This is a genomic window from Yersinia sp. 22-579 (genome assembly GCF_030433455.1).
Classification (GTDB): domain Bacteria; phylum Pseudomonadota; class Gammaproteobacteria; order Enterobacterales; family Enterobacteriaceae; genus Yersinia; species Yersinia enterocolitica.
Window position 1 is genome coordinate 1 of the sequence record NZ_JAUJTZ010000020.1, and the last position, 57,671, is coordinate 57,671.

Consider the following 57,671-nt stretch of genomic DNA (forward strand, 5'->3'; position numbering starts at 1 on the left):
TATGTGTGAAATACAAAAAACGATAGAAATAGTTTTTTGCGTGGAGTTTGGCGTGGATTTTTGTGCGTAAAAAGCCAAATAAAAGAGAAGGCTGCCCTGACGGGTGGCCTTTTTTGTTTTACGGCTGTGATGGATTGTTTTGGAGCCAGCTACAAATGAAATCTGCAATTTGTTCAGGTTGATTAATATCTAATTGCTTTACAGTGATATCTATCGGTTCATCACTTGCCAAAGCAATAACATATTCATCAATCAAATCTGTGTAAGGCTTTCCTACCGCTTCTCGATAGAGGGCAATTTTATTGATTGGCTCATGTTTAAAACCTTCAACCAATATTAGATCGATAGTTGCAGCATCCAACCTGTTGGCAAGATAGTGTAGATCCAATGGTTTTTGTTCTGGTGTTTCTGTCATTAATGCCCAACGGCAATCACTAGCAACCAGGGTTTGATGTGCACCGGCCTTACGCAGCTCATAACTATCCTTACCTGGCGTATCAATTTCCATATTGTGATGTGTATGTTTAATCAGACCTACCCGGATTTGCCGCTGTTGTAATAAAGGAATTAGGCTTTTGAGTAATGTTGTTTTACCTGTACCACTGTATGCAGCAATCCCTAACAGTGGTGGTGTTTTGCGGCTCATAATTCTCCTCTTTTACTCTGTTCCCATAAGTCACAGTCTGCGGGAGTATTTAGGTTGCTGAATTGATCTCTTTTCCCACGGAATATTATGGGTTGAGCATTAACTCTATCCATAAATATCATTAGCTTGCGGTCACCTTTTGCCAAATATTCCGCAAGCAGTGATTTAAGGCCAACATGCATTAGCGCTAATGTTGGGTGTGCTCGCTCGCCATCGTGAACATAAGCCGCCAGTGCTTGCTGCTTTCCTTGCCAAAGTTGAGACACTAAATTGCTTGGAAGCGTTGGAACGTCGCAAGGGGCAAACACAACCCATTCAGTATCTGAATAGCTCAACCCTGCATGCATACCCGCCAATGGCCCGACAAAGCCGGTAATGATATCGCTAACGACGGGTATTCCACTAGCTTGATACAACTCTTGATTACGATTAGCATTAATAAGGAGATCGTTAACCTGAGGTTTTAATCTATCTATGACATATTGAAACAATGGTTTATCGCGAAGAAGAGTCAGTCCTTTATCATTGCCTCCCATTCGGGAAGAACGGCCTCCTGCAAGAATAACGCCTGTAATATTGGGCTGCATTTCTATCACTCCGTTGCATTCAATTCACAGACGAATTGTATCTTTAAATAGCAGGATTGGTCAGGATTTACTTTTATTGACAATAGGCTCTCTTTCCCTGTGTGAATATCCCTGCTACTTTGTCAGCATATTTTTAAATAGGATAAATTTGCTATGAAATGCCATCGTGTTAATGAACTGATAGAGCTTTTACATCCAGCCTGGCAACAAGAACCCGATTTAAATTTGGTGCAGTTTTTAAAAAAGTTGTCAGATGAAGCTGGTTTTGAAGGTGAATTATCAGATCTCACGGACGATATTCTTATTTATCATCTGAAAATGCGCGGTTCAGCATCGACAGAAGTGATTCCTGGTCTGAAAAAAGATTACGAAGAAGACTTTAAAACCGCCATATTGCGTGCCCGTGGCATCATTAAAGATTAGTCATACTCCTTGTCTGCGTAGATAGGGCTTTGATGATACTATTTCTTATTCTCAGCGAGCCGCTGTCACTTACATAGACTGAATGTTGTTATGAACAGCTCTGCTTTTAATTTTCAGACATTGTCACCTGACCTGATTATGGATGCCCTCGAAGGTGTGGGGGTGCGGGTAGATTCAGGATTAACTGCACTCAATAGTTATGAAAACCGTGTTTATCAGTTTATGGACGAAGATCGTAAGCGATACGTGGTGAAATTCTACCGCCCTGAGCGCTGGAGCAGCGAGCAAATCCTGGAGGAACATCAGTTCTCGCTTGATTTGGCAGAGTCTGAAATCCCGGTGATAGCCCCATTGCAGCTCGATGGGCGTACCTTGCATACTCATGGTGGCTTTTTCTTTACTGTTTTTCCGAGCGTTGGCGGGCGTCAGTATGAAATCGATAACCTTGATCAATTAGAGTGGGTTGGGCGCTATCTAGGCCGAATTCATCAGGTGGGCAGTGATGCTTTGTTTGTCGCTCGCTCAACGATAGGGATTGAGGAGTATCTGACAGAACCACGCCAATTGCTGGCCAGCAGCGAATTGGTGCCAGCAAAACAGCGAGACAAATTTCTGGCAGCAACTGATCTGCTGATTAGTACCATCAAGCAGTATTGGCATACAGATTGGCAACCATTGCGGTTACATGGTGACTGCCACCCAGGCAATATTTTGTGGCGCGATGGGCCGATGTTTGTCGATTTGGATGATGCTCGAAATGGCCCGGCGGTTCAGGATCTTTGGATGTTGTTACACGGCGAGCGCAGTGAGCAACTGATCCAGCTAGATATCTTGCTAGAAGCTTATAGTGAGTTTGCTGATTTTGATCAGCGAGAACTTGCACTCATTGAACCGTTACGCGCGATGCGGATGGTTTATTACCTTGCATGGGTCGCCAGACGTTGGCAGGACCCGGCATTTCCTAAAAGTTTTCCGTGGATGGCGGAGTCTGATTTTTGGTTACAGCAGACTGCATCATTTACAGAACAGGTTAAGCTGTTGCAGGCACCCCCTTTGCAGCTGATGCCAATGTACTAAAGCTAAGATAATGGAGATTCTTATAGTATGAAAAATGTATGGTTAGCACTCGTTGGCATGGTGATGGCATTCAGTGCATCGGCTGCACAATTTACTGATGGTACCCAGTACCAGACGTTAAATAAACCGGTAACCGGTGAGCCCCAAGTTTTAGAGTTTTTCTCTTTCTATTGCCCGCACTGCTACCAGTTTGAAGAGGTTTACCATGTTCCTCAAGCGGTAAAGAAAGCACTGCCGGAAGGGACTAAAATGACTCGCTACCATGTTGAGTTCCTTGGCCCATTGGGCAAGCAATTAACTCAAGCATGGGCTGTTGCTATGGCATTGGGTGTTGAAGAGAAAATCACTCCATTGATGTTTGAAGGTGTACAGAAAACACAAACGGTACAAACCCCTGATGATATCCGTAATGTCTTTATCAAAGCAGGTGTGAGTGGTGAAGACTATGATGCAGCATTAAACAGTTTTGTAGTTAAATCTCTGGTTGTTCAGCAGCAAAAAGCAGCTGAAGACTTAGAACTACGTGGTGTACCAGCCATGTTTGTTAATGGCAAATATATGATTAAAAACGATGGCATGGATACCAGCTCAATGGATACCTATGTTAAACAGTATGCAGATGTCGTTAAGTTCCTGCTGACTCAGAAATAATAGTATAAAAGAGGGGCTGGATTTTATTAGCCCCTCTTTCCGTTATCAAATATCCGCACACTTCAAATCTGTTTCTATCCCACTATAAAAACATCATGTTATCTAATGTGATAGCCACTCTTCCGAATGCCGATATTTATTAGTCTTAATGTTGTTTTTGATTGGGTTATCTATTCCAGTGATAGGTTATCGCCAATATTTAAGGTACAAAAAGATAAAAATAAGTTTGCGTGAAGGAATAAAAAATCTGTGCCAATAAATTTACGATAAGTAAAATTAACGGACCTTTTAAGGGTAACTGAATAAGTAATATCCACAATTCAGATAACGAAATAATGACAATAGAATAAGAAAGTAATAACCATAACCATATGATTATTAAGATATAAAATATTAATCTATAAAACAAGAGCCAAAAGATATAATCTGCTCATGTTTTTACTCACAAAGTTATCCACAAGCTGGATCTTTAAGATCACCATGTAAAAATGCTCTCTTCCGCACAACAATGGACGCTAAAATTCGTCTCTTGCTGCGAGCTATGGCATTCTTAGCGTCAGACCTTGATGAATAAAGATGAAGAAACTCTATGGCCCAGATTGCAGAAAACCCATTAATCCTCGTAGACGGTTCCTCTTACCTCTATCGTGCTTACCATGCTTTTCCGCCGCTAACCAACAGCAAGGGCGAGCCAACGGGCGCGATGTATGGCGTGTTGAACATGTTGCGCAGTCTGTTGCTGCAATACCGACCAAGCCATGTCGCCGTAGTTTTTGATGCCAAAGGTAAAACATTTCGTGATGAGCTTTTCGCGGAATATAAGTCTCACCGCCCACCCATGCCCGATGATTTGCGGGCTCAAATTGAGCCGCTTCACCAAATGGTTAAGGCTATGGGGCTACCTCTATTGGTTGTTTCCGGTGTTGAGGCTGACGATGTTATTGGTACTTTGGCACAAGAGGCTGAAAAAGCTGGTCATGCCGTATTAATTAGTACCGGTGATAAAGATATGGCGCAATTAGTTACGCCAAATATCACTCTTATTAATACAATGAATAACGCTATTTTAGGGCCACAGGAAGTATGCGAAAAATATGGCGTACCTCCTGAACTGATTATTGATTTTCTCGCTCTGATGGGTGACTCCTCCGATAATATTCCGGGAGTTCCGGGTGTTGGTGAGAAGACGGCACAGGCTTTATTGCAAGGTCTGGGTGGGCTGGACTCACTATTTAGTAATTTGGATAAGATACCCACGCTGACATTCCGTGGTGCAAAAACGATGTCGGCCAAATTAGAGCAGAATAAAGATGTTGCCTATCTCTCTTATAAATTAGCCACGATTAAAACGGATGTTGAACTGGATGTAACTTGTGATGAGTTGAACGTCTCAGCGCCGGATGATGAGCAATTACATCAATTATTCAGTCGTTATGAGTTTAAGCGCTGGCTCGCGGACGTAGAGGCTGGCAAATGGCTGGATGGCAAAAAAGATAGGCCAACAGCGCAGGCAAGCAATAAAGCTTTTGCTGCACCAGAGTCTGCACCTGTGGCTGAAGTGACTGCCGTGCTCTCACAAGAAAATTATCAGACTATCTTGGATGAAAAATCTTTAAGCGATTGGATTGAGCGGCTTAAAAAGGCAGAAGTTTTTGCTTTTGATACTGAAACTGACGGCCTTGATACTCTCAGCAGTAATTTAATTGGCCTCTCTTTTGCAGTGGCGCCGGGTGAAGCAGCTTACCTGCCATTAGCGCATGATTATTTGGATGCCCCTGCTCAGCTTGATAGGGATTGGGTTCTGGCCCAGCTTAAACCCTTGCTGGAAGATGATAAGGCACTGAAAGTTGGTCAGAATCTTAAGTTTGACCAAAGCATGCTGGCACGTTATGGCATTGATCTGCGTGGTATTGCTTTTGATACCATGTTGGAATCTTATGTTTTAGACAGTGTTGCCGGCAGACATGATATGGATAGCCTGGCGGAGCGCTATCTTAACCATAAGACCATTACTTTCGAAGAGATCGCCGGTAAAGGCAAAAACCAACTCACCTTCAACCAAATTGCGTTAGAGCAAGCTGGGCCTTATGCGGCAGAAGATGCAGACGTTACTCTACAGTTGCACTTGGTGTTGTGGCCGAAGTTACAGCAAAGTGAAGGACTCAAACGGGTATTCCAAGAAATTGAGATGCCGTTACTGCCAATTTTGTCCCGTATCGAGCGGACAGGTGTATTGATTGACCAGAATATATTGGCGGCGCATTCCAAAGAACTGACTATTCGTCTTGATGAGCTGGAAAAACAAGCGCACGAATTGGCTGAAGAGCCTTTTAATCTCGCCTCGCCAAAGCAATTACAGGTTATTTTGTATGAAAAACAAAAACTACCTATCTTGAAGAAAACCCCTGGCGGCGCGGCTTCAACTAACGAAGAGGTGCTGGCCGAGTTGGCGCTGGATTACCCTCTACCGAAGGTTATTCTTGAGTATCGGGGCTTAGCGAAGCTGAAAAGTACCTATACCGATAAACTGCCGTTGATGATTAACCCGGTTTCAGGGCGAGTTCATACCTCTTATCATCAGGCTGTAACTGCGACCGGGCGTTTATCTTCCCGTGATCCTAACTTGCAAAACATTCCGGTGCGAAATGAAGAGGGGCGTCGTATACGTCAGGCCTTCATTGCGCCAGAAGGTTACCGCATCATGGCGGCTGACTACTCCCAGATTGAGCTGCGTATCATGGCTCATTTGTCGCAGGATAAAGGGTTATTGGCAGCATTTGCTGCTGGCAAGGATATCCACCGCGCGACTGCGGCTGAAGTCTTTGGCTTATCACTGGAGAAAGTCACAAACGAGCAACGCCGTAGTGCGAAAGCCATCAACTTTGGTTTGATTTATGGCATGAGTGCATTTGGTTTGGCGCGGCAGCTGAATATTCCTCGTGGGGAAGCTCAGCGTTATATGGATCTCTATTTTGAGCGCTATCCAGGTGTGTTGGAATATATGGAGCGCACCCGAAAACAAGCCGCCGAACAAGGTTATGTCACGACTCTGGATGGCCGTCGCCTCTATTTACCTGATATTCACTCACGTAATGCTACTCGCCGCAAAGCTGCAGAACGTGAAGCTATCAATGCGCCGATGCAAGGGACAGCAGCTGATATTATTAAGCGTGCAATGATTGCAGTGGATGCCTGGTTACAGCAACAACCTGAGCCTTTGGTGCGGGTCATCATGCAAGTACACGATGAATTAGTATTTGAAGTGCATGAGAGTGTGCTGGAAAGCGCCGAACAGAAGATCCGCGAACTGATGGAACAAAGCATGCAACTGGCCGTGCCATTAAAAGTTGATGTCGGTGTGGGTTATAACTGGGATCAAGCTCATTAGTTGTATGGGTAAGTGGTGATAAATAAAGCATTTTATGTAATTAAGCTACATTTAGGCGCGATAATGCGGGGATGATGTGCGCTGAATCGTGACAATTTGTGTAACTATACAACAAAAAATTCTTTTGCCCTGCGAAAAAATGATGTAGAGTTACAGATGTAGGGTACAGAGGTAAGATGTTCTATCTTTCAGACCTTTTACTTCACGTAATCGGATTTGGCTGTATATTAGCCGCCCCAGTCATTTATTGACTGGGGCGTTTTTTATTGGGTCTTTGTCAGAAAATAGGCCAGGAAATGGGCGATATATTGACTGATAGAAAAGCGTCGTTGGGGGGGATTTATCACAAAAAACTGAAGCGAAGGTTCTGGTATTGAGCGATATGACTGCCACTCCTGAAGTAACAGCCCTTGCGGGCTGCACATGGCAATAGGTTATTCGCCTTCTTCGTCGTCATACTCGTCAATCATGACTTCTGGTGGGATTTCGCTGAACCAGGTATCCAGCTTTTCACGCAACTTATCGACACCAATCTTTTTCAATGATGAGAAAGCTTCAACCTGAATATCACCCATAAATGGAATGATAGCTTCTCGTACCATGTTTAGTTGGGCTTTGCGAGCGCCAGATGCCAGCTTATCTGCTTTGGTCAGTAACAGCATAACCGGGGTACCAACGGCGACTGCCCAGGTAATCATCTGCTGATCCAAATCTTTCAGTGGATGACGAATATCCATCAACACAACCAACCCTTTCAGGCAGTTACGTTTCTGTAAATACTCTCCTAATGCGCGTTGCCACTTGAGTTTCATCTCTTCCGGGACTTCGGCATAGCCATAGCCTGGCAAGTCGACCAGACGTACACCCTCAACCACTTCAAATAAGTTAATCAGCTGAGTACGGCCCGGTGTTTTACTGGTTCTGGCCAAACTTTTCTGACCCGTTAATGTATTGAGAGCACTCGATTTACCTGCATTTGAGCGGCCAGCAAATGCCACTTCAATACCTTCATCACGTGGCAGATGGCGAATATCCGGAGCACTGATGACGAAGTGAGTCATGTGATAGTTAAAATTTCTGATAGTCAAAATTTGTCGTCTCCGTGAGAGATAGCTTACATGCAGCGATTATAACTGCATCGGGCCGAAAAAAGGGGGTTTATCTTTTGTCCTCTTTCTACCTGACTTTGTAGAGGCTGAAGTTGTAGAGGGTTCGCGGCGCACTCTCTATCTGTTTTTTTTCGTGAAATTGCAATTTTTGTGAGTTGGCGGTCATTGTCGGAAAAACTAATCGCTTATCATTGAGTGATTGTTAAGAAAAACTTTATTAATAATAGGCTACACTTATCAGCGGTTAATTTGTTTTTATGATTATTTTTTTGAATAAAAACAAATAACTAATTTTTGTAAGCCATGATTTTTAACAGTGCGGGATGTACTGGCAAGGAGCGTAATCACTTAGGAAGAGTGGGATATGCTTAAGGAATGTAATGGATATACTGTGAGCCAGGGATGATACAGGGAGCTTATATAAAAGGATGTTTATGGACACAGGCCGGAGTGCTGGGTGAGTCGCCTTCAGGGTTGGGGGGATGGCAAGGATGGCGAATTGCAGTAGGGAGAAACCAGGACGTTATATCAGTGTAGGGAATGCACAGTAAGGATATCCTTCCGCAGAAGGTGCGAAAAAAGGCGACAGGTTAATCTGCCGCCTTTTTTCTTTCTCTTCTTTCTGCTAGATTCCGGCCCAATCCTATACTCAATAAATTTCAAGATGCAGGAAAGCGGCAAATAAGAGCATCTGCAACTTGGAAGATGACGGGTATATACTCAATCCGATCCCATACTCATTTAAGAGCACAGGTTATGAAGCAACCAAATAAAGCACCACGCGCTGACCGTGCGGCCCCGAAAGGCACCGCAACGCCAAAGCGTCATAAAAAAACCCGTGTAGAGCTTGATATTGAAGCCCGCGAGCGCAAACGTCAGAAGAGACACAGTGGCAATCGCTCAGGAGCGAGAACCAATGTTGAGGGTAGCAATAAAACGGGGTCAACTCAGGCTCAAGAGAAAGATCCGCGTATTGGCAGCAAAGTGCCTGTACCTCTGGTGGTCGAGAGCAAGGCAAAAGCGAAGCCAACCACTAAGCCAGTGGCCAAAGTTGAAGCTAAGCCACGCCTGACGCCGGAAGAAGAGCTAACCAAGCTGGAAAACGATGAGCGTCTGGATGCATTGCTGGACAGACTCGATAACGACGAAGTATTGAGCAAAGAAGACCAGGCTTATGTTGATCTGACGTTAGACCGTATCGATGCCCTGATGGAGCAATTAGGCATTGAACTGGGTGACGACGAAGATGACGAAGAGCGCGAAGAAAAGCCGGAAGATATCTTAAAATTACTGAAGAGTGGTAATCCAAAAGATACATTTTAACGGATGAAGTGGGTGATCCCGATAATAGCCCTACTACTTACATGTTATCTATTGTGGTTATTGGGTAAACTATGGCGGCTGTCGCAACGAAGAAAGCAGTTGCGCAGCGCTTCTGTGGCCAGACAACGAAAACATCTGCCCCCTAACCGGCCCGGTAAGCGAAAATATCGGAAGGAATGAACATGTCTGAAAACGCTATAGTTTGGGATCTGTCCCTGATTCAAAAATATAATTATTCAGGGCCGCGCTATACCTCTTACCCCACCGCCCTTGAGTTTAGTGAAAAATACGATGAATCTGCTTTTCAGCAAGCAGTGAAACGTTATCCACAGCGGCCTTTATCGCTGTATGTGCATATCCCGTTTTGCCATAAGCTTTGCTACTTCTGCGGCTGTAATAAGTTGGTGACACGCCAACAGCATAAAGCTGATGAATACCTGGCGGTTTTGGAAAAAGAGATCCGCCAGCGGGCTGCGTTATTTGCTGGTCGCCAGGTCAGCCAGATGCATTGGGGCGGCGGCACGCCAACTTATCTAAATAAAACACAAATTACTCATTTGATGAATCTGTTGCGTGAAAACTTTGATTTTCTACCCGGCGCAGAGCAGTCAATTGAAGTTGATCCGCGTGAAATTGAGCTGGATGTGCTCGATCATCTGCGTGCTGAAGGGTTTAATCGCCTGAGCATGGGGGTGCAGGATTTCAATAAAGAGGTTCAACGGCTGGTTAACCGTGAGCAAGATGAAGATTTTATCTTTGCACTGATTGCCCGCGCTAAGGCGCTGGGATTTAACTCAACCAATATTGATTTGATTTATGGTTTGCCAAAACAGACGCCAGAAAGTTTTGCTTTTACCCTCAAGCGGGTAGCAGAACTCAACCCTGATCGCTTGAGCGTATTTAATTACGCCCATTTGCCGAGTCTGTTTGCCGCACAGCGTAAAATTAAAGATGCGGATTTGCCAAGTGCCGAGCAGCGACTGGATATTTTGCAACATACCATCAGTTTCTTAACGGAATCTGGCTATCAGTTCATTGGTATGGATCATTTTGCCCGACCAGACGATGAGCTAGCGATTGCCCAGCGTGAAGGTAAATTACATCGTAATTTCCAGGGCTATACCACCCAAGGTGAGAGTGATTTACTTGGTTTGGGGGTTTCTGCCATCAGCATGTTAGGTGACAGTTACGCGCAAAATGAAAAAGATTTGAAGACTTACTATGCCGTTGTCGAACAGCGTGGCAATGCCTTATGGCGTGGCCTGACCATGACTGAAGATGATTGCTTGCGCCGCGACGTGATTAAGACACTGATTTGTAACTTCCAAATCAGCTATCAGCCGATTGAACAGCATTATGGTATTCGTTTCGCTGATTATTTTGCCGAAGATTTTGAGTTGCTCGCCCCCTTTGAACAAGATGGGCTGGTGGAGCGAGATGATAAGAGTATCTGTGTAACTCCGCGCGGGCGTTTACTCATTCGCAATATTTGTATGTGTTTCGATATCTATTTACGTAAACAGGCGCGCAAGCAGCAGTTCTCCCGCGTGATCTAATAAAGTCACCCTCAGTGATGAGGGTGATTGCTAAATAAATTTTATTCCATTCCCAATTCTTTCAACTTACGCGTTAACGTATTTCGGCCCCAGCCTAACAGGCGTGCCGCTTCCTGTTTATGTCCTTGGGTGTGACGTAATGCGGTGGTTAACAGCGTGCGTTCCATTTCTGGTTGCGCTTCTGACAGTAAGTCCTGATGACCAGACCGTAATGCCCGATCTGCCCATTGCGCCAGTAATGTCGACCAATTATCCGGCATCCGTTGGCCGGAAGCATCTGGTGTGCTGGTTTCAAACAGCTCAGAAGGTAAGTCCTGAACCAGTACTTCTTGCCCGGCAGCCATCACGGTCAACCAACGGCAGGTATTTTCCAGTTGGCGTACGTTTCCCGGCCAAGGCAGGCGAGTCAGCGCAACTTCTGTTTCAGGATGCAGGTTCTTGGCTTCGACCCCTAACTCTTTCGCGGCGACTTGTAAGAAGTAGCGCGCCAGACGAGGAATATCTTCACGGCGCTCACGCAGTGGCGGTAAATGCACTCGAATGACATTCAGACGATGGAATAAGTCTTCGCGGAATTTCCCTTCCTGAACCCGTAGCTCCAGATTCTGATGGGTTGCAGCAATGATGCGCACATCCACCTTGACTGGCGCATAACCGCCAACCCGATAGAACTGGCCGTCGGCCAATACGCGCAACAGGCGGGTTTGCACATCCAGCGGCATATCACCAATTTCATCTAAAAACAGTGTGCCGCCATCGGCTTGTTCAAAGCGACCTTGGCGTACCTGATTGGCACCGGTAAATGCACCTTTTTCATGGCCGAACAGTTCGGACTCAATTAAATCTTTTGGAATCGCAGCCATATTCAATGCGATGAAAGGGGCTTTGGCTCGAGGGCTATGGCGATGTAGTGCATGGGCCACTAACTCTTTACCTGTGCCTGATTCGCCGTTAATCAGCACGCTAATAGAGGAGCGCGACAAGCGGCCAATGATGCGAAAAACATCCTGCATCGCAGGTGCTTCGCCGATGATATCAGCCGTCGGGCCACTGGCAGGTTGGGTGCGCGCGGGCTGTTGTTGCTCTTGATAATGGCTGATAGCCCGCTCAACCAGCGCGACCGCTTCATCAATATCAAAGGGTTTGGGCAGATAATCAAATGCCCCTTGTTGGTAAGCGCTAACTGCTGCGTCTAAATCAGAATGTGCTGTCATTATGATGACCGGAAGCATCGGGTGGCGCTGCTTAATTTGTTTTAGCAGTGCTAATCCATCCATGCCGGGCATACGAATATCGGATAACAACACATCCGGGGTTTGCGTGGCAAGAGCATCCAACACCTGATTACCGGTATCGAAAGTTGCGCAGTTTAGGCCCGCTCCAGTCAGTGCGCGTTCAAGCACCCAGCGGATGGAGCTATCGTCATCGACGATCCAGACTATCCCTCGTTGCATAGAAACCTCACTGGCGAATAGGCAGGTAAACCGAGAATTCGGTATGTCCCGGCCAACTGTTAAATTCAATTTTACCCGAATGCTGATCGATAAGACTGCGGGCAATCGACAAACCAAGGCCTGTCCCTCCCTCACGGCCACTGACCATCGGATAGAACACGGTATCTTGTAATTGTGTTGGTACGCCTGGCCCATCATCTTCAATATCAATTCGCGCGGCCAAGCGGTAGCGCACGCCATGCAGTGTTATCTGAAATGCGGTGCGGGTACGAAGTGTTATCGTGCCGCCAGCTTCACCTAAAGCTTGTAATGCATTGCGGGTGATATTGAGCAGCACTTGTTCAATTTGGTCGGGGTCGTGCGCCAGCTCAGGCAAACTGGGGTCATAATCACGGATTAAAGTCACGTTATCCGGTTTTTCCAGTGATACGAGTTGGCAAACCCGTTCAGCAACTTGATGGATGCTTTGTGTTACATGTTGACCAGGCCGCTGTGGGCCTAATAAGCGGTCAACCAAATTACGTAAGCGGTCAGCTTGTTCAATGATGACTTTGGTATATTCCAGTAATGCGGGGTCGGGCAGTGCTTTTGACAATAATTGTGCTGCACCCCGTAAGCCGCCCAATGGGTTCTTAATCTCATGAGCCAACCCACGCACCAAATCTCGTGCGGCGATTTGTTGTGCATGCTGTAGTTGTTCTTGGCTTAGCCGACGTTGATTATCCATCGGTGCCATTTCCAGCAATATGAAACCTTCCGCCAACGATTGTGCGGTGAGCGATAAAATATGCGCCCGGCCATCAACGACCAGTGTGACTTCGTTATCGGTAAAACTTTGTCCAGACGCCAGACTTTCCCTCATTAGCGCCATATTCAGAGAAAAATAGCCTAATAATTCGGGGAGTGGTGTACCAAAAAGTTTACGAGAGCTTTGCGCCAGAAGTTGCTGGGCCGCGGGATTGGCATAATGAATAGCCAGAGAATCATCTAATAGCAGAATGCTATTAATGAGAGAATTGAGGATCTGCCCAGCATCGGGCAGCGTGCCTGTTGCCATTACGCAGACTCCTGCACATTTTTGGTGCATTAATCCTAGCGGTTCAGTCGCAACTGAGCCAGAGGAATGATGACGAAAACGAAAAGTGGAGAAAAAAGCCCATCCGGAGATGGGCCAAAAGTTTCCACGGCAACAAAAAAACGACTAATTAAAATTAAACGCTGTAGTACAGTTCGAACTCAACTGGGTGCGGAGTCATACGAACACGGTCCATTTCTTCTTTACGCAGTTCGATGTAAGCATCGATAGCGTCGTCAGTGAACACGCCACCACGGGTCAGGAACTCGCGGTCTTCGTTCAGTGCAGCCATTGCTTCGTCCAGTGAACCTGCAACTTTTGGAATTTCAGCTTCTTCTTCCGGTGGCAAGTCATACAGGTTTTTGTCCATCGCATCACCAGGGTGAATCTTATTGATGATGCCATCAAGGCCAGCCATCAGCAGAGCTGCGAAGCACAGGTATGGGTTAGCTGCTGGGTCCGGGAAGCGCGCTTCAATACGACGTGCTTTCGGGCTGGCAACCACAGGGATACGGATAGAAGCTGAACGGTTACGGGCAGAATATGCCAACATTACCGGTGCTTCGTAGCCTGGGACCAAACGCTTGTAGGAGTTAGTCGTTGGGTTAGCCAAGGCGTTAATGGCTTTTGCGTGCTTGATGATACCGCCGATATAGAACAGCGCCATTTCAGACAGGCCAGCGTATTTGTCACCAGCGAACAAGTTAGTACCGTTCTTGGACAAAGACATATGGCAGTGCATACCTGAACCGTTATCACCGAACATAGGTTTTGGCATGAAAGTCGCAGTTTTACCGAATGCGTGTGCCACGTTGTGCACCACATATTTGTAAATCTGAATTTCGTCAGCTTTTTTGGTCATGGTATTGAAGCGAGTTGCCACTTCGTTCTGACCGGCTGTTGCAACTTCATGGTGGTGCGCTTCAACTACCAGGCCCATTTCTTCCATGGTCAAACACATGGTAGAACGCAGGTCCTGTGAAGAATCGACCGGAGGAACTGGGAAGTAACCCCCTTTGACTGCTGGACGATGGCCTTTGTTGCCACCTTCGTATTTGGTGCTGGAGTTCCATGCGCCTTCGATATCATCGATAGCAACGTGGGAGCCGCGGATGGAGCTACCAAAACGAACGTCGTCGAACAGGAAGAATTCTGGCTCTGGCCCAAACAATACGGTATCAGCGATGCCAGAAGATTTTAGGAATTCTTCTGCGCGTTTAGAGATAGAACGCGGATCGCGGTCATAACCTTGCAGGGTACCTGGCTCAAGGATGTCACAACGGATAATCAGTGTGGAGTCTTCGAAGAACGGGTCCATAACAGCGGTGCTGGCGTCTGGCATCAGTACCATGTCGGATTCGTTAATGCCTTTCCAGCCACCAATCGAGGAGCCATCAAACATTTTGCCTTCTTCAAAGAAGTCAGCGTTGACCTGATGAGCTGGAATAGTGATGTGCTGTTCTTTCCCTTTAGTATCGGTGAAGCGCAAATCAACAAATTTCACTTCGTGCTCATTCAGCATCGTCAAAACATGTTCAGCGGACATACTTATATCTCCTGGATTTGTCATAGTCGTCGTCGTGGAACGATTACCGTGTTATCCCCTTCGAACTTGAAGTTGCAGGGGTGTTGGCTGCACTCATTCACCCGAATCACTTACCAGAGTAAGCTCATCGGGATTCATTCACTTGCCGCCTACCTGCAACACCAATTTCTTTGGGTATATGATGTTCAGTCATTCATGCTAAAATACATTGCGAAATCTATGCCAACTTTCCAAACCCCCCGTTTATGCCATATCATAGGGGTCTGCTGATATTCAGTATGCACCAGGATAGTTATATTGCACTATTTTGGTGCTTCATTTGCGCTGTTGGGCACTGTATTGGTGCAATAAGAGGCCGGGCGGTTATTTTTGCACCGTGAAAGGGATCACAAACATACCGCCGTTAGGTTGTTTATAAGAGAATTTTGTGATCTTGTTTAGTCCCTCGCCTAATACGTGTACAATAGCGCGCTATTTCTAAATGCCTGAGGCAAAAAAGCTGTGATCGAGAATCTGCGTAACATCGCCATTATTGCGCACGTTGACCATGGGAAAACTACCCTGGTTGATAAGTTGCTACAACAATCTGGTACGTTCGGTGAACGTGCTGAAGCAACTGAACGTGTAATGGACTCCAACGATTTGGAGAAAGAGCGTGGGATAACCATCCTCGCTAAAAACACTGCCATTAAGTGGAAAGACTACCGCATCAACATCGTGGATACCCCAGGACACGCCGATTTCGGTGGTGAAGTTGAGCGTGTAATGTCTATGGTTGACTCTGTGCTGCTGGTTGTCGACGCAATGGATGGCCCGATGCCGCAGACCCGTTTCGTGACCAAAAAAGCTTTCGCTAACGGTCTGAAACCAATCGTGGTAATCAATAAAGTTGACCGTCCGGGCGCGCGTCCTGACTGGGTTGTGGATCAGGTGTTCGACCTGTTTGTCAACCTGGATGCAACCGACGAACAACTGGACTTCCCTATCATTTATGCATCTGCATTGATGGGTATCGCGGGTAATGACCACAATGATATGGCGGAAGACATGACCCCGCTGTATCAAGCCATCGTTGACCATGTGTCACCGCCACAAGTTGAGGTTGAAGCACCGTTCCAGATGCAGATCTCTCAGTTGGATTACAACAACTATGTTGGTGTTATCGGTATCGGTCGTATCAAACGCGGTAAAGTTAAGCCTAACCAGCAAATCACTATCATTGATAGCGAAGGCAAAACTCGTAACGCCAAAGTTGGTAAAGTTCTGACTCACATGGGTCTGGAGCGTATTGAAGCTACCGAGGCTGAAGCTGGCGATATCATTGCCATCACCGGTCTGGGCGAGTTGAACATCTCTGATACCATTTGCGATGTTACTGCTGTTGAAGCTTTGCCAGCACTGTCAGTTGATGAGCCAACCGTAAGCATGTATTTCTGCGTTAACACCTCTCCGTTCTGTGGTAAAGAAGGCAAGTATGTGACTTCACGTCAGATTCTTGACCGCCTGAACAAAGAGTTGATTCATAACGTGGCGCTGCGTGTTGAAGAAACCGAAGATGCTGATGCATTCCGCGTATCTGGCCGTGGCGAACTGCACTTGTCGGTTCTGATCGAAAACATGCGTCGTGAAGGTTTCGAGCTGGCGGTTTCCCGTCCTAAAGTTATCGTCCGTGAAATTGATGGCCGCAAACAAGAGCCGTTTGAAAACGTGACCTTGGACATCGAAGAACAGCACCAGGGTTCAGTCATGCAAGCCATGGGTGAGCGTAAAGCTGACCTGAAAAACATGGATCCAGATGGTAAAGGCCGTGTGCGTCTCGACTACTTGATCCCTGCTCGTGGTCTGATCGGTTTCCGTACTGAGTTCATGACCATGACTTCTGGTACAGGCCTGCTGTACTCCACATTCAGTCACTATGATGATGTGCGTCCAGGCGATATCGGCCAGCGCCAAAACGGTGTACTGATCTCTAACGGTCAGGGTAAAGCTGTTGCGTTCGCATTGTTCAAACTGCAAGACCGCGGCAAGCTGTTCATCGGTCATGGTACAGAAGTGTATGAAGGCCAAATCATCGGTATTCACTCACGTTCTAATGACCTGACTGTAAACTGCCTGACCGGTAAGCAACTGACCAACATGCGTGCATCGGGTACTGACGAAGCAACCACTCTGGTTCCTTTCCTGAAGAAAACTCTGGAACAGGCTCTGGAATTCATCGATGACGATGAATTGGTTGAAGTGACCCCGCTATCTATCCGTATCCGTAAGCGTCACCTGACGGAAAACGATCGTAAGCGTGCAGGTCGTGGTCCTAAAGAAGATTAATTCTTCTTGGTTCCATTGATACTTAGGGCGCGAAAAGCGCCCTGAGTTCTATCCTTTGCCGCCTTCCTGCAATTTGAAATCTGTTTGCTATATTGATTTACGGTAAAATATTATTTTTCCTGACCGACCCCTCCTTTTTCTCCCTCACTCTGTTCAGTTTTCTTTTTTCCCGTTACAGTAAAACTCACCATCTAATTGGGAGAGCGCCATGCTGTATATCTTTGATCTAGGGAATGTGATTGTTGATATCGACTTCAAACGCGTATTGGGTGTCTGGAGTAAATTAAGCAGTGTTCCGTTGGCTACACTGAGTGAGCGCTTTACGATGGGAGAGGTCTTCCAGCAGCATGAGCGCGGTGAAATCAGCGATGAGGATTTTGCCCGTCAGCTAAGTGACGAAATGGGGCTATCGTTGAGTTTCGAACAGTTTGCCGAAGGTTGGCAGGCGGTGTTTGTGGCTTTACGCCCCGAAGTCATCTCGATCATGCAAAAGTTGCGGGCCGAAGGGCACCGAGTGGTGGTGCTATCTAATACTAACCGCCTACATTGCAATTATTGGCCACAGCATTATCCCGAAGTTGCTGCTGCTGCGGATCATATGTATCTGTCGCAAGATTTGGGAATGCGCAAACCTGAAGCCAGAATCTATCAGCATGTGCTGAGTGCAGAGAACATTCCGGCAGAACAAGCAGTGTTCTTTGATGATGTTGAGGCGAATATTGTTGCTGCCAGAATCGAGGGCATTACTGGTATCCACGTCACCGACCGAAAGGTTATTCCAGCTTATTTTTCCTGATAAGTTCTTGCTCAAGGCGTTAATGGGTTAGCCTTAAACATCACGCTAGCCCATAGCCTAAACACCGGTATTGATTGAGAGATAAACATGGCGAGTTTTCTGCGTTTTCGCTTATCTGCATCTTTAAAACCCTACATTACGTTCGGGCGAATGCTTTACACCCGAATAGATAAAGACGGTTTAACCATGCTGGCTGGGCATCTGGCGTATGTGTCATTACTTTCTCTTGTGCCATTGGTCACGGTGATTTTTGCTCTGTTTGCAGCTTTTCCGATGTTTGCTGACATCAGTATAAAATTGAAAGCCTTCATATTTGCCAATTTTATGCCTGCAACTGGCGATATCATCCAAAACTATCTTGAGCAATTTGTTGCCAACTCAAACCGCATGACCGTGGTGGGCACCTGCGGTTTGATTGTGACAGCGCTGTTGTTAATTTATTCTGTCGACAGTGTGCTCAACATTATCTGGCGCAGTAAGGTTCACCGGTCACTGGTATTTTCATTTGCCGTTTATTGGATGGTACTGACATTAGGGCCAATTCTCGTCGGGGCCAGTATGGTGGTCAGCTCGTATCTACTGTCATTGCAATGGCTGGCAAATGCCCAGGTAGACAGCATGATAGATGAAACATTGCGGCTATTTCCGTTGCTGATTTCCTGGGTTTCATTTTGGTTATTGTACAGTGTGGTGCCAACCGTTAGGGTGCCGGCACGAGATGCCGTTATCGGCGCGCTGGTTGCCGCATTATTTTTTGAGTTGGGTAAGAAAGGATTCACGATGTATATCACTCTGTTTCCGTCTTATCAGCTGATTTACGGGGTACTGGCCGTTATCCCAATTTTATTTCTTTGGGTTTATTGGAGTTGGTGCATTGTGTTGTTGGGAGCAGAGATTACGGTCACCTTGGGTGAGTATCGCACGCAACGCCATCAGGCCATCACAGAGAAGAACCCGGGTCAAAGTCAGGAGATGTAAGGCATTATGATTGCGTTGATTCAACGGGCGCTTAGCGCCAATGTCGTGGTTGATGGGGAAGTGGTGGGTGAGATAGGGCCTGGGTTACTGATATTACTCGGTGTTGAACAGCAGGATACCGAGCAAAAAGCACAGCGCTTATGTGAAAAGGTACTGGGTTACCGGGTTTTTAGTGATGAGAACGGCAAAATGAACCTGAATGTTCAGCAAGCTGGGGGCAGTGTGCTGGTGGTTTCACAATTTACACTGGTTGCTGATACCCAAAAGGGCATGAGACCTAGTTTTTCTCGTGGAGCAGCTCCAGCAGAAGCTGACAGGCTTTATCAGTATTTTGTTGCCCAGTGTCACGAGCATGGTGTAAAAACGGAAACGGGATTATTTGCAGCGGATATGAAAGTTAGCCTGGTAAACGACGGCCCAGTGACGTTCTGGTTACAAGTTTAGAGACAGGACTTTGTTCAAGATTGAGGATTATGCCACAGATTTTATTAATAATTTTAACGAGAGAATGCTCCTATGTATCACTTGCGTGTGCCCACAACAGAACAAGAACTTAAAGATTATTATCAATTTCGTTGGGAAATGTTACGCAAGCCGCTACATCAACCGATAGGTTCTGAAAAAGATGCTTATGACGCAATGGCCCATCACCAAATGGTGGTGGATGAGCAGGGTAAACCTGTTGCTATTGGCCGCTTATATATCAATGCCGATAACGAGGCTGCTATTCGCTTTCTGGCGGTAGACCCATCAGTGAGATCAAAGGGGTTAGGGACGTTAGTTGCAATGACATTAGAGTCAGTGGCGCGTCAGGAAGGGGTAAAGCGGGTGGTGTGTAGCGCCCGTGAAGATGCTGTCGATTTCTTTGCCAAGTTAGGTTTCGTCAGTCAGGGAGAGATAACCGCCCCGCAAACCACGCCTGTTCGTCATTTCTTAATGATTAAGCCGGTTGTGACCATGGATGATATTTTGCACCGCCCTGATTGGTGTGGTCAGTTGCAGCAAGCCTGGTACGACCATATTCCATTGAGCGAAAAAATGGGTGTGCGCATTAGTCAATATACTGGCCAGCGCTTTGTCACGACCATGCCGGAAGCCGGTAATCAGAATCCACACCATACCTTATTTGCTGGCAGTCTTTTCTCATTGGCGACCCTGACGGGCTGGGGCTTGATTTGGCTATTACTGCGCGAGCGCCATTTAGGAGGTACTATTATTCTTGCTGATGCCCATATTCGCTACAGTGCACCTGTTACCGGGCGGCCAAGAGCAGTGGCAGAGTTAAGTTCGCTCAGTGGCGATTTGGATAGATTGGCCCGTGGCCGTCGTGCCAGAGTACAGCTGGATGTAAATTTATTTGGTAATGAAGAGGCCGGTGCGGTGTTTTCAGGAACATATATGGTCCTACCTGTCGATGTTGACAGTGATGGGGTTAACTAATTTTTATTATGCCCGTTCATTAATAACCCATGAGCGGGTAGTTTGGTGAATTATATATTCCTTTCTTTAGTTAATATAAATACGATGATATATGTATTCCATAATGTTTCAGATTTATTTCTTAAATTCTTTCCCAATATATAAAGCAGTAAATAGAGTAAATAATACACTGGACTATATGCGGGAATAGTTATTTAATCACTCACTGCAAATGTTAATTTTAGAATATTAACGAGTAATATATTGTTTAATATTAGTATGGGAGTTTAATTTTTAGATTATACAATTTAATTGAATGATATTTGTAACCTTATAAATAAGGAGAATTTAAATGAATAAAGATTGGCATAGACAAGAAATATTAGCTGCTATACGTAAAAGGAAAGGTTCACTTTCAGCATTATCAAGAGACAGTGGTCTATCTTCAGGAACACTGGCTAATGCATTAACACGTCCGTGGCCCAAGGGTGAAATGATCATCGCAGAAGCGATCGGGATTACGCCACAAGAAATATGGCCAAGTAGATTTATCGATTATCGTGGATGTAGCATTATTAGAAGAATAAGGAAAGTTTAAATAGGAGGTACAATGGAAGCATCACTATTCAATTCACTTCAATTACTCATAAGATTCTGGGAAAACAGCTCTGAACCTTGGGGGGTAAAAGATAATCAATCAAGATATGTTTATGCAAATAATAGATTACATAGGCTATTAGCTTTACCTGATAAGTTTAATATGGAAGGACGAACAGATGGTGAGCTTCCTACCCCAATATCAGAATTCCAACCTGAATATCAGGAGCATGACCGTAAAGTTAAGTTACTGCAAGATCGTATAACCTCGATTGAAATACAAGCATGGGATGGGGGTTCATTTTTTCAGCCTTATTTTGTTGATAAATATCCACTTATAGATGAACATGGAGTATCACAAGGTATTATTTGTCATGGTAGATCAGTAGATGATGTAGTATTAACACATTTAAATAAGATAAAAATACCCATATCACTTATTTTAACTCCGCCATCAGAACTTTTTTCAAAAAGAGAGTGGGAGGTGCTATTTTATATCCTGCATTCATTCTCAAGTATAGAGATTGCGAAGAAACTCCATTTATCCTCCAGAACAGTCGATAATATTACGCAGAAAATATATAAGAAGACTGGGGTTTCCAGTCGACAACAGATGGTGGATTATTGTTATGAAAAGAAAATCAATAATTACATTCCTCAAAGCTTCTTCGAATACTCAGGTTCATTCCCATTAGTGTGCCACTACTAAAGGATAATTCAAATTCAACAGGAGGATATCATGGGCGAAACTCTAAAAAACCAACTGGAAATACTGATAAGATTTTGGGAGCGAAGTTCAGAGCCGTGGGAAGTAAAGGATAGTCAATCAAGGTATATTTATGCGAATCCTAGAGCTCATAGATTTTTTTCCTTACCTGCTAAGTATAATATCGAAGGACGATTAGATGGTGATTTACCTTCTCCAATAGCACCGTTTCAGGATGAATTTCAGCGGCAGGACAGGCAGGTAGAACTATTACAAGACTGTATCACCTCGGCTGAAATTCATTTATTTGATGGGAAGTCCTATTTAACCCCTTTTTTCTGTGATAAATATCCATTAATAGATGAACATGGTAAATCCCAAGGAGTTATTTGTCATGCCAGGCCAGTTCACTATTTAATGTTAACTCGTTTAAATGAAATAAAAGTACCTACGTCACTGATGTTCACTCCGCCCTCAGATTTATTCACCAAAAGAGAGTGGGAAGTCTTATTTTATATTTTACACTCATTCTCAAGTAAAGATATCGCTAGAAAAATTCACTTATCACCTAGATCAATCAGCAATATTATTCAAAACATCTACAGAAAAGCCGGTGTTTCCAACAAGCAGCAGATGGTGGATTATTGTTATGAAAATAAGATCATTAACTATGTTCCTCAGAGCTTCTTCGAATACTCAGGTTCATTCCCATTAATGGAAGGATAATATCAATGTAACAGGAAAATATAATATGGATAACGTGCTGAAGAACCAACTGGAAATAATGATAAGATTTTGGGAGCGCAGTTCAGAACCTTGGATGGTAAGAGATAATCATTCAAGAGTTATTTATTCAAATCCTAGAAATCGTAAATTCTTAGGCTTACCGGATCAGTATAATTTGGAAGGGCGGCTCGATGGAGAGATGCCAACGCCAATGGCAGAGTTTCAGGATGAATTTCAGCGACAGGACAGGAAGGTAGAATTATTACAAGACTGTATAACCTCGGCTGAAATACATTTAGTTGATGGAGCGTCTTATTTAACACCTTTTTTTAGTGATAAATATCCATTAATAGATGAAAATGGTATATCTCAGGGAGTTATTTGTCATGCCAGGCCAGTTCACTATTTAATGTTAACTCGCTTAAATAAGATAAAAGTACCTACGTCACTGGTGTTCACTCCACCATCAGATTTATTCACCAAAAGAGAATGGGAAGTGTTATTTTATACTTTGCACTCATTCTCAAGTAAAGATATCGCCAGAAAACTTCACTTATCACCTAGATCAATCAGCAATATTATTCAAAACATCTACAGAAAAGCCGGCGTCTCCAGTAAGCGGCAGATAGTGGACTATTGCTATGAAAATAAAATTAGTAATTATGTTCCTCAAAGTTTCTTCGAATATTCTAAGTCTTTCCCCCTTATATAGACGTCTCTTTACGCCGATTACGTTCTATTTCACGTGATCGGCGGTTTGTGTTCAGAGTCATTGCTGACAAAGCTTGGAAGCACTGTTTATGTTCGCTTACTGCCCCGCTACGCCATGCACCTCGCCGTTTTGCATCGTTTGATTAACTTGCTGCCCGTGGCTGTCAGTGGCTTGTAGAGAGCCATTAATAGTGGGTTTCAATGGCTTATCTGCTGTCAGGTTACCTGATATCCGTAATTTCAGATTACCAAGCCCTTGTAACGGTAAGGCTGACCAGCCCCAGTTTTGTAAGATATTAAGGTCGACAGATCGGCCTGTCAGCGCAAGGGATAACGCTCTGCCAGGTGTTTGATCAATAGTAGCGGTGGCTTCCAGTAACCCCTCTTTGGTGAACGCACTTAAATCACTAACCGTAATCTGCTGTTCATTGGCGCTCAAAGCCAATGATGGGCGACGGACATCATTTTTATTAAAAGTCGCATTCCCTGCATTTAGCATCAATGAGCCGGACCACATTCCCCATTGGTGATTTTTAGCCAGCAGCAAATTAGTCCCCGCAGCATCCAGCGACGTAATTTGGAACGGGAAGTCCGGGCTGATATCAATCAATAAGTTACGGTTAGCATTCAACTTACTGACATAGACCTCAGACAACCAATTTGGCAGCGTTTGTTGCCATTGCTGCTTCCAGTCTGTGGGTAGGGTATAAACCAGTGCCACCAGTGTTAGCTCATCAAGTTGTAGGCGGTGGCTATCACGCTGCCAGTTACCTTGAGTTCTTAACAGACCATCCTGCCAACGAGTGGAGAACTGATTGATTGCCACCCCAGGCGGTGACAATGTAAATGTCGCGATTGGGTCAATCAGATGAATATTACCTTTAATAATGTCACCAGCATTAAGGGATAATTCGCCTTCGTCACTTTGCCAGTCGCCTTGCTTAAACGTGATATTTTTCAGCGTGAGATCTAAATCATTAAATGCCCAGTTTTTCCCTTCAACACGCGCATCAATTAAATCAAATCGTTTTAGTGTGATAGGAGGGAGCTGTAAAAATGTATTCCAGACATCTTCTAATGACGCGGGAGTTTGTAGACGGATATTACTCAAGCGCAGGCGGTCGACCAGCCAACTTCCGTCAGCTGATTGACTGGCATTCCCAGTCAGTTCCCCTTGCGCAATATCAGCCCCAAAATTACTCAAAGTCAGGGCGTTTTTCTGTATTGAGCCTTGTAGATAAAGTTTTTCGGCTGTGATGCCATTAATAGTCAAAGAGCCAGCACTAAACTGAAATTGAGCATTTTCACCCAGGCTATTACCGGGCAGTGGCTGCCAAGGGATCAATCCACCAGTGACTTGCTGACCTGTCACTTTCCACTGGTCTGCCTTATTTTGCGGTTCAATAGTGGTATTCAGCGCCATATTGGTCAGCCTCAAAGTATCAGCCTGCAAGGGTAGCGGTGAGGTGCTGTTATTGAGCGTTAAGCTTCCATTTTGCAAGTTAAGGCTGAGAAAATGACGAGGCTCAGTCAGTTGCCGCCAACTCAGACCCAATACGGCCTGCTGGGCAATAAGAAACGCGGGTTGCTTGGCCCGTCCTAGTGTGACATCAGTAAAGCTGACTTGCCCAGGTTGGGACCATGAGTGATCTATTTTCCCCAGAGAGAGGCGATATTCGCTGTTATCACTCACCCAGCGGCTTAGCCAACCGGCAGCCCAGCTGGTCTGAAGCAGTACATAGCACAGCACTATCGACAGCACTAGTAGCAGTAATAACGTTAGCAGCACTTTCCCGAGAAATTTCATCCGGTATTTCCACGCCTGTCTGTATACGGAACTCTGTTTATGCCGCAAATCGTCCATTAGCTCAATAGACAATCAGTTATCGCAGCATAAAAAAATGGCCGGTGTCATTTACGACCGGCCATTTCAACGACGTGTTAACGCAAAGATTATTTTTCTTGTGGGAAGATGAGGTTAAGTACGATGGCAGTAATACCACCGGCAGCAATCCCGGAAGAAAGCAGGGTTTTGATCCAATCTGGTGCAAATTGCAGAATCAGTGGTTGCTGCGCCACGCCCATCCCGACCGCTAATGACAACGCCATAATCATAATCGCGCGACGATTAAGGGTTTCGCGTGACACGATACGTACACCGGAAGCGGCAATTGTTCCGAACATCACCAGAGTGGCACCACCCAGCACAGGCTCTGGGATATGTTGTACGAACCCTGCGACGGCTGGGAACAGGCCCAGTACAATCAGCATCAGTGCGACAACAAAACCGACATAGCGGCTGGCAACACCGGTTAATTGGATAACCCCATTATTTTGGCCGAAGCAGGAGTTAGGGAAGGTATTGAACACGGCTGATAGCATGGAGTTCAAACCATTCGCCAAAACACCACCTTTTAAGCGCTTCATATACAGCGGGCCATGAACGGGTTGCTCTGATACATCCGAGGTCGCCGTGATATCCCCGATGGTCTCAAGTGAGGTCACCATGAAGATAAGCATTAATGGCACCAGCAGGTTCCAGTCAAAAGATAAGCCATAGTACAGCGGCGTCGGGATGGTGATCAGTGCGGTGTCAACGACAGGGCGGCTTTCGGGCAGCATACCCAGCGTCCACGCTAACAGATAGCCCACAGCCATGGCGATAACCAGTGAGGCGACACGTAGATACGGGTTGCGCTGGCGGTTTAATAAGATAATGACCACGAGTACTGCGCCCGCCAACATGAGGTTTTTAGGTGAACCAAATGTATGGTCGCTCATCGCACCATAACCGCCACCAATAGATGTCAGCCCAACCTGAATCAATGACAGGCCGATAATCATCACCACAATACCGGATACCAGTGGGGTGATAATGCGCCGCGCCAGATGCAGGAAACGGGACAATATAATTTCAGTACAAGATGCGACCATCAAGGTACCGAACAGGGCTGCCATCATGGTTGGGATATCCGCTCCGCCATTTTTCAGTGCCAAACCGCCCATAATCAGTGGAGAAACAAAGTTAAAACTGGTGCCTTGAATGGATAACAGGCCAGAGCCAACCGGCCCCCAGGTTTTAATTTGCAGCAGAGATGCCAGACCAGAAGCAAACAGTGACATGCTAATAATACGTTGAGTATCTTCTGCTGGTAGCCCTAGCGCCTGACAAATCAGTAAGCCTGGGGTGATTACCGCGACAAACATAGCCAATAGATGTTGGCATGCGGCAAACAGTGTTTGCGCGAGTGGAGGGCGGTCTTCTAAACGATAAATTAATTCGCTGGGGCGAGTGGTTGCCTGCTGTGGTGTATCAAGTTCGGCGGATTGCGTAGACATGGAGTGGCATTCCCGGATCGGCAAAGAGGGCATTTTAATGATCCGCTTCACAAAAGCAATCGGTTGCGCTGCATTTTTTTAAATATTTATACCCATGCTTGTTCATGTTTTTCTTTTACTAAACTTGTAATTAGGGGCATTTTTTTTTCTAATCCCTCCTCTTACTGCTTTGGCGTTTATTAAGGAACTGTCTAACGTCATATTTTTATTCGATATTTCAATCGCATGGAGTACCAAGATGTTTCATCTCGATACCTATGGCACGCTAGTCGCGGCCTGTTTGGTTTTATTGTTAGGCCAAAAACTGGTACAAACTGTCCCTTTTCTAAAAAAGTACACCATTCCTGAACCGGTTGCAGGTGGTCTGCTGGTGGCTTTTATGATGCTGCTGATGCAAAAGACCCTCGGTTGGGAAATCAGTTTTGATATGTCGCTGAAAGATCCCTTGATGCTGGCATTCTTTGCAACCATCGGCTTGAATGCCAACCTGGCCAGTTTACGTGCCGGCGGCAAGGCCTTGAGTGTATTTGTTTTTGTGGTCGTCGGCCTGCTACTGATGCAGAACGCGATTGGTATTGCTCTCGCGAAACTGATGGGGTTAGACCCGCTAATGGGTTTATTAGCCGGTTCAATTACATTATCAGGTGGGCACGGCACGGGGGCGGCGTGGAGTAAAGTGTTTGTTGAGCGCTATGGCTTTGAAAATGCAACCGAAGTGGCTATGGCCTGCGCAACATTTGGTCTGGTACTGGGCGGGTTGATTGGCGGCCCGGTGGCTCGCTATTTAGTAAAACACTCTTCCACACCAGATGGTACCCCAGAGGATAGCGAAGTCCCTTCCGCTTTTGAAAAGCCCTCTGCTGGCCGCATGATCACCTCATTGGTGTTGACCGAAACTATCGCCATGATCGCAATTTGCCTCATGCTTGGCCAAGTGATTTCTGCCGGGTTGCAGGGCACGATGTTTGAATTACCGACCTTTGTCTGTGTGTTATTCGTCGGGGTTATTCTCAGTAACTCGCTATCGGCAATTGGCTTCTATAAAGTGTTTGATCGCGCAGTCTCGGTGCTGGGTAACGTCAGTTTGTCACTGTTCCTGGCAATGGCTTTGATGAGTTTAAAGCTGTGGGAGTTGGCGTCATTGGCATTGCCGATGTTGGTGATTCTGTCGGTACAGGCATTGGCGATGGCACTGTACGCTATCTTCGTTACTTATCGGTTGATGGGCAAAAACTATGATGCGGCAGTGTTAGCGGCGGGGCATTGTGGTTTCGGTTTAGGCGCGACACCGACGGCTATTGCCAATATGCAGGCCATTACTGACCGTTTCGGCCCATCGCATTTAGCCTTCCTGGTGGTACCAATGGTTGGTGCGTTCTTTATTGATATCGTCAATGTGATCGTGATTAAGCTATATCTGTTACTGCCAATCTTCCCAGCAATAGTGGGATAATTCTGTTGTAAGGTAATTCTGTTGTAAGTTGATAGTATTAAGGGGCGGTTTTATCCGCCCTTTATTCATCAAGCATTTGTATAACGCGTTCGCTCTGGTAGCCAGCGTTCAATCAATGCCTGCGCATGTTCGGGATATTGTTGATGTAGGTGGCGAGCCACTCGTTGTACTTCTGGGATCATTGCCTGATCACGCAGTAAATCAGCCACTTTAAACTCGGCACTGCCGGTCTGACGTGTGCCTAAGAGCTCGCCGGGGCCACGTATTTCCAAATCCCGCTGAGCAATAACAAAACCATCATTACTGTCGCGCAACACTTGCAAACGCATTTGAGCCGTTTTACTCAGCGGCGTTTTATACAGCAAAACACAGTGTGAAGCGACAGCACCACGGCCAACACGGCCACGTAACTGATGTAATTGTGCTAATCCTAATCGCTCTGGGTTATCGATAATCATCAAACTGGCATTTGGAACATCAACCCCAACTTCAATGACTGTGGTGGCAACCAGTAATTGCAATTCACCTTGCTTAAAGGCCAACATAACAGCCTGTTTCTCTGGCCCTTTCATCCGACCATGAACCAAACCGACTTTAATCTCCGGCAAGGCGATTTTCAGCTCTTCGCAGGTGACTTCAGCAGCCTGAGCTTCTAACAGTTCAGATTCTTCAATTAAGGTACAAACCCAATAAGCTTGCCGCCCCTCTTCTAAACAGGCATTTTTGACCCGTTGAATAACATCACTGCGGCGGGTATCCGGAATTGCCACTGTCGTGACCGGAGTTCTACCCGGTGGCAGTTCGTCGATTACTGAGGTATCAAGGTCTGCGTAGGCAGTCATGGCCAATGTTCGGGGAATGGGCGTTGCGGTCATAATCAACTGGTGCGGATGGAAGCCTTGCTCCTCGCCCTTTTCCCATAACGCGAGCCGCTGATGAACACCAAAACGATGCTGCTCATCAATAATAACGAGAGCTAATCCAGAGAATTGTACTTGTTCCTGAAACATGGCGTGAGTCCCCACGACCATAGAGACTTGGCCGCTCGCGACAGCTTCTTGTTGTGCCAGGCGCGCCTTGCCTTTTTGTTTCCCAGCCAACCAGCCAACTTCCAAACCTAAAGGCTCCAGCCACTGGCGGAAAGTATTCGCATGCTGTTCAGCCAGTAATTCAGTCGGCGCCATCAATGCAACCTGCTTACCGTGGGCAATAGCGCGCAGAGCAGCCAGTGCGGCAACCAGTGTTTTGCCAGAACCCACATCCCCTTGAATCAGCCGCATCATAGGGAAATTATGCGTCATATCTTGTTCGATTTCCGCCACGACCCGCTGCTGGGCATGGGTTGGCGTGAAGGGCAATGCCGCAAGAAAACGTTGTTTAAGTTGTTCTTCGGGTAACAGTGGTAGCGCCCGATAGCTCTGCGCTCCCGCTCTGACTGCCAGCATGCTGAGGTTATGGGCTAGCAACTCTTCCATTATTAAGCGCCGCTGTGCGGGATGTTTGCCCTGCTCTAAATCAGCTAGTTGAATATCTGCTGGTGGACGATGCAAAGTATGAATAGCTTCTGGCAAGCTGATCAGCGAGCGGCTTAATTCAATCGGTAGCAATTCGGCAATAACACTGGAGTCCAGCATCGCCAGTGCTTGATCAATCAGTTTACGCAGCGTTGCCTGACGAATGCCTTCCGTGGTGGGGTAAACGGGGGTCAATGACTCCTGCAATTCAACACCAATATTTTCGCCATGCACCCGATATTCTGGATGAATGATTTCTGGGCCGGTATTACCCCGTTTAGCTTCACCATAGGCAATCACATGCTTGCCTGGAGATAAGCTATTTTTCATCGCGGCATTGAAGTTGAAAAAGCGCAGGGTAAGCACACCACTACCATCGCTGATTTGGCAGGTCATCATACGGCGGCGGCCAAAACTGATATCTGAACGGAGAACTTCACCTTCAACAGTGACCGACAGTCCAGGCAACAGATCGCCAATTCGGTATAACCTGGTGCGATCCTCATAACGTAACGGAAGGTGAAGCAACAGATCTTGAATGGTTTCCAGCCCCATCTTCGCCAGCTTTCCAGCCTGACTTGCGCCAACACCGGAAAGTGTACTGAGGGGTACGGCATCCAGTAGGCGGCCTCTCATTTAAGACTCCGTGGATTGCATGGCAGACCACCATTGCGTATCGGCAATAACCTGACCCTGCTCATCAATATAAGGCTGAGGAAGCCCTTTACGTTTAGCCACTTGCGCCAGCACCGGGTAGCCACCTTCAAATAATAGCCGCTGTTGCTCATCTTCTGACAAAAGACTCTGAGTTCGCTGATACATACCGGCATTCTGCCGTTGGCGCTGCGCTTCATATAAAATTAGCGCTGAAGCGACTGATACATTCAGTGATTGCACCATTCCGATCATCGGAATAATGATGTCTTTATCTGCCATGGCCAAGGCTTCTTTAGATATACCGGTTTTTTCCTGCCCCATTAAAATACAGGTTGGGCGGGTATAATCAATTTCACGGAAATCTACTGCTTTATCAGACAGATGAGTCGCGAGTATTTGCATGCCCTGCGACTTCAGATGAGTAATGGCATCGGTAATATGAGAGTGTGTTTTTACCTGAACCCAACTGTTACTACCGGCAGCCGAAGAGAGCCGAGTGTACATTGCAGGGGTAGGCCAAATCGCATGAATCTGATGAATACCGACGGCATCAGCAGTGCGAATAATCGCGGATACATTATGAGGTTTATGTACTTCTTCCAGGCAAACCGTTAAGTCCGGCTGCCTGGTCGCAAGCATTTCACAAATCCGCGCATAGCGTTGAGGATTCATAGGCGTTAATTACGGTTACGGCTGACTTTGACCACATCTGGCATGATACGAATTTTACGCATAATGTTAGCCAGATGGACTCGGTCACGAGTAGTCAGGCGAATAAAGGCGCTGTATACCCGGCCATCTTTCTCTTCAGTATTCAGGCTTTGAATATTAGATTCCGCCGCATTAATCGCTGCGGTCAGATTTGCCAGGGCACCTTGCTGGTTAAACATATCGACTTTTATTTCAGCAATAAACTCTTGCTCAGTCTCTTGATCCCATTCAACCGCCATAAACTTCTCAGGCTCTTTCTGGTAGCCACGGATATTACGGCAGGATTCATGATGGATAACCAAGCCTTTACCCGGACTGATATGGGCAATAATGGGGTCACCAGGAATCGGACGGCAGCACTTGGCAAAAGTAATAAGGACACCATCGGCACCTTTAATTGCCAGATTACGTGTGCCAGAAGTTGCCAGTGTGGATGGGTCACCCAGCAGGTTTTTAGCCACCACCACACTCATTGCATTACCCAAGCCAATTTCCGCCAGCAAATCATCCAGCGTCGCCAGCTTCATGCGATCCAGTTCATGTTTGATATTTTCTTCAGGAATATCAGACAGTTTTCGACCATTCCCTAAAGCATGATTCAGTAATCGGCGGCCAAGGCTTACCGACTCATCACGTTTCAGGTTTTTCAGCAATTGACGAATTTTGGCGCGTGCTTTAGAGCTGACAACAAAATTCAGCCAGGCGGCATTGGGCCTTGCACCTGGGGCGGTAATTATCTCAACAGTCTGACCACTGCTCAGTGACTGAGAAAGTGGATAGGGCTGGCGGTCAACACGCGCGCCGACACAGGCATGACCAATATCGGTATGCACGGCATAAGCAAAATCGACAGGCGTTGCACCGGCAGGGAGTTCAACAATACGCCCTTCCGGAGTGAAAACGTAAATCTCATCAGGGAACAAATCAGATTTTACACTTTCAATAAATTCAAATGAGCTGCCCGCGCTTTGCTGTAACTCCAGCAAACTTTGCATCCAGCGCTGAGCGCGGATTTGTGCGGTGGTGCCGGACTCACCTTGCTCTTTATAAGCCCAGTGTGCAGCAACCCCCATTTCAGCCATCTGATCCATATCTTCAGTACGGATTTGCACTTCTACCGGAACCCCATGAGGACCGATTAATGAGGTATGCAATGATTGATAGCCGTTAGCTTTAGGGATGGCAATATAGTCTTTTACGCGACCAGGACGCGGTTTATACAGACTGTGAGCCTGCCCCAACACCCGATAGCACGTATCGACTTCTTTAACGATAACCCGAAAAGCATAGATATCCATGATGGAGTGGAAACGTTGCTCCTTCAGATTCATCTTGCAATAGATGGAATAGAGATGCTTTTCTCGACCACTGACACGGCAAGGTATCCCAGCCTCCGCCAGACGCCCTTCAATCTCCGCCAGAATTTTTTGAATCATCTCTTTGCGGTTACCACGAGCAGCTTTCACCACTTCTTTAATTACGCGGTAGCGATTGGGGTAGAGCGCTTCAAAACCCAGCTCTTCCAGCTCGGTTTTTAAATGATGAATACCCAGCCGGTGGGCCAGTGGGCTATATATTTCAAGGGTTTCACGGGCAATACGGCGACGCTTATCCGGGCGTAAGGAGCCCAGAGTTCGCATATTATGGGTGCGGTCAGCCAGCTTGATCAAAATGACGCGGATATCCTGCACCATCGCCATGATCATTTTGCGGAAGTTTTCCGCCTGGGCTTCTTTCTTGTCACGGAAGTTCAGTTTATCGAGTTTAGAGACACCCTCGACCAGCTCGGCTACGCTTTTCCCAAACAACTGCTCCATATCTTGATATGTGGCAGGAGTATCTTCAATGACGTCATGTAACAGCGCCGCCATTAAGGTTTCGTAATCGAGCCGCATCTCCGCGAGAATGCAGGCCACAGCAACCGGGTGAGTGATATAAGGCTCACCACTGGAGCGTGTCTGACCCTCGTGAGCATCACGCGCGACAAGATATGCCTGTTTGAGGCGCTTAATCTGCTCCTCTGGCAGGTAACGTTGAATCAGCAGATTCAGGCTTTCAAACAGGTACAAGGCAGACTCGCTGTCTAATTAACGACGACCTTCAGCAATAGCGGTTACCGCTTGGATCTCTGCGGCTTCCTGCTCTTGCTGTTCTTGGCGTTCACGCACATCGAGAATCTGATTAGTAATCAGGCCTTCTTCGATTTCACGCAACGCAATCACAGTAACTTTATCGTTTTCTTCTGGGACCAGTGCGTCTTTACCGCCGGACTGGATTTGACGTGCCCGACGAGCAGCGACCAACACCAGGTCAAAACGGTTACCAATTTTCTCTACAGCGTCTTGAACAGTTACGCGTGCCATAATTCTGCTACTCCACAGGTGACGAAATGACTGGGCATGATACTGAAACTCTGTTCAGTCTGCCAATAATTTGGTGATTAAAGCGTCATGCCGCTGTTTCTGGCGGCCTAAACGCAGTCGTTCAGCGCGAATAATGGTTTTCAGATCAGACAATGCCAGATTGAAGTCATCATTCACGATTAAATAATCATATTCTGCATAATGGGTCATTTCCGCGACAGCTTGCGCCATTCGCTTTGCAATAACCTCTTCACTATCTTGCCCACGGCCGCGTAAACGGCGATCCAATTCTTCTTTGGATGGGGGCAAAATAAAGATACTGCGCGCGGTCGGCATTTTTGCGCGAATTTGCTGCGCGCCTTGCCAGTCGATATCTAAAAACACATCAACACCGGTTGCGAGAACCTGCTCAATTGCCAGACGTGAGGTGCCATAGTAATTCTCAAATACTTTGGCATGCTCAAGAAAAGCATCGTCATCAATCATCTGGCAAAACTCTTCCGTGGAAACAAAGAAGTAATGCTCGCCGTGATTCTCCCCAGGACGTTTAGCACGCGTGGTATGAGAAATAGAAACCTGCGTGTCGTACAAAGGTTGTGTTTTTAACAAAGCCTGAATCAGGCTTGATTTCCCTGCCCCACTGGGTGCGGAAACTATGTATAGCGTACCTTGAACCATGATGACGTTTCAGTTGATTAGGTTGATATGTAGAAAGCAGAAGTGTGAATCTCCGCACAGTATACACGGCTGCTACGCGTCATGCAGCGTTACAAAGCATTTCACCTGAATGTTTCGCTCATAAACAGCACGTTTTTATGATTTTGCGGGAAGCATTGCGTAATTTCGGCTTGTTTCAGCAAGTGAAAAAGTATTCTTCGATCACTCCCGCATCTGAGTTTTTTCGCCTTCGACGGAGGCGCTATTTCAGGTTTTACTGCCACTCATCAAAGGGAGGTACTGATGAATGTGCATAAAATGAAAATACTAAGCCTATTGATGGTTAGTTTTATAAGTTGGCAAATCAGAGCCGAATCTGTCTGCCCCGAATGGTCAGAAAAAAGAATGTCGGGAGAGATGCATCTTCTGGAGAAGCAGCTAGATCAGTGGAATATAGCTTATCACCAGCAGGGTATTAGCCCGATTGCAGATGATATTTACGATCAGTTGCAGGATAAATTGCATAGGTGGCGTTTATGTCTTGGGTTACCTGATAAAACGGATAACAGACTCATACCAGGTAATGGAAAGATACTTCATCCTGTTGCCCACACCGGCTTAAAAAAACTTAAAGATGAAGCTGCGCTGATTAGTTGGATGACAGGGCGAAAAGACCTTTGGGTGCAACCCAAAATAGACGGAGTTGCAGTCACATTGGTGTATCAGGCGGGAAAATTAACCCAAGTTTTGAGCCGAGGAAATGGCTTGAAAGGCCAAAACTGGACTGATAAAGCACCATTTATTTCTGCTATTCCTCAATATATTACCAGCGCTCCCCCCTTATTAACTCTGCAAGGGGAAGTATTTCTGCAAATGGAGAGCCATCAACAGGCGCAATCAGGGGGCGTCAATGCCAGAGCATCTGTTGCAGGGGCTCTGATGCGTAAGTCTGTATCCCCATTGCTAGCTAAACTGGGTATTTTTATCTGGGCATGGCCGGATGGGCCAAAAAGTATGGTGGAAAAGAGCCGATTGTTACAAGAAATGGGCTTTCCTCTAACTGCACACTACAGCGAACCCGTCATTTCCAGTAGTGATGTTGCCCAGTGGCGGAATCGCTGGTTTAAAATGCCACTACCTTTTGTGACTGATGGAGTGGTTGTCCGTCAAGACAATGTGCCCGCGGGGCGTTATTGGCAGGCAACACCAGGAAACTGGTCTGTGGCGTGGAAATATCCGCCTCCCCAGCAAATAACTGAAATCAAAGATATCCATTTTACTGTTGGGCGCACTGGCAAAATCACAGCTATTTTACAGGTTGTACCGGTAAAAATTGATGATAAATGGATTCGTCGAGTGAATATTGGATCGATTGCCCGTTGGAAGCAGTGGGATATTGTACCTGGAGATCAAGTTACTATCTCATTAGCTGGGCAGGGTATTCCACGTTTGGATAAGGTTATCTGGCGCGTGAGCCAGAGGCAGGAGATTGTGCCGCCAGACGCAGATAAATTCCATCAGTTAACTTGCTTTCGCCGTTTACCTTTTGAGTGCGAACCTCAGTTCTTATCTCGCTTAGCATGGCTTAGTGGTACAAACGGGTTAGATATGCAGAGTGTGGGAAATGGGCTTTGGCGCGAACTTATCCATCATGGGCTTATCAATGATCTACTCGATTGGTTATCACTGTCTGTAGAGCAAATTGCGGCGGTTCCAGGTATTGGGCAAGGCCGGGCAGAAAAGATTTATCAGCAATTTCAACGTGCCAGACAACAGCCTTTTTCTCAATGGTTACAGGCTTTGGGATTCCCACAAGGAATACCTCTTGATTCTCCGTGGCACTCTTTACGGCAACGGAGTATTGCCGAATGGCGTTTAATGCCGGGCATTGGGCAGGTTAGAGCAAAACAGATTAATCATTTTTTGCTTCACCCAGAAGTACAGATGATGGCTGACTTCTTATCACAGCAGGGAATTGCAGGATTCAGCCCCGAAGAGTAGTTATCTCGGGTTTGGGTTAATGTTCAGGATGCTCATACTTGAATACTGGTAAGCCAAGCCGAAATCTCAGTGCCAGCAATCGAGCACTCAAGCCAGTGACCAACGTAATAATAACAACCCAGTTATGAGATAGCGGTGTGTATTGTAGGGCGATATAGATCCACGCGGCAGCAAATGAGATACCGGCATAAATTTCTTTCTGAAATACCAGAGGGATGCAGTTACAGAACATATCGCGCAGGACACCGCCAAAGACACCGGTAATTACAGCCGCTATGGCTGCAATGATAGTACTGTGCCCCATATCGAGAGCAATTTGTGCACCAATAATAGAAAAAACGATCAGCCCGATAGCATCAAGTACTAAAAATAGATGACGCAAGTGCTTCATTAATGGTGCCATCCATGTTGTGACAATAGCAGCAACAGCGACAATCACAATATATTCAGGATGCTTAACCCATCCAAGCGGATAGTGACCCAGCAGCATATCTCTGACTGAACCGCCACCAATAGCAGTTGCCGATGCAATAATGATGACGCCAAACATATCCATCTGACGGCGACCAGCAGCCAGTGCACCGGTCATGGCTTCAGCGGTGATACCGATAATATAAAGAACACTGAGTAGCATATTGAATGTAATTTCTTAAGGGCGACAAAGTCGGCAGAGTAGCCATTAAGCAAAGTTATCACGACTGAGATTTTCTAAGCCATACACTTCGGATTATTTAATCTAATTCAAATATTTATTACCTGCTTAAAATAACTTAATAAAAAAACAAGAGTAGAATTATCAATCATTAATAAATCTAGGGTAAAAATCAATTATTGAGATGAAGTTAGCAAGTATTTGAGGATAATCCTACCTGATTGCAGAGTGACTCATCCAATGGTAGCTTTTATCTCTATTTTATCTTTTATTTCAGTGGGATTCTTCATGAGTCAGTGTATTCAATCGTTCCAATATCGTGCGGTGTTCTTGGCTGGCATCGCAGCGGTTGGAGTATTACTCAGCGGCTGCGTTGATAGAACGGGTCAGGCAAACTCAGCAACGATTAAAGCTTCCCCTTCCACCTGTATTAAAGGTGAGCCGATGACACAAACGACGCTCTATTTTGGTTTGAACCGGCCTCATGGCCCGGTTATTTCAGCCACTGAATGGCAGTCTTTTGTTGATAATGATGTGACCAGCCGTTTTAAAGATGGTCTGACAGTTATTGATGCTAAAGGGCAATGGTTAGGTAATGATGGCACTGTAGCTAAAGAAAACAGTAAGGCATTGGTACTTATCCATAAAGCTGACAAAGAAACTGCTATTGAAACTTTACGCACCCACTATAAACAGCAGTTTGCGCAAGAATCGGTTATGCGAGTTGACGCTGCTGTTTGTGTTGATTTTTAGCGGCGAGTATTGGACTGGAATTTTTGGCCTTTTATCTCCTTATTAGAGGTAAAAGGCCGGTGATATTATTGATTTTATTCAGTCAGAGTGAGCTTTTACAAAACAAGCCCGGCAATGGTTGCAGAAAGTAAACTAACCAAAGTTGAACCATACACTAGCTTTAATCCAAATCGTGAAACCACATTACCCTGCTGTTCATTCAGACCTTTAATCGCTCCCGCGACAATACCAATAGAAGCAAAGTTAGCAAAAGAGACTAAAAATACAGAAAGAATACCCAAACCTCGTGGAGACATTTCGGCAGCCACTTTTTTTAGCTCAATCATGGCAACGAACTCATTTGCCACCAATTTGGTCGCCATAATACTTCCTGCATGCAACGCATCTTGAGCTGGTATGCCAATTAATAGCGCCAGTGGATAAAATAGATATCCCAGCACTCCTTGGAAACTGATATGGAATAAGGTACTAAATAAAGCATTAATCGCTGAAATGATAGCAATAAACCCGATTAACATTGCGGCTATTATCATCGCGATTTTAAATCCAGCCAGAATATACTCCCCAAGCATTTCAAAAAAGCTTTGGTCGTCATGCAGGTTATTTAGTTTTAACTCAGGTTCCTCTGTTACGGGGTAAGGATTAATAATTGAAAGTACAATAAAAGTACTAAACATATTCAGTATGAGCGCTGTTACAACAAATTTTGGTTCTATCATGGTCATATAAGCACTAACAATTGACATAGAGACAGTCGACATTGCCGTGGCTGCCATGGTGTACATTCTGCGTGGCGATATATCGGCGATAATGCCTTTATAGGCAATGAAATTCTCTGATTGCCCCAGAATCAACGTACTCACAGCATTGAATGACTCTAGTTTACCCATGCCATTTACTTTGGATAGCAGGGTGCCTATAACCCGTATGATGAGGGGTAATATACGAAAATGCTGCAAAATACCAATCAATGCAGATACGAAAATGATTGGACAAAGAACGTTCAGGAATATAAATGCCAGGCCTTGCTCATTCATCCCGCCAAAAACAAAACTGGTACCTATTGAAGCAAATTTCATCAAAGATTCGAATAATCCAGCAAAATACCTTATTGCACCTAACCCACTTTCCGAATGTAAAAAGAAATAAGCTAGAGCAATCTCTATAATCAGTAGCTGAAAAATATAACGAAGTTTGATGTTTTTCCGATCATGACTAGCTAGTAAAGCCAAAACTGCTATCGCAATCAATGCCAAAAGAAAATGCAGAATCTGCAACATAAGAAATCCGTCAGGGATAAAATTCAGTCAGCATTTTATCCATATCAGAAGATTTTTTTCATCTGAAATTTAATCCTCTTAAAAAGATATATTCTACCGATTCTTTAATCGCGCGTTAAAGATGCCAGTTGTTTAAATTTTCACTGTTTTACTCATCATTTATCCATTGGGTGACTCACTATTTATCTGCCAGCTGAAATTGCCGTAATTAAGGCAAATGCAGCGCTTCCTCAAGGAGGATTAGGCGATAGGGCTACTTGTGTTTAACTCACTCATTGGATGGAATATGAATATGATTAATCTGCCTAGCTGCCGTTCATTTACCGAAGCCGGCCATTTATCTCAAATATCTGCTTATTACGAAGAAGGTCGCAATACTTTATGGATGTTACTTCGTGCCCATCCTCGGCCTTGTTTTAACCTAGAGTTAATTGAAAATATTATGACATTGGCTCAGGCTGCTAAGGAGTCAAAATTACCGATAGATTTTTGGGTAACAGGCTCAGTCGTACCTAATATGTTTAATGTGGGGGGCGATTTGAACTTTTTCGCCCAAATGATTAAGAATCGTAAGCGAGAAGCGCTAATGGCATATGCTCGTGCTTGTGTCGATTGTGTTCATGCCGCTTCTCGCGGATTTGATACCGGTGCTATCTCTATTGCGATGATTGAAGGCAGCGCATTAGGTGGGGGGTTTGAGGCGGCATTGGCTCATCATTTTGTGTTGGCACAGACAACCGCCAGAATGGGTTTTCCGGAGATTGCATTTAATTTATTTCCTGGCATGGGGGGATATTCACTGGTCGCCAGAAAGGCGGGTATGAGGGTGGCAGAACAACTGATTTGGACTGGGGAATCTCACGCGGCTGAGTGGTATGAGAGCCGAGGGTTAGTTGATAAGCTATTTCAGCCTGGAGATGCTTATATTGCGACACGCACATTTATAGACACTATCAGGCCTAAGCTAAATGGTATGAGGGCGATGGTTCGAGTCCGGCAGCGTGTTTTACAATTAACACGTTCTGAATTAATGGACATTACAGAAGACTGGGTTGACTCTGCATTTTCTATTGAGCCGAAAGATATCGCCTATATTGAAAGGCTGGTTACGCTGCAAGATAGGCATACTTCGGGGATACCAAAAGCGATATAGTTTTATATCTAATTAGTTTTTACATCTAATCCAGTAAAAGGTGAGGGTGTTGTGTTACCAGCCAATGCTCCAGTTTATCTGCGGGCATTGGTTTGGCGTAAAGAAATCCCTGTTTCTCATCAACGCCAATAGAATCCAGGAATTCCTCTTCCTCTTTCGTTTCCACTCCTTCGGCAATGACTTGCATTTTTAGTGCCTCGGCGACAACAATAATGGCTCTTACCAAAGATTGTGAAATAGGATTAGTGTCAATATGGCGCACAAAACTTTGATCCAGTTTAATGGCATCTATAGGGATGCGCGCTAACTGGGAGAGTGAAGAATAACCAGTACCAAAATCATCTAAGTGAACTTGAGCACCTAAGTGGCGTAGCTGTTTCATTATATTGATAGCGGCATCTTCATTATCAATTAAGCAACTTTCAGTTAATTCAACATCGACCAGGCTAGACTCCAACTCACAGGCTTCAAGAGACTCAATAAAACTGGTGACGATAGCTTCATCAATTAATTGTCGGGCAGAAACATTGACTGCAATTCGTAGGTTAATGCCACGTTTTTTCCAATCTACCGCCTGTTGCATAGACGTTTGGAGTACCCATTTACCCAAGGGTCTGATAAGCCCAGATTCTTCCGCATATGAGATAAACTCCTGAGGAGCAATTAAACCTCGTTCAGGCGATAGCCATCTGACGAGAGCTTCGACACCGAGTACTTTTCCCGTTTTGGTGGATATTTTGGGTTGGTAAAAGATTTGTAATTGATGTTGTTCTATGGCTTTTCGTAAGTTGGTATCGAGCCAAACATACTCGGATACTTTTTTATTCATCTGTTGCGAGAAGATGGAATAGGTTTGTTTCCCATGTTCCTTCGCGGTATACATGGCTGTATCCGCACTGCGGATAATATTTTCCAGCGTATCACCATGCTCTGGGCATAGCGCAATACCAATCGAACAGCCGGTATATACCTCGATCAATCCAACTCGGAATGGTAATTTCATGCGGTTGAGAATTCGCTGTGTGGTTGTTTCCAGCAAATCCAAGGTGGCGTTTTCGACCAGAACAATAAACTCATCGCCCCCTAACCGGGCAAGCATTTCGTTGTTACCTAAGCAACCTAAAATTGCCAGCGAGACATCTTTCAGTAATCGATCACCAAACATATGACCATAGTGGTCATTTACTTTTTTGAAGTTATCGAGATCGAGATAAATAATACCCACTGAGCTGTCACCGCGGGTTTGGATTGCGCTGTTAATACGCTCATGAATGGCATGACGGTTAGGCAAACCGGTAATCATATCGGTATTAGCCAAAATCCTAAGGCGCTCTTGGGCGCGTCGTTCTTTGGTAATGTCAGTGCCGGAACAGATAAGATAGCGTTCGTTTTTTCCGCTACCGCTGTGAACAAATTTATTGCGAAATAAGAAGAGACGCTTTCCTTTGACGGTATTAACCCAACGTTCCGCTTCATAAGATGCACCGCGCTGAAAAAACCCCTCAATATTCTTCCGTGATGAGGCTCCTTCCTTGGCGGTCATAAATAAGTCGTAAACATTTTTGCCAATAACATCCTGCTCTTTCTTACCGGTATATTCCTCGCTAAGGTGGTTAAATCGCTGTACGCAGCCATCTTTATCGAGAATCACAATCACTGAGTTGGCTTCAGAAACAACCTGTTCCGCAAAAGAAAGGCCCATAACCAAATCACGAGCGACAGATTCAGTATCGGCATAGGCTGAGGCTGTTCCTCCCCATTCTTTATCATTAATTTTTCGGCCAACAAGATGCAAATGAAGGGGGTGACCATAAATTTCAATTTCAATATCTAAACTGGCGGTAATACCGGTTAATCCCCGGATTTTCATTGTTTGAACAGAATTAAGAGGTATCGCAATATTTGCTATCTCTTTAATTGCCGACAGTTCTAAAGCCTGGCTATCAAAGGCAAGCCGCCAAAATGGGCTATGAGTACCAAAGTAGGTATTGAGGATCGACGTGTCTTGGTCTTGGAACATATGCGATCCCCTAAAAGTGTATATGTGTCTTTTACTTACCTTCGTCAGAAATTAAGAAGGCTCTATTTCTGGACTTCCCAGTAATGATAATCATCCTGACCTGTAGAGCATGGCTCTACCCAGAGTGCCCACCTAATAAAGTATATGTGTAATTTATTCATACCAGATCGTAGATAGTAGCGATAATCATAGTAAATGCTCTTCCTACTTTCAGGTTGTGATGAAAGTTAAGCATGAAAAAAATAAAAGACACTATTTTTTATATTGTTATGCTCATTTAGGCTAAATCCTAAAATGAGAAACGAAAGATGTGAAACACTTTACTGAGGTGTTTAATGAGGGATAAGTATACTTTTAAGCAAGTTGATGATGAACGTACGTCAGTGACAGCAATCTGCATATTTCATTTGAACTGTGGTCACTATCAGCTAAAACCAATTCGGGAATTTATGCTGCCACCAATAATGACGGCATTCCAGGGGGAATTCCTTGTTTTTTATCTTACTTAAACCGGCTGTTATTTAAAAATTAAGTACCATTCCAACTCCCACCTCTTCTATATCAACCGCACCGGCTAGTGCTATTTTGGCTTTTAAGTCAGTACAATGGCAGGGATAGAGTGCTTGTGCATTGAGTTGCTTAAAATAGTCGGATGTTCTGGTGAGGGTAGATGTTTCTGCATTTAATAGATGAAACCCACCAATAACAGCTCGAACGCGTTTATCGCCTGTCACTTTAATTGCATAATCAATAATATTGCAGACTCCAGAGTGAGAGCAACCGGTAATAATCACGATCCCCTCAGGGCTGGTATAAACTATCGCGCTGTCATCTATGACAAAATCGTCAACTTCATGACCGCAACAATTGATAGTTTTTCCAATAGGATGCAGCCCTTCAAAATCATTACTGCGTACTATTTCACCTAAAAAAAGCAAATTGTCAGTAAGATAATAAACACCAGTCTGATTAATCCGTTCGAAAAATGAAGGGTAACTATCGGCCGGTAAGTTAGCACCTATTGATTTATCTTCATGGTATTTGGGTACAAAAGCACTGGGGTGAGCTACTAGCTTTATTTTCTTCACGCTAGGGTAGTTGGTTCGGTCAAGATGTTGAGCGAGATGGGTTAAGCCCCAGCTATGATCATTATGACCATGAGAGATAATTACACTATCGATATCGCTGATATCAATACCCAGAATTGACGCATTACGTAGAAAAACGTCAGAGTAGCCTGTATCAAAAAGGTATGTTTTCCCATCAATTTTAAGGTGATAACAGACACCTGGCTCGGCTGTCAGATATTTATCTATTAGAGTATTGTTATCAACCAGCACAGTTAACTGCATGTGTTTTCCCTTTTTTACTCATATTATTCCGATCTCCCATGGCTGATACTGTGTGAAGTGGCAAGCAGCATATCGAGGTCTGATGTTGGCACCAGCGCCTTGGGTATTGCACTGATAATATTGCCTCTGAAATTGTTGAAAGTAATCGGCAATTGATTCTATTTGTTCAACATACTGCAGATGACGGGGAAAAAACAACGAATGCCCCATGTTGTTTAAAATCAGGCGCGGGCTTGTTTAACTTTTCAATTAGCCTTTTACCTGAAATGTGGCTTTGTAAAAACCGGCCGCACAGAACTGGATGGCGAAGGGAGGGCTTTTCCGCTGCTTCACTTGGCGAAGGCAGAATAATAAAAACCCAGATTTCTCCGGGTCTTAGCAAAACTGGTAAATATAAGCAGTTACTCGATATTCTGGATCTGTTCGCGCATTTGCTCAATAAGCACTTTCAGCTCAATGGCTGAGTTGGTCACTTCGGCGTTGATCGATTTTGATGCCAGCGTATTCGATTCGCGGTTAAATTCCTGCATCATAAAATCAAGGCGACGACCGACGGCTTCTTTCTTCTTCAGGATATTGTGCGTTTCTTTGACGTGTGCTTCCAGACGGTCCAGCTCTTCAGCTACATCTACACGCTGCGCCATTAGCACTAACTCCTGCTCCAGGCGGGTATTTTCCAGCTGAACTTGCGCTTCTTCCAGCTTGTTCAGCAGGCGCTCACGCTGCCACTGCAAGATGTTTGGCATATGCGCACGAACTTTAACAATTTCTGCACTAACACCATCAAGACGCTGTTCGATCAGTGCCTTCAGTGCCGCACCTTCGGTTTCGCGAGAAATGATAAAATCATCTAGAACAATATCAAGTGCTTGTATTAGCTCGGTGCTGATGGCATCCAAGTCTTGTTCTTCGGCGGCCATAACTCCCGGCCAGCGCAAAATATCGACTGGATTGATTTCACCTTCATCACTTTGCATTTTGACCCAGTTACCGGCTTCTACTAATTGTTTTGCCAGTTTTTCATTAAGGATCAAAGAGCTTTGTGCGCTGGCATCCAGCTCAAAACGCAGATTGCACTCAATTTTGCCGCGAGTTAAGCGGCCACGGATGCGTTCACGAATAACCGGCTCCAGACTGCGGAACTGTTCTGGCAAACGAATGTAAGTTTCTAAGTAGCGTTGGTTAACGGAACGCAGCTCCCAGGCTGCGCTGCCCCATTCGCCTTTAATATCACGCCGGGCGTAGGCGGTCATGCTGCGGATCATTGTTGCGTACCCGTTTTAAAGAAAAGATGCGGGGATTATAGCCTCCAGGGCGCAGGCAGGATAGGCATTACATCACTAAGGCCGTATAATGCGCGACCAATATCGATTTAAAGCCGGAGAAAGCCCATGCGTCCAGCAGACCGAGCAGCACAACAAGTCCGCCCATTGACCCTGACCCGTAATTACACGAAACACGCTGAAGGTTCAGTGTTGGTTGAGTTTGGCGATACCAAAGTATTGTGCACCGCCACGGTTGAAGAGGGTGTTCCACGCTTTCTGAAAGGCCAAGGCCAGGGCTGGATAACCGCTGAATATGGCATGTTACCGCGCTCGACCCACAGCCGTAATGCGCGCGAAGCTGCAAAAGGCAAACAAGGCGGCCGTACTTTAGAAATTCAACGTCTGATTGCTCGCTCTTTGCGTGCGGCAGTAGATTTGAAGAAGTTAGGTGAATTCACCATCACTTTAGACTGCGATGTATTGCAGGCGGATGGTGGCACTCGTACTGCCTCAATCAGTGGTGCTTGTGTAGCTTTAGCCGACGCGCTGAATAAGCTGGTGGCCAGTGGTAAATTGAAAGCAAACCCAATGAAAGGGCTGGTTGCGGCAGTTTCTGTTGGTATCGTTAAAGGCGAAGCCCTGTGCGATTTGGAATACGTAGAGGATTCTGCGGCAGAAACAGATATGAACGTGGTGATGATGGAAGATGGCCGAATGATTGAGGTGCAAGGCACCGCAGAAGGCGAACCGTTTAGCCATGAAGAGTTATTGACGTTGTTGGCTCTGGCTCGGGGAGGGATAGAAACTATCTTCCAGGCGCAGAAAGCGGCGTTGGAACAATAATTGATTTAGGCGACTTGGTAGTCGCCTTTTTTTTACCCGCTAACCAAGAAGTTATGCACAGATAGAAGCAGTGCATCAGGTTTGCGGTGTACCAAATTAATAAACACAGTGATTAACGAAAGCGGTCACAATCTGGAGAGGAGAAGTACCAATGAAAGCCTATCAGCGCGAGTTTATCGAGTTTGCGCTTAACAAGCAGGTGTTGAAGTTTGGCGAATTTACCCTGAAGTCTGGGCGGATTAGCCCCTATTTCTTTAATGCAGGATTGTTTAATACCGGGCTTGATCTGGCAAAACTCGGGCGTTTTTATGCTGCGGCATTAATGGATTGTGGCGTAGAGTTCGATCTCTTATTTGGGCCAGCATATAAAGGCATCCCTATTGCGACGACCACTGCTGTAGCACTGGCTGAGCACCATAATCGTGATGTGCCTTATTGTTTCAACCGCAAAGAAGCAAAAGATCACGGCGAAGGCGGCAGCTTGGTAGGAAGCCCGTTACAAGGCCGAGTTATGCTGGTGGATGATGTGATAACCGCCGGTACTGCCATTCGTGAATCAATGGAGATTATCAATGCGCAGGGCGCGGCTCTGGCTGGTGTGATGATTTCATTAGACCGTCAGGAACGTGGCCGTGGTGAGATATCTGCGATTCAGGAAGTGGAGCGTGATTATCACTGCAAAGTTATTGCGATTGTGACGCTCAATGATGTGATCAGTTATCTGGAAGAGAAACCAGAAATGGCCAATCATTTGACAGCAGTACGCCACTACCGCGAACAGTACGGCGTTTAAGATTTCCTAAATCAAGAATACAAAAAAGGGCTATTTAGCCCTTTTTATATAATTCAAAAACTCAACTTAAATTGAGTTTATTGGAGCTGAGCCACAATTAGAGGCCAGCGAGCATCAAATTCTTGCGTCGGCCGGTAGCGAAATTCCGAACGAACAAAACGTGAGAGCATCCCTTCACAAAACGCCAGTAGCTGTGTTGCCAGCAGGGCTTCATCATGGATAAAACCTTGCCCATCGCGCAGTTTTTTCTCACGCAGAACCTGACGTAGCTGTACTTCAATTCGCTCAAACAACTGGTTAATGCGCCCTTGCAAGCGGTCTTGCTCGAACATCAATGCATGCCCGGTCATAATGCGAGTCAGCCCTGGATTGCGTTCTGCAAACCCCAATACCAGTAGCAGGATCAGCCGGAGGCGATTAAACGTCTCTTTTTCATCTTGCAGAATCAAATTGATGCGGGACATCAGACTGTCTTCAATAAACTCGATCAGGCTATCAAACATCCGCGTTTTACTGGGGAAATGACGATAAAGCGCTGCTTCCGAAACCCCCACATTTGCGGCGAGTTTGGCGGTAGTAATGCGTTGGCTGCCGTCGCTGGATTCCAGCATTTGCGCTAAAGCCTGCAAAATTTCCTCGCGCCTGTTCCTTTTCGTATTTTCTTTTTCTGCCATGTCCGAGTAGACCCTTGCTAAAAATGACTTAATAACAAAAACCCAAATACCGGCCGCACTAAGGCCAGGCCCCGGCGGCTTATGTGATAGCTTTTTTACGGTATTGAGGTCTAGGGTAGGTTATTGGCGTCCAGAATGACCAAAACCACCGGTACCACGTTCACTAAGATCAAAATCTTCAACCAGATTGAATTCTGCTTGTACAACAGGAACAAATACCATTTGTGCGATGCGCTCGCCGGGTTCGATAGTGAAAGGCTGTTGACCACGGTTCCAGACGGACACCATCAACTGACCTTGATAATCAGAATCAATCAGCCCGACCAGATTACCTAATACCACACCGTGTTTATGTCCGAGCCCTGAACGCGGCAAAATAACAGCAGCCAGTGAGCTATCGCCGATATGTATTGCCAAGCCTGTCGGTAACAATGTTGTTTGCCCTGGAAGTAAATCCACGGCTTCACTTAGACAGGCACGTAAATCCAGGCCGGCTGAGCCTTCGGTTGCATAAGTTGGTAAGGGAAATTCATTGCCAACACGTGGGTCCAGAATTTTAATGTCGATTTTTTTCATCATAACGGCTGACAATCTCGTCTATTAAATGCTGACTGAGGAGGTGCTTATCGCTGAGCGGTAAACGTTTCTCGCCAGTCGGCCAAAAAAGGTGCAAGGCATTAGTATCACTGTTAAAACCATGCTCTGCGAGCGATACATCATTAGCGCAAATAAGGTCCAGATTCTTCCGCACTAGTTTTTGTCGCGCGTATTCTTCCACATTCTGGGTTTCGGCAGCAAATCCAACAACAAATGGACGTTTTTTAGTCATCGCAGCGACCCCAGCGACAATATCTGGATTTTTCACCAATTTAAGGGTGATCTCATCGCCCTGTTTTTTTATTTTCTCGTCAGAAACCTGCTCGGCGCGGTAATCCGCTACCGCAGCACAAGAAATAAAAATATTCTGCTGGGCTGCTAAGTTCTGAACTGTTTGTTGCATTTCTAGCGCACTGACAACATCAATACGATTCACTCCCGATGGAGTAGGGAGCGTCACTGGCCCGGCAACCAGAGTAACTTTTGCCCCTCTGGCAGCGGCTGCTTGAGCGATGGCGAAGCCCATCTTGCCCGAACTTTGATTGCTGATAAAGCGCACTGGATCAAGTGCCTCACGGGTCGGCCCGGCGGTAATCATGACACTCAAATGTTGCAAGTCTTGTTTTGCAGAAAAATGATCATGCGCCAGCGCGACAATTTCCAGTGGGTCTAGCATTCTACCTGGGCCAACATCCCCACAAGCCTGACTACCGCTGTCTGGCCCCCATAACAGCATGCCACGACTGGCGAGCGTCTGTAGGTTTGCTTGAGTCGCTGCTGCACGATACATCTGCTGATTCATGGCGGGCACGGCTGCAATAGGAGCCGCAGTTGCCAGGCAAACGGTGGTCAGCAAATCATTTGCCATCCCAGTGGCTACTCTGGCCAGTAAATCAGCGGTAGCTGGAGCCATGATGACTAAATCAGCCCATTTACCTAGTTCAATATGACCCATTGCCGCTTCTGCCGCGGGGTCGAGTAAATCATCAGAGACGGGGTAGCCCGAGACTGCTTGCAGCGTGAGTGGCGTAATGAACGCTTTTGCCGCGTGAGTCATCACCACGCGTACCTCTGCGCCTCTGTCGCGCAAGCGGCGTACCAGCTCAGGAGATTTATACGCGGCGATACCCCCGCTAATCCCGAGCACAATCTTTTTACCAGAAAGATGTTTGCCGGAGAGTCCCGTCATCATGATTGTCCGAATGAAAGCCGTAAGAGGCGATATTTTAGCATAACCATTGAGTAGATTAGCTATCAGGACGTTCTCTGATGCCATCAATCGTCAATTTTGCGAGACGTTACGCATGTGGCTCATGGCGACTTAGTCGAGTGAAAAGTCTTATGGCATGCTGCCCACGCGGTTTAGGGATAACGGGGGCCAGGAATGGAAGAGTGGTATGGGCAGGTTGCCCCAAGGGAAAAATTACTTAAATATGGTGCTGCGGTACTGACAGATGCCGAGTTACTCGCCATTTTTCTGCGTACAGGTATTCCGGGAATGCATGTGATGCAGATGGCTGAGTATTTGATTGAAGAGTTCGGTTCACTTTATGGGCTGATATCTGCGGATTATCAGGCGTTATGTGCCAAAAAAGGGATTGGTGTTTCGAAATATAGTCAGATTCAGGCCATTGCAGAACTGGCTGGCCGCTGTTTTTCATCCCACTTGATGCAGGAAAGTGTCCTGCAAAATCCCGAGATAACCCAAAAGTTTCTACAAAATATTCTTTCCCATCGCGAACGAGAGATTTTTTTAGTGATGTTTTTGGATAACCAGCATCGTGTTATTCGCCATGAGGAGATGTTTACTGGTACCATCAGTAGCGTTGAGATTCATCCGAGGGAAATTGTGCGTGAAGCGCTTAAGGTTAATGCCGCCGCGCTGATTCTAGCGCATAATCACCCTTCGGGTAAGGCTGAACCGAGCCAAGCCGACCGTTTGATGACTACGCAGGTGATAAAAGCCTGTTCATTATTAGATATTCGTGTGCTCGATCATTTAGTGGTTGGCCGGGGTGAATGTGTCTCATTTGCTGAACGGGGATGGCTTTAGAGCAATAATAATTGATCCTTTCTGGATCTTTAGCTGTTCGGGACTTGAGCACTTACGCTTCAGAGCGTATACTACGCCACCTTTGAGAATCTTGGGTTTGGCGTGAAGAGCCTATCTCAGCAGGTTTATAGCCTGGTGACAGGGGTTTCTGACCTGATGACAGTGAGTCTTCTCAGTGAATTTGCTGAGATGGGCTCTAAAGCCTGACGAGGCGGCCAAATCCTATACGAAGCTCGAGCTGATTTGATTTTTGGAGAATAGACATGTCCCGAGTCTGCCAAGTTACTGGCAAGCGCCCGGTGAGCGGTAACAACCGTTCCCACGCAATGAACGCGACCAAACGCCGTTTTCTGCCGAACCTTCACTCTCACCGTTTTTGGGTTGAGGGCGAGAAGCGCTTTGTAACTCTGCGTGTATCTGCTAAAGGTATGCGTGTTATTGATAAGAAGGGTATCGAAACGGTCTTGGCCGAAATTCGCGCCCGCGGTGAGAAGTATTAAGGAACTGAATCATGGCTAAAGGTGTTCGCGAGAAGATCAAGCTAGTTTCTTCTGCTGGTACTGGTCACTTCTATACCACTACGAAGAACAAGCGTACTAAGCCGGAAAAATTGGAATTGAAGAAATTCGATCCAGTTGTCCGTCAACACGTGATCTATAAAGAAGCTAAAATTAAATAATTTTAATTTTGGTGGATTAAGAAAACCCGGCCTCGGCCGGGTTTTTTATTATATAAAGTCCAGTGAGATACGTTTAGGGAGGTTACATGCCTGAATTACCAGAAGTTGAAACCAGCCGACGCGGGATCGAACCTTATCTTGTCGGCCAAACTATCCTTTACGCCGTAGTTAGAAATACCCGTTTACGCTGGCCGGTTTCCGATGAAATCCTCGCACTCAATGATCAGCCGGTGTTAAGTGTTCAACGTAGAGCGAAATATTTGCTGATAGAGCTGAAGACTGGCTGGATTATCGTGCATCTGGGGATGTCTGGTAGCCTGCGCATTTTGCCAGAAGAAACTGAAGCAGAAAAACACGATCACGTCGATTTGGTTATCAGTAATGGCAAAATACTGCGTTATACCGATCCGCGCCGCTTTGGTGCCTGGTTATGGGCAAAAGACCTTGAAACCAGCAATGTATTAGCCCATTTAGGGCCAGAACCCTTGAGTGATGAATTTACCGCTGAATATCTGTTTGAAAAGTCTCGCAATAAACGCACTGTGGTCAAGCAGTGGCTAATGGATAACAAAGTAGTGGTCGGGGTTGGCAACATCTATGCCAGTGAATCGCTATTCACGGCGGGTATTCTGCCGGAACGTGCAGCCGGGTCATTAACCGAAACCGAGATAACGCAGCTGGTGGCAACAATCAAAGCCGTGTTATTGCACTCTATTGAGCAGGGTGGCACCACATTGCGCGATTTTTTACAGTCAGATGGTAAACCGGGTTATTTCGCGCAAGAATTACAGGTATACGGGCGGGCAGGAGAGTTATGTCGACGTTGTGGCAATGTGATTGAAATTGCAAAACATGGGCAGCGTAGCACCTTTTTTTGCCGCCACTGCCAGCATTAATTCTATTTAGCCAGTTTTGTCATCAGTGCTTTGGTGACCGGTGCAGGAAGAAATGGCGTGATGTCGCCACCGTGGCGCGCCACTTCTTTCACCAGTGAGGAAGAGATAAACGACCATTTTTCTGATGGCATCAGGAAGACACTTTCCAGTTTTGGCATTAGGTGACGGTTCATATTTGCCAGTTGCCATTCATACTCGAAATCAGAGACCGAGCGCAAACCTCGTACTAAAATATTCGCATCATGTTTTTTGGCAAACTCAGCCATCAGCTCACTAAATCCCAGAACTTCCACATTCTTCAATGGTGCCGTGACTTGCTTTGCCAATGCGACCCGCTCGGCCAGAGTAAACATCGGTTTCTTGCTGGAGCTATCTGCAATTGCCAGAATCACATGGCTAAACATTTCTGAGGCGCGGGTGACCAAGTCCAAATGCCCATTGGTAATAGGATCAAATGTCCCCGGATAAATGGCTTTAGTGATCATGAATTCTCACTTTTCTGATATTGATGGCTCAGTGCCCACAGAGCCGCATATTTATTAAAGGTATATTGCGCGTTGACTACTGCTAGCAATAGCCCTTGTTTACCATCGAGGAAGCCGGCACGTAATAGCCATGTCTTACAGAATGCCCCGAGAGTATGGCTGATAATCGCAAAATAACTGCAACTTTTACCTTGTTGATGGCGCTGATTCGCCCAAGCCTGAGCATAGTTGAGTTGTTTTCGTTGAAAGGCAAAAAAGTCACGGCAGGTCAGATGCAGCAAATCACCCGCGAGTGGGATAACTTTTGCAGAACCGCTATCAAGTGATTCATGGACTAAATCATCGTTGTAACGGTATTGGTCACGTGGATATAGCCGAGTGACTCTATCGGGATACCAGCCGCTATGGCGCATAAAACGGCCTAAAAACAGGTTCCGCCTGGCGCAGCTATAAACTGCACCTTCTTCTGGCGCCAATAACACGGTTTCGATCGCACTTTTAAGCTCTGGCGTTACGCGCTCATCAGCATCCAGCATCAAAATATAATCGCCAGTGGCATATTGCTGGGCTAATTGCCGCTGCTTACCGTAACCGGGCCATTCTGTGTTGTTGTAAACTTTCGCACCATATTGTTCGGCCAGTGCGACGGTTTCATCTTCACTTCCTGAATCCAATACCACTATTTCATCAGCCCAGGTGGCTGACGCCAAACAGTCCGCCAGCAGTGAGGCTTCATTTTTAACAATCATCACCACCGACAGGCGTTTTTTGGCACTCATTTAGTGGCTCCGTTGCGGTAGATAAGGCTCCAGCAAGTGCAATAATCGTTGCAGCGCGCCCTGGTTTTCATGCAATACATCAACCGCATGGCGACCATAGTAGAGGCGACAATCTTCATCTGTGAGTAGCTGGGTGATTTCTTTCACCAGCGACAGGGTATCAGTTACCGTAATCAACCCTTCAGCTTGTTCTAGCTTGGCACAGATATCTTTAAAGTTAAACGTATGTGGCCCCATCAACACTGGGATGGCATGCGCCGCCGCTTCCAGTGGATTATGACCGCCGCGCTCAACCAGGCTGCCGCCAACAAAGGCTAAATCAGCAATACCGTATAGCAGCATCAGCTCGCCCATCGTATCGCCGATCACCACTTGTGTGCTGCTTGAAGGTACTTCGCCTTTGCTGCGTAATGTGTAACTCAGCCCTGCTTTTTGTGTTAATTCAATCGCTTTCGGGAAGCGTTCTGGGTGGCGTGGCACCAGAATAAGCAGCAATGTCGGGAACTGCTGTAATAATTGGCGATGGGCTTCCAGCAAGATAGTTTCTTCACCGTCGTGGGTACTGGTCGCTATCCAAACTGGCCGATGTGGTGCCCACTGGCGGCGTAATGTGACGGCTCTGGCGGCTAATTCAGGTGTTACAGAAATATCGAACTTCAGGCTACCGGTCACCGTCAGTTGTGAACGTCTTAGGCCCAACTCAATGAAACGGTCACCATCTTCTTGATTCTGTGCGGCAATCAGCGTGATCCGTTGCAGCATATTACGAATAAAACTACCGATTTTTTTATAGCCAGCAGCGGAGCGGGCAGAAAGGCGCGCATTGGCAATCACTAAAGGTATTTTGCGACGGTGCAGTGCATTAATAAGGTTTGGCCACAACTCTGTTTCCATGATGATGACCAGCTTGGGATTCACCTGATCAAGAAAGCGGTTCACGGAGCCTGGAAGGTCGTAGGGCAGATAAACGTGGTGAACATCTTTACCAAAAGCGGACTGAACACGCTCAGAACCGGTGGGCGTCATGGTGGTCACGGTAATCGGCAATGATGGATAGCGATGGCGTAATGCTCTGACTAATGGGATAGCAGCCAGTGTTTCACCAACTGAAACTGAATGCAGCATGATACCGCCAGCAACAACTTTACCGGCACAAAAACCATAACGTTCCCCCCAGCGCTTGCGATAAGCGGGGGCTTTGCGGCTACGTAACAGCAAGCGCAGCCAAATCAGAGGTTGAATAAGGTAGAGTAGTACCTGATATAAACGCAGCAACATTCTATCAATTTCATTTATATGGATTATTAAGAATAATACCATATTTGAACAAGAAAGGCTCTTTTCCACTGGGGCTGGCCGATAACCAGAGTAGGCTCAGGATATTCATAAAAAAGAATATAAAATTTCAACAAATGGCGGGGATAAAATTGATTTTTCTTATTTAAAGGTGAGAATAGTTTTCATTATCCATATAAAACAATAATTATGCAGCTGTAGATATCTTCAGCTTATTCAATGGTGATATTTTTAGCTGGTAATCATTTGTTATTTAGCGGTTTATCGCGCATTCATGAAATTTAAGTTTTATCGGAATTGTATTGAGTAATTAATTAAACATGTAGAGAAAATCATGAGGTGTTATTAGCGAAAAGTGAGTTAATAGACTCGCTTAATAACTAACACAATAGATTAGCAATGCTTAACTATTTGAATGTCGAGACCAATCGACTTCGATAATTATCGAAGCCGACTGTTATTACACAGCAAATGTTTACTGACGGATCTTTTGGGCAGTTATAGCCCGGCTAGAAATAATAATTGCTTATGAAATCAACGTTTCCAATCGCGCCATTATGGTTTCAGCGGTAATGGTATCCATGCTTTTTTGCTCGGAAATCACCGCAATCTGATTTTTCCCGTAGCCGCCAATCAAACCAGGGTCCGTTGGGCCGAACAGGGTAATGTTGGGGCGATCCAGTGCAGCGGTTAGATGGCTAAGACCGGTATCAACGGAAACCACCGCTTTTGCACCGGCCAGAACCTCTGCCACCTGCTGGAGACTGAGCTTAGGCAATACCTCGACATGAGGGAAATGCTCCGCCAGCCGCAAAGCGCGCTGATACTCATGCTCCGCACCCCAGGGTAATTTAATTTTTAACCCCGTCGGCACAACCAGCTCAATCAGTTTCCGCCAATGGCTCTCAGGCCAATGTTTACTGTCGCGAGTGGTGGCATGCAGGAAGACCAGATACTGGCCAGCATCGTTGGGTAATTCGCTTAAAAAGCGCTGCGCAATAGCATAATCGCCGACACTTTCTGGTTTGTCATAGCCAAGGCTTTTGGCAAACAGTTGGCGTATGCGCTCAACGGCATGTTGTTTAGTATCAATCTCATGGCGGCAGTTATAAAACCAACTGGCAAAGGGTTCGCGGGCACTTTTGCAATCTGGGCCATGTCGAACCCCTTTGGCGATGCGGGTGATCAGTGCGGCACTCTTAATCAACCCCTGAGCATCAATCACCACATCATAACTGCGCTGCTGTACAACACGTTTAAAATCACAGCGCTCTTGCCGGGTATCACTACCAAACCAATTTTTACGCCAACGGCGGATAGCCACCGGAATCACTTTATCCACCGCAGGATGCCAACCGGGGATTTGGCTGAAACCCTCTTCTACCACCCAATCAAAGCGAATGCCGGGAATGGCATTCATGGCATCAGTCAGCGCAGGTAATGTATGTAAAACATCGCCCATTGATGAGGTTTTAACGATCAATACATGCATTAATCGCCCTCTTTCACAGAGCTAGTTTGTGCTGAGAGTTGCTTCTCAAGGGCAGCCATTACCTGTTCTGGTTGGATATCAATCAAACTCTGATGATAACCCTGCGCGCTGTCACCTTTACGCACTTTGTGATAGCCGGTAATCAGGCGAATAACCGTAGCTTTGTCAGACAGCGGTGGCGTGAAGTCCGGGCTGCTTGGGCCATATAAAGCCACTAATGGCTTATTTAATGCCGCTGCCACATGCATCAAGCCTGAGTCATTACTGACCACGGCGTTACAGGCAGCAATCATTACCACGGCTTGATCCAATGATGTTTGGCCTGCGAAGTTGAGGCAATACTCGCGAGCGCTTTCATCCAGCGCCTGACGGATTTCTTCACCGGCTTCATTATCTTTGGCTGAGCCTAACAAGATGACTTGGTAGCCAGTATCAATCAGTTTCTGGGCCAACGCGGCATAGTGATAATGTGGCCATCGTTTTGCCGGGCCAAACTCTGCTCCAGGGCAGAAACCAATAATTGGGCGGTTATCTGTCAGGTTGAATGACGCAGTAATTTCTGCAATTTCTTCATCCTGAACCTGCAATTGTGGCCATAGCAAAGGTTGAGGTAAATCGTTGGCTGATTGAATGCGTTCTTTATCATAAGCCAATGCGACATAGCGCTGAACCATCATCGGAAACGCTTGTTTATCCAGAATGCGCATGTCATTGAGCAAGAAGTAGCGCATCTCGCCACGCCAGCCAGTGCGCTGTTTAATCCCTGAAAAATAAGGTATCAAGGCAGATTTAAACGAGTTTGGTAACACGTAAGCGCGATCATAGCCTGTTTCACGCAAGGCCAACCCTAAGCGGCGACGCTCCTCAAAAGCAAAAACCCCATGACCTAACGGCATCGGGACGGCATGGCGAACTTCCGGCATTCTGGCCAAAAGCGGACGGCACCACGCGGGTGCCATCACATCAATATCTGCTGCCGGATATTCGGCCTTCAGGGTGCGGTAAAGACTTTGCGACATCATCATATCGCCAACCCAAGAAGGGCCGATGACCAGTATTTTCATACCGTTTATCAATTCCTTGCAGCAAGTTATTTAGACTGAGCGATTGAGCCAGGTCAGGTATTCTTTGACGCCTTCGGCGACGGTTTTGAACGGCTTGTCGTAACCGGCAGCACGCAAATTAGTGAGATCAGCTTGCGTGTATGCCTGATAGCGGCCTTTCAGTTTTTCAGGGAATTCAATGTATTCCACTGGCCCGCTTTGGTGGAAATCCACCACTGCATCAGCAACTGCCTGGAAAGATTCCGCACGACCTGTACCACAGTTGAAAATACCGGATACACCGTTTTGCCAGAACCACAGATTCACGTCAGCAACATCGCCAACATAAATGAAGTCGCGTTTGAAGTTTTCACTGCCGGAGAACAATTTAGGGTTTTCGCCTGCATTGATCTGGTTGTTCAGATGGAAAGCCACGCTTGCCATGCTGCCTTTATGGCCTTCGCGTGGGCCATAAACGTTGAAATAACGGAACCCACAAATCTGTGAATCAGCTTGTGGCAGAATTTCGCGCACATATTGATCGAATAGGAATTTGGAGTAGCCATAAACATTAAGGGGTTGCTCGTACTGACGGTCTTCAATGAAATTATCAGTACGCCCGCCGTAGGTGGCAGCGGAAGAGGCATACAGGAATGGGATTCCACGATCGAGACAGAAATGCAGGATATCTTTAGAATACTGATAGTTGTTATCCATCATGTACTTGCCATCCCACTCAGTGGTGGAAGAACAGGCACCTTCGTGGAAAATCGCGTCGATATCACCCATATCATCACCAGCAACAATACTGGCAACAAAATCTTCTTTATCCATGTAATCAGCGATATCCAGATCAACCAGATTGACGAATTTGGTGCCGTCTTTCAGGTTATCCACAACCAGAATATCTTTATAGCCGATATTATTCAGTGCCTTAACGATGTTGCTGCCAATGAAACCGGCGCCGCCAGTGACGATAATCATCAGGTTCACCCTTGCTAATCTTCTTGGTCGGGCACAATGCCCCACACTCTATTTGCCGTTATCATAACATTTCATAGGATAGCGCACAGCCGGAAGGGGCTAATCTCTCTGTTTCTATGCGGCTTTCGGAATGTTCACCGTGATATGTGCTGCATTTTTCATAATATAAGACAAGGTTTCTCGTCAGTTCACCCTTCAGGCAGTAAAATGTACGGTGAAACTGCCCATTCTGGAGATAACCGCATGTCCCTGCCTTTTGATAGAAACGCCTTTTATCAGCAATTAGAACAACAACTCAAAACGACCCGTGCTGAAGGGCTGTATAAAAATGAGCGGATCATCACTTCTGCTCAGCAAGCAGATATTGCTGTGGCGGATGGTCGCCATGTTATTAATTTCTGTGCCAATAACTATTTAGGTTTGGCAAACCACCCTCGCCTGATCGCGGCGGCCAAAAAAGGCATGGATACTCATGGCTTTGGTATGGCCTCGGTGCGGTTTATCTGTGGTACTCAAGATACCCATAAAGAGCTGGAACAGAAGCTGGCCAGTTTTCTGGGAATGGAAGACGCCATCCTTTATTCATCTTGTTTTGATGCTAACGGCGGTTTGTTTGAAACCCTGCTGGGGCCAGAGGATGCCATTATTTCTGATGCGCTGAATCATGCTTCAATCATCGATGGAGTGCGGCTATGTAAAGCCAAGCGTTATCGCTATGCCAATAATGATATGAGCGAATTGAAAACACAGCTGGAACAAGCCAAAGCAGACGGCGCGCGCCATATTATGATTGC

At 45.9% G+C, this 57,671-nt stretch carries 53 protein-coding genes (1 of these 53 running past the window's edge); 26 read left to right on the top strand and 27 right to left on the bottom strand.

Annotated features, from left to right (window positions below):
* Positions 1–118: 118 nt before the first annotated feature.
* Positions 119–646: a molybdopterin-guanine dinucleotide biosynthesis protein MobB gene (gene mobB / locus QSV56_RS19520; RefSeq protein WP_050160959.1), complete on the bottom strand. Its 528-nt coding sequence runs from the start codon at positions 644–646 to the stop codon at positions 119–121.
* Entirely contained in the window at positions 643–1,233 is a 591-nt protein-coding gene (gene mobA / locus QSV56_RS19525) for a molybdenum cofactor guanylyltransferase MobA (RefSeq protein ID WP_050132126.1), read from the bottom strand. The genes mobB and mobA overlap by 4 nt, the downstream gene beginning before the upstream one ends.
* A 153-nt stretch (positions 1,234–1,386) precedes the next feature.
* Between mobA and QSV56_RS19530 the strand changes: the two genes are divergently transcribed.
* The 4 genes from QSV56_RS19530 to polA all read left to right on the top strand — a co-directional run bounded on the left by QSV56_RS19530 (position 1,387) and on the right by polA (position 6,772).
* On the top strand, positions 1,387–1,656 hold the full coding sequence (locus QSV56_RS19530) for a YihD family protein (RefSeq protein WP_046049938.1): 270 nt from the start codon (positions 1,387–1,389) through the stop codon (positions 1,654–1,656).
* A 90-nt stretch (positions 1,657–1,746) separates the two neighbouring features.
* On the top strand, positions 1,747–2,733 hold the full coding sequence (locus tag QSV56_RS19535) for a serine/threonine protein kinase (protein WP_019084375.1): 987 nt from the start codon (positions 1,747–1,749) through the stop codon (positions 2,731–2,733).
* A 27-nt stretch (positions 2,734–2,760) separates the two neighbouring features.
* On the top strand, positions 2,761–3,384 hold the full coding sequence (gene dsbA / locus QSV56_RS19540) for a thiol:disulfide interchange protein DsbA (protein WP_019080347.1): 624 nt from the start codon (positions 2,761–2,763) through the stop codon (positions 3,382–3,384).
* Positions 3,385–3,973: 589 nt separating this feature from the next.
* Complete coding sequence (gene polA / locus QSV56_RS19545; protein WP_046695619.1) at positions 3,974–6,772, top strand: DNA polymerase I; 2,799 nt, start codon at positions 3,974–3,976, stop codon at positions 6,770–6,772.
* A 434-nt stretch (positions 6,773–7,206) separates the two neighbouring features.
* Here the strand turns inward: polA and yihA are convergent, their stop codons facing one another.
* Positions 7,207–7,860, bottom strand: coding sequence for a ribosome biogenesis GTP-binding protein YihA/YsxC (gene yihA, locus QSV56_RS19550; protein ID WP_005165058.1), 654 nt, complete (start codon positions 7,858–7,860; stop codon positions 7,207–7,209).
* Between the two features lie 777 nt (positions 7,861–8,637).
* Here yihA and yihI point away from each other — a divergent pair.
* Positions 8,638–9,204, top strand: coding sequence for a Der GTPase-activating protein YihI (yihI, locus tag QSV56_RS19555; RefSeq protein ID WP_005175758.1), 567 nt, complete (start codon positions 8,638–8,640; stop codon positions 9,202–9,204).
* Between the two features lie 182 nt (positions 9,205–9,386).
* The gene (gene hemN / locus QSV56_RS19560; RefSeq protein WP_046049941.1) at positions 9,387–10,760 is read left to right on the top strand and encodes an oxygen-independent coproporphyrinogen III oxidase; all 1,374 of its coding nucleotides are present in this window, start codon (positions 9,387–9,389) and stop codon (positions 10,758–10,760) included.
* A 41-nt stretch (positions 10,761–10,801) separates the two neighbouring features.
* Here hemN and glnG read toward each other — a convergent pair whose 3' ends face one another.
* The 3 genes from glnG to glnA all read right to left on the bottom strand — a co-directional run bounded on the left by glnG (position 10,802) and on the right by glnA (position 14,835).
* Entirely contained in the window at positions 10,802–12,214 is a 1,413-nt protein-coding gene (gene glnG / locus QSV56_RS19565) for a nitrogen regulation protein NR(I) (protein ID WP_005165052.1), read from the bottom strand.
* A gap of 7 nt (positions 12,215–12,221) precedes the next feature.
* Entirely contained in the window at positions 12,222–13,271 is a 1,050-nt protein-coding gene (gene glnL / locus QSV56_RS19570) for a nitrogen regulation protein NR(II) (RefSeq protein WP_019080343.1), read from the bottom strand.
* A gap of 154 nt (positions 13,272–13,425) precedes the next feature.
* A complete protein-coding gene (gene glnA / locus QSV56_RS19575) occupies positions 13,426–14,835 on the bottom strand; it encodes a glutamate--ammonia ligase (RefSeq protein ID WP_004392048.1) in 1,410 nt (469 codons plus the stop codon).
* Positions 14,836–15,336: 501 nt separating this feature from the next.
* On the opposite strand from glnA, the gene typA reads away from it, so the two are divergent.
* The 9 genes from typA to QSV56_RS19620 all read left to right on the top strand — a co-directional run bounded on the left by typA (position 15,337) and on the right by QSV56_RS19620 (position 23,094).
* The gene (gene typA / locus QSV56_RS19580) at positions 15,337–17,160 is read left to right on the top strand and encodes a ribosome-dependent GTPase TypA (RefSeq protein WP_019080342.1); all 1,824 of its coding nucleotides are present in this window, start codon (positions 15,337–15,339) and stop codon (positions 17,158–17,160) included.
* 208 nt (positions 17,161–17,368) lie between these two features.
* Positions 17,369–17,956 (top strand): glucose-1-phosphatase, encoded by a 588-nt coding sequence (gene yihX / locus QSV56_RS19585; protein WP_005175743.1) that lies wholly within the window; start codon positions 17,369–17,371, stop codon positions 17,954–17,956.
* A gap of 87 nt (positions 17,957–18,043) precedes the next feature.
* Complete coding sequence (locus QSV56_RS19590; RefSeq protein WP_050164628.1) at positions 18,044–18,934, top strand: virulence factor BrkB family protein; 891 nt, start codon at positions 18,044–18,046, stop codon at positions 18,932–18,934.
* A gap of 6 nt (positions 18,935–18,940) precedes the next feature.
* Positions 18,941–19,378 carry a D-aminoacyl-tRNA deacylase gene (gene dtd, locus QSV56_RS19595; protein ID WP_019080340.1) on the top strand — a complete coding sequence of 146 codons (438 nt, stop codon included), beginning with the start codon at positions 18,941–18,943 and terminating at the stop codon, positions 19,376–19,378.
* Positions 19,379–19,450: 72 nt separating this feature from the next.
* The gene (gene fabY, locus QSV56_RS19600; protein WP_019080339.1) at positions 19,451–20,374 is read left to right on the top strand and encodes a fatty acid biosynthesis protein FabY; all 924 of its coding nucleotides are present in this window, start codon (positions 19,451–19,453) and stop codon (positions 20,372–20,374) included.
* Between the two features lie 331 nt (positions 20,375–20,705).
* Positions 20,706–20,951 carry a helix-turn-helix transcriptional regulator gene (locus QSV56_RS19605; protein WP_019080338.1) on the top strand — a complete coding sequence of 82 codons (246 nt, stop codon included), beginning with the start codon at positions 20,706–20,708 and terminating at the stop codon, positions 20,949–20,951.
* A gap of 12 nt (positions 20,952–20,963) precedes the next feature.
* Positions 20,964–21,659, top strand: coding sequence for a helix-turn-helix transcriptional regulator (locus QSV56_RS19610; RefSeq protein WP_046695616.1), 696 nt, complete (start codon positions 20,964–20,966; stop codon positions 21,657–21,659).
* Positions 21,660–21,689: 30 nt separating this feature from the next.
* Positions 21,690–22,382: a helix-turn-helix transcriptional regulator gene (locus tag QSV56_RS19615; RefSeq protein ID WP_046695615.1), complete on the top strand. Its 693-nt coding sequence runs from the start codon at positions 21,690–21,692 to the stop codon at positions 22,380–22,382.
* Positions 22,383–22,407: 25 nt separating this feature from the next.
* The gene (locus QSV56_RS19620) at positions 22,408–23,094 is read left to right on the top strand and encodes a helix-turn-helix transcriptional regulator (protein WP_050329184.1); all 687 of its coding nucleotides are present in this window, start codon (positions 22,408–22,410) and stop codon (positions 23,092–23,094) included.
* 96 nt (positions 23,095–23,190) lie between these two features.
* On the opposite strand, the gene QSV56_RS19625 is transcribed toward QSV56_RS19620, so the two are convergent.
* Positions 23,191–24,900 (bottom strand): AsmA family protein, encoded by a 1,710-nt coding sequence (locus QSV56_RS19625; RefSeq protein WP_301213414.1) that lies wholly within the window; start codon positions 24,898–24,900, stop codon positions 23,191–23,193.
* Positions 24,901–25,046: 146 nt separating this feature from the next.
* Positions 25,047–26,432, bottom strand: a complete 1,386-nt coding sequence (locus QSV56_RS19630) for a uracil-xanthine permease family protein (RefSeq protein WP_046049948.1) — start codon at positions 26,430–26,432, stop codon at positions 25,047–25,049.
* A 238-nt stretch (positions 26,433–26,670) separates the two neighbouring features.
* On the opposite strand from QSV56_RS19630, the gene gltS reads away from it, so the two are divergent.
* Positions 26,671–27,885 (top strand): sodium/glutamate symporter, encoded by a 1,215-nt coding sequence (gltS, locus tag QSV56_RS19635; RefSeq protein WP_301213417.1) that lies wholly within the window; start codon positions 26,671–26,673, stop codon positions 27,883–27,885.
* Positions 27,886–27,953: 68 nt separating this feature from the next.
* Here the strand turns inward: gltS and recG are convergent, their stop codons facing one another.
* From recG to gmk, 5 genes are read right to left on the bottom strand one after another with little or no spacing between them, the layout of a single operon-like run.
* On the bottom strand, positions 27,954–30,035 hold the full coding sequence (gene recG, locus QSV56_RS19640; RefSeq protein WP_046049949.1) for an ATP-dependent DNA helicase RecG: 2,082 nt from the start codon (positions 30,033–30,035) through the stop codon (positions 27,954–27,956).
* Positions 30,036–30,728, bottom strand: a complete 693-nt coding sequence (gene trmH / locus QSV56_RS19645; protein ID WP_026017939.1) for a tRNA (guanosine(18)-2'-O)-methyltransferase TrmH — start codon at positions 30,726–30,728, stop codon at positions 30,036–30,038.
* Positions 30,729–30,733: 5 nt separating this feature from the next.
* Complete coding sequence (gene spoT / locus QSV56_RS19650) at positions 30,734–32,836, bottom strand: bifunctional GTP diphosphokinase/guanosine-3',5'-bis pyrophosphate 3'-pyrophosphohydrolase (protein WP_301213422.1); 2,103 nt, start codon at positions 32,834–32,836, stop codon at positions 30,734–30,736.
* An 18-nt stretch (positions 32,837–32,854) separates the two neighbouring features.
* Positions 32,855–33,130, bottom strand: a complete 276-nt coding sequence (gene rpoZ, locus QSV56_RS19655; protein ID WP_004392061.1) for a DNA-directed RNA polymerase subunit omega — start codon at positions 33,128–33,130, stop codon at positions 32,855–32,857.
* Positions 33,131–33,184: 54 nt separating this feature from the next.
* Complete coding sequence (gene gmk / locus QSV56_RS19660) at positions 33,185–33,808, bottom strand: guanylate kinase (protein WP_050132136.1); 624 nt, start codon at positions 33,806–33,808, stop codon at positions 33,185–33,187.
* Between the two features lie 282 nt (positions 33,809–34,090).
* On the opposite strand from gmk, the gene ligB reads away from it, so the two are divergent.
* Positions 34,091–35,788, top strand: coding sequence for an NAD-dependent DNA ligase LigB (gene ligB, locus QSV56_RS19665; protein ID WP_046695611.1), 1,698 nt, complete (start codon positions 34,091–34,093; stop codon positions 35,786–35,788).
* A 16-nt stretch (positions 35,789–35,804) separates the two neighbouring features.
* On the opposite strand, the gene QSV56_RS19670 is transcribed toward ligB, so the two are convergent.
* On the bottom strand, positions 35,805–36,422 hold the full coding sequence (locus tag QSV56_RS19670; protein WP_046049951.1) for a trimeric intracellular cation channel family protein: 618 nt from the start codon (positions 36,420–36,422) through the stop codon (positions 35,805–35,807).
* 306 nt (positions 36,423–36,728) lie between these two features.
* Between QSV56_RS19670 and QSV56_RS19675 the strand changes: the two genes are divergently transcribed.
* Entirely contained in the window at positions 36,729–37,193 is a 465-nt protein-coding gene (locus QSV56_RS19675; RefSeq protein WP_046051944.1) for a DUF3574 domain-containing protein, read from the top strand.
* 95 nt (positions 37,194–37,288) lie between these two features.
* Here the strand turns inward: QSV56_RS19675 and QSV56_RS19680 are convergent, their stop codons facing one another.
* Complete coding sequence (locus QSV56_RS19680) at positions 37,289–38,473, bottom strand: NupC/NupG family nucleoside CNT transporter (RefSeq protein ID WP_046695610.1); 1,185 nt, start codon at positions 38,471–38,473, stop codon at positions 37,289–37,291.
* A gap of 286 nt (positions 38,474–38,759) precedes the next feature.
* On the opposite strand from QSV56_RS19680, the gene QSV56_RS19685 reads away from it, so the two are divergent.
* Positions 38,760–39,626: a crotonase/enoyl-CoA hydratase family protein gene (locus QSV56_RS19685; RefSeq protein ID WP_301213428.1), complete on the top strand. Its 867-nt coding sequence runs from the start codon at positions 38,760–38,762 to the stop codon at positions 39,624–39,626.
* Between the two features lie 25 nt (positions 39,627–39,651).
* On the opposite strand, the gene pdeR is transcribed toward QSV56_RS19685, so the two are convergent.
* The 3 genes from pdeR to QSV56_RS19700 all read right to left on the bottom strand — a co-directional run bounded on the left by pdeR (position 39,652) and on the right by QSV56_RS19700 (position 44,263).
* Entirely contained in the window at positions 39,652–41,646 is a 1,995-nt protein-coding gene (pdeR, locus tag QSV56_RS19690) for a cyclic di-GMP phosphodiesterase (RefSeq protein WP_046695609.1), read from the bottom strand.
* Positions 41,647–42,167: 521 nt separating this feature from the next.
* Complete coding sequence (locus QSV56_RS19695; protein WP_019080326.1) at positions 42,168–42,998, bottom strand: MBL fold metallo-hydrolase; 831 nt, start codon at positions 42,996–42,998, stop codon at positions 42,168–42,170.
* 401 nt (positions 42,999–43,399) lie between these two features.
* The gene (locus tag QSV56_RS19700; RefSeq protein WP_301213432.1) at positions 43,400–44,263 is read right to left on the bottom strand and encodes a YicC/YloC family endoribonuclease; all 864 of its coding nucleotides are present in this window, start codon (positions 44,261–44,263) and stop codon (positions 43,400–43,402) included.
* Positions 44,264–44,389: 126 nt separating this feature from the next.
* On the opposite strand from QSV56_RS19700, the gene rph reads away from it, so the two are divergent.
* Complete coding sequence (rph, locus tag QSV56_RS19705) at positions 44,390–45,106, top strand: ribonuclease PH (RefSeq protein ID WP_005175960.1); 717 nt, start codon at positions 44,390–44,392, stop codon at positions 45,104–45,106.
* 151 nt (positions 45,107–45,257) lie between these two features.
* Positions 45,258–45,899: an orotate phosphoribosyltransferase gene (pyrE, locus tag QSV56_RS19710; RefSeq protein WP_050132140.1), complete on the top strand. Its 642-nt coding sequence runs from the start codon at positions 45,258–45,260 to the stop codon at positions 45,897–45,899.
* A gap of 77 nt (positions 45,900–45,976) precedes the next feature.
* Here pyrE and slmA read toward each other — a convergent pair whose 3' ends face one another.
* The 3 genes from slmA to coaBC form a co-directional block, all read right to left on the bottom strand.
* On the bottom strand, positions 45,977–46,573 hold the full coding sequence (gene slmA, locus QSV56_RS19715; protein WP_004714376.1) for a nucleoid occlusion factor SlmA: 597 nt from the start codon (positions 46,571–46,573) through the stop codon (positions 45,977–45,979).
* A 120-nt stretch (positions 46,574–46,693) separates the two neighbouring features.
* The gene (gene dut, locus QSV56_RS19720) at positions 46,694–47,152 is read right to left on the bottom strand and encodes a dUTP diphosphatase (RefSeq protein WP_005164750.1); all 459 of its coding nucleotides are present in this window, start codon (positions 47,150–47,152) and stop codon (positions 46,694–46,696) included.
* Positions 47,130–48,362: a bifunctional phosphopantothenoylcysteine decarboxylase/phosphopantothenate--cysteine ligase CoaBC gene (gene coaBC / locus QSV56_RS19725; protein WP_046695608.1), complete on the bottom strand. Its 1,233-nt coding sequence runs from the start codon at positions 48,360–48,362 to the stop codon at positions 47,130–47,132. Before coaBC ends, dut begins: the two co-directional genes overlap by 23 nt.
* Before the next feature lie 192 nt (positions 48,363–48,554).
* Here coaBC and radC point away from each other — a divergent pair, with 192 nt between their 5' ends.
* The 4 genes from radC to mutM all read left to right on the top strand — a co-directional run bounded on the left by radC (position 48,555) and on the right by mutM (position 50,798).
* The gene (gene radC / locus QSV56_RS19730) at positions 48,555–49,223 is read left to right on the top strand and encodes a DNA repair protein RadC (protein ID WP_019080310.1); all 669 of its coding nucleotides are present in this window, start codon (positions 48,555–48,557) and stop codon (positions 49,221–49,223) included.
* Positions 49,224–49,486: 263 nt separating this feature from the next.
* Positions 49,487–49,723 (top strand): 50S ribosomal protein L28, encoded by a 237-nt coding sequence (gene rpmB / locus QSV56_RS19735; protein WP_005164747.1) that lies wholly within the window; start codon positions 49,487–49,489, stop codon positions 49,721–49,723.
* A gap of 11 nt (positions 49,724–49,734) precedes the next feature.
* Entirely contained in the window at positions 49,735–49,902 is a 168-nt protein-coding gene (gene rpmG / locus QSV56_RS19740; protein WP_004392084.1) for a 50S ribosomal protein L33, read from the top strand.
* 86 nt (positions 49,903–49,988) lie between these two features.
* Positions 49,989–50,798 carry a bifunctional DNA-formamidopyrimidine glycosylase/DNA-(apurinic or apyrimidinic site) lyase gene (mutM, locus tag QSV56_RS19745; protein WP_263700144.1) on the top strand — a complete coding sequence of 270 codons (810 nt, stop codon included), beginning with the start codon at positions 49,989–49,991 and terminating at the stop codon, positions 50,796–50,798.
* Positions 50,799–50,800: 2 nt separating this feature from the next.
* Here mutM and coaD read toward each other — a convergent pair whose 3' ends face one another.
* The 6 genes from coaD to rfaD all read right to left on the bottom strand — a co-directional run bounded on the left by coaD (position 50,801) and on the right by rfaD (position 56,877).
* Positions 50,801–51,283, bottom strand: a complete 483-nt coding sequence (gene coaD, locus QSV56_RS19750; RefSeq protein ID WP_019080309.1) for a pantetheine-phosphate adenylyltransferase — start codon at positions 51,281–51,283, stop codon at positions 50,801–50,803.
* On the bottom strand, positions 51,280–52,062 hold the full coding sequence (locus tag QSV56_RS19755) for a glycosyltransferase family 2 protein (protein ID WP_046695607.1): 783 nt from the start codon (positions 52,060–52,062) through the stop codon (positions 51,280–51,282). The genes coaD and QSV56_RS19755 overlap by 4 nt, the downstream gene beginning before the upstream one ends.
* Positions 52,063–53,337, bottom strand: coding sequence for a lipid IV(A) 3-deoxy-D-manno-octulosonic acid transferase (waaA, locus tag QSV56_RS19760; RefSeq protein WP_172654442.1), 1,275 nt, complete (start codon positions 53,335–53,337; stop codon positions 52,063–52,065).
* Positions 53,338–53,884: 547 nt separating this feature from the next.
* On the bottom strand, positions 53,885–54,850 hold the full coding sequence (gene rfaC / locus QSV56_RS19765; protein ID WP_046049966.1) for a lipopolysaccharide heptosyltransferase RfaC: 966 nt from the start codon (positions 54,848–54,850) through the stop codon (positions 53,885–53,887).
* A complete protein-coding gene (gene rfaF, locus QSV56_RS19770; protein WP_019080306.1) occupies positions 54,850–55,914 on the bottom strand; it encodes an ADP-heptose--LPS heptosyltransferase RfaF in 1,065 nt (354 codons plus the stop codon). Before rfaF ends, rfaC begins: the two co-directional genes overlap by 1 nt.
* 30 nt (positions 55,915–55,944) lie before the next feature.
* Positions 55,945–56,877, bottom strand: coding sequence for an ADP-glyceromanno-heptose 6-epimerase (gene rfaD / locus QSV56_RS19775; RefSeq protein ID WP_011815275.1), 933 nt, complete (start codon positions 56,875–56,877; stop codon positions 55,945–55,947).
* A gap of 243 nt (positions 56,878–57,120) precedes the next feature.
* On the opposite strand from rfaD, the gene kbl reads away from it, so the two are divergent.
* Positions 57,121–57,671 carry the 5' end (the start) of a glycine C-acetyltransferase gene (kbl, locus tag QSV56_RS19780; RefSeq protein WP_026017935.1) on the top strand. It continues 661 nt past the right edge of the window, so only the first 551 of its 1,212 coding nucleotides appear in the window; its start codon is at positions 57,121–57,123; the stop codon falls past the right edge of the window.

What these genes read in the sequence shown, in the direction of transcription:
- QSV56_RS19615 (WP_046695615.1), top strand. Translation starts at nt 21,690, where the DNA reads ATGGGCGAAACTCTAAAAAACCAACTGGAAATACTGATAAGATTTTGG.
- dtd (WP_019080340.1), top strand. Translation starts at nt 18,941, where the DNA reads ATGATTGCGTTGATTCAACGGGCGCTTAGCGCCAATGTCGTGGTTGAT.
- QSV56_RS19680 (WP_046695610.1), bottom strand. Translation starts at nt 38,473, where the DNA reads ATGTTGCAGATTCTGCATTTTCTTTTGGCATTGATTGCGATAGCAGTT.
- rpmB (WP_005164747.1), top strand. Translation starts at nt 49,487, where the DNA reads ATGTCCCGAGTCTGCCAAGTTACTGGCAAGCGCCCGGTGAGCGGTAAC.
- QSV56_RS19530 (WP_046049938.1), top strand. Translation starts at nt 1,387, where the DNA reads ATGAAATGCCATCGTGTTAATGAACTGATAGAGCTTTTACATCCAGCC.
- yihI (WP_005175758.1), top strand. Translation starts at nt 8,638, where the DNA reads ATGAAGCAACCAAATAAAGCACCACGCGCTGACCGTGCGGCCCCGAAA.
- QSV56_RS19625 (WP_301213414.1), bottom strand. Translation starts at nt 24,900, where the DNA reads ATGAAATTTCTCGGGAAAGTGCTGCTAACGTTATTACTGCTACTAGTG.
- hemN (WP_046049941.1), top strand. Translation starts at nt 9,387, where the DNA reads ATGTCTGAAAACGCTATAGTTTGGGATCTGTCCCTGATTCAAAAATAT.
- rfaF (WP_019080306.1), bottom strand. Translation starts at nt 55,914, where the DNA reads ATGAAAATACTGGTCATCGGCCCTTCTTGGGTTGGCGATATGATGATG.
- mobB (WP_050160959.1), bottom strand. Translation starts at nt 646, where the DNA reads ATGAGCCGCAAAACACCACCACTGTTAGGGATTGCTGCATACAGTGGT.
- QSV56_RS19755 (WP_046695607.1), bottom strand. Translation starts at nt 52,062, where the DNA reads ATGAGTGCCAAAAAACGCCTGTCGGTGGTGATGATTGTTAAAAATGAA.
- QSV56_RS19605 (WP_019080338.1), top strand. Translation starts at nt 20,706, where the DNA reads ATGAATAAAGATTGGCATAGACAAGAAATATTAGCTGCTATACGTAAA.
- glnG (WP_005165052.1), bottom strand. Translation starts at nt 12,214, where the DNA reads ATGCAACGAGGGATAGTCTGGATCGTCGATGACGATAGCTCCATCCGC.
- pyrE (WP_050132140.1), top strand. Translation starts at nt 45,258, where the DNA reads ATGAAAGCCTATCAGCGCGAGTTTATCGAGTTTGCGCTTAACAAGCAG.
- QSV56_RS19590 (WP_050164628.1), top strand. Translation starts at nt 18,044, where the DNA reads ATGGCGAGTTTTCTGCGTTTTCGCTTATCTGCATCTTTAAAACCCTAC.
- slmA (WP_004714376.1), bottom strand. Translation starts at nt 46,573, where the DNA reads ATGGCAGAAAAAGAAAATACGAAAAGGAACAGGCGCGAGGAAATTTTG.
- fabY (WP_019080339.1), top strand. Translation starts at nt 19,451, where the DNA reads ATGTATCACTTGCGTGTGCCCACAACAGAACAAGAACTTAAAGATTAT.
- QSV56_RS19685 (WP_301213428.1), top strand. Translation starts at nt 38,760, where the DNA reads ATGAATATGATTAATCTGCCTAGCTGCCGTTCATTTACCGAAGCCGGC.
- coaBC (WP_046695608.1), bottom strand. Translation starts at nt 48,362, where the DNA reads ATGATGACGGGACTCTCCGGCAAACATCTTTCTGGTAAAAAGATTGTG.
- trmH (WP_026017939.1), bottom strand. Translation starts at nt 30,728, where the DNA reads ATGAATCCTCAACGCTATGCGCGGATTTGTGAAATGCTTGCGACCAGG.
- yihX (WP_005175743.1), top strand. Translation starts at nt 17,369, where the DNA reads ATGCTGTATATCTTTGATCTAGGGAATGTGATTGTTGATATCGACTTC.
- recG (WP_046049949.1), bottom strand. Translation starts at nt 30,035, where the DNA reads ATGAGAGGCCGCCTACTGGATGCCGTACCCCTCAGTACACTTTCCGGT.
- QSV56_RS19630 (WP_046049948.1), bottom strand. Translation starts at nt 26,432, where the DNA reads ATGTCTACGCAATCCGCCGAACTTGATACACCACAGCAGGCAACCACT.
- rfaC (WP_046049966.1), bottom strand. Translation starts at nt 54,850, where the DNA reads ATGCATGTATTGATCGTTAAAACCTCATCAATGGGCGATGTTTTACAT.
- QSV56_RS19700 (WP_301213432.1), bottom strand. Translation starts at nt 44,263, where the DNA reads ATGATCCGCAGCATGACCGCCTACGCCCGGCGTGATATTAAAGGCGAA.
- glnA (WP_004392048.1), bottom strand. Translation starts at nt 14,835, where the DNA reads ATGTCCGCTGAACATGTTTTGACGATGCTGAATGAGCACGAAGTGAAA.
- pdeR (WP_046695609.1), bottom strand. Translation starts at nt 41,646, where the DNA reads ATGTTCCAAGACCAAGACACGTCGATCCTCAATACCTACTTTGGTACT.
- QSV56_RS19620 (WP_050329184.1), top strand. Translation starts at nt 22,408, where the DNA reads ATGGATAACGTGCTGAAGAACCAACTGGAAATAATGATAAGATTTTGG.
- rfaD (WP_011815275.1), bottom strand. Translation starts at nt 56,877, where the DNA reads ATGATTATCGTCACTGGCGGCGCCGGTTTCATTGGCAGCAACATCGTT.
- rpoZ (WP_004392061.1), bottom strand. Translation starts at nt 33,130, where the DNA reads ATGGCACGCGTAACTGTTCAAGACGCTGTAGAGAAAATTGGTAACCGT.
- polA (WP_046695619.1), top strand. Translation starts at nt 3,974, where the DNA reads ATGGCCCAGATTGCAGAAAACCCATTAATCCTCGTAGACGGTTCCTCT.
- QSV56_RS19610 (WP_046695616.1), top strand. Translation starts at nt 20,964, where the DNA reads ATGGAAGCATCACTATTCAATTCACTTCAATTACTCATAAGATTCTGG.
- ligB (WP_046695611.1), top strand. Translation starts at nt 34,091, where the DNA reads ATGAATGTGCATAAAATGAAAATACTAAGCCTATTGATGGTTAGTTTT.
- rph (WP_005175960.1), top strand. Translation starts at nt 44,390, where the DNA reads ATGCGTCCAGCAGACCGAGCAGCACAACAAGTCCGCCCATTGACCCTG.
- mutM (WP_263700144.1), top strand. Translation starts at nt 49,989, where the DNA reads ATGCCTGAATTACCAGAAGTTGAAACCAGCCGACGCGGGATCGAACCT.
- QSV56_RS19535 (WP_019084375.1), top strand. Translation starts at nt 1,747, where the DNA reads ATGAACAGCTCTGCTTTTAATTTTCAGACATTGTCACCTGACCTGATT.
- QSV56_RS19695 (WP_019080326.1), bottom strand. Translation starts at nt 42,998, where the DNA reads ATGCAGTTAACTGTGCTGGTTGATAACAATACTCTAATAGATAAATAT.
- dut (WP_005164750.1), bottom strand. Translation starts at nt 47,152, where the DNA reads ATGATGAAAAAAATCGACATTAAAATTCTGGACCCACGTGTTGGCAAT.
- radC (WP_019080310.1), top strand. Translation starts at nt 48,555, where the DNA reads ATGGAAGAGTGGTATGGGCAGGTTGCCCCAAGGGAAAAATTACTTAAA.
- dsbA (WP_019080347.1), top strand. Translation starts at nt 2,761, where the DNA reads ATGAAAAATGTATGGTTAGCACTCGTTGGCATGGTGATGGCATTCAGT.
- mobA (WP_050132126.1), bottom strand. Translation starts at nt 1,233, where the DNA reads ATGCAGCCCAATATTACAGGCGTTATTCTTGCAGGAGGCCGTTCTTCC.
- glnL (WP_019080343.1), bottom strand. Translation starts at nt 13,271, where the DNA reads ATGGCAACAGGCACGCTGCCCGATGCTGGGCAGATCCTCAATTCTCTC.
- gmk (WP_050132136.1), bottom strand. Translation starts at nt 33,808, where the DNA reads ATGGTTCAAGGTACGCTATACATAGTTTCCGCACCCAGTGGGGCAGGG.
- QSV56_RS19670 (WP_046049951.1), bottom strand. Translation starts at nt 36,422, where the DNA reads ATGCTACTCAGTGTTCTTTATATTATCGGTATCACCGCTGAAGCCATG.
- QSV56_RS19675 (WP_046051944.1), top strand. Translation starts at nt 36,729, where the DNA reads ATGAGTCAGTGTATTCAATCGTTCCAATATCGTGCGGTGTTCTTGGCT.
- coaD (WP_019080309.1), bottom strand. Translation starts at nt 51,283, where the DNA reads ATGATCACTAAAGCCATTTATCCGGGGACATTTGATCCTATTACCAAT.
- rpmG (WP_004392084.1), top strand. Translation starts at nt 49,735, where the DNA reads ATGGCTAAAGGTGTTCGCGAGAAGATCAAGCTAGTTTCTTCTGCTGGT.
- gltS (WP_301213417.1), top strand. Translation starts at nt 26,671, where the DNA reads ATGTTTCATCTCGATACCTATGGCACGCTAGTCGCGGCCTGTTTGGTT.